This is a genomic window from Rhizobium sp. BK399 (assembly GCF_014194695.1).
Lineage (GTDB): Bacteria > Pseudomonadota > Alphaproteobacteria > Rhizobiales > Rhizobiaceae > Rhizobium.
Genome location: NZ_JACIAH010000008.1, coordinates 230,687 through 288,357, shown reverse-complemented (window position 1 = coordinate 288,357; position 57,671 = coordinate 230,687). Strand labels below are relative to the sequence as shown.

The 57,671-nt window shown below is 59.3% G+C and carries 52 protein-coding genes (1 of these 52 cut by a window edge); 18 read left to right on the top strand and 34 right to left on the bottom strand.

Translation table 11 applies throughout. The annotated features are described in order from the left end of the window. The 5 genes in view from FHT97_RS19005 to FHT97_RS18985 are tightly spaced (at most 19 nt apart) and all read right to left on the bottom strand, a layout consistent with a single transcriptional unit that may run on beyond the window. Positions 1 to 514: the 5' portion of a transporter substrate-binding domain-containing protein gene (locus FHT97_RS19005; RefSeq protein WP_183757135.1), read on the bottom strand. 278 nt of this gene lie to the left of the window's left edge; 514 of the gene's 792 nt are visible here — the first part of the coding sequence; the start codon lies at positions 512 to 514; its stop codon lies off the left edge, out of view. A gap of 19 nt (positions 515 to 533) precedes the next feature. Beyond that, the gene (locus FHT97_RS19000) at positions 534 to 1,451 is read right to left on the bottom strand and encodes a N(4)-(beta-N-acetylglucosaminyl)-L-asparaginase (protein ID WP_183863910.1); all 918 of its coding nucleotides are present in this window, start codon (positions 1,449 to 1,451) and stop codon (positions 534 to 536) included. 9 nt (positions 1,452 to 1,460) lie between these two features. Then, on the bottom strand, positions 1,461 to 2,195 hold the full coding sequence (locus FHT97_RS18995) for an amino acid ABC transporter ATP-binding protein (protein WP_183757133.1): 735 nt from the start codon (positions 2,193 to 2,195) through the stop codon (positions 1,461 to 1,463). A gap of 1 nt (position 2,196) precedes the next feature. Continuing rightward, a complete protein-coding gene (locus FHT97_RS18990; protein WP_183863909.1) occupies positions 2,197 to 2,868 on the bottom strand; it encodes an amino acid ABC transporter permease in 672 nt (223 codons plus the stop codon). Continuing rightward, positions 2,868 to 3,539, bottom strand: a complete 672-nt coding sequence (locus FHT97_RS18985) for an amino acid ABC transporter permease (protein WP_183757131.1) — start codon at positions 3,537 to 3,539, stop codon at positions 2,868 to 2,870. Before FHT97_RS18985 ends, FHT97_RS18990 begins: the two co-directional genes overlap by 1 nt. A 213-nt stretch (positions 3,540 to 3,752) precedes the next feature. Here FHT97_RS18985 and FHT97_RS18980 point away from each other — a divergent pair, with 213 nt between their 5' ends. Beyond that, positions 3,753 to 4,289, top strand: coding sequence for a hypothetical protein (locus tag FHT97_RS18980; protein ID WP_183757130.1), 537 nt, complete (start codon positions 3,753 to 3,755; stop codon positions 4,287 to 4,289). 60 nt (positions 4,290 to 4,349) lie between these two features. Here the strand turns inward: FHT97_RS18980 and FHT97_RS18975 are convergent, their stop codons facing one another. Then, positions 4,350 to 5,798 carry an FAD/NAD(P)-binding protein gene (locus tag FHT97_RS18975; protein ID WP_210296737.1) on the bottom strand — a complete coding sequence of 483 codons (1,449 nt, stop codon included), beginning with the start codon at positions 5,796 to 5,798 and terminating at the stop codon, positions 4,350 to 4,352. A 268-nt stretch (positions 5,799 to 6,066) separates the two neighbouring features. On the opposite strand from FHT97_RS18975, the gene FHT97_RS18970 reads away from it, so the two are divergent. The 3 genes from FHT97_RS18970 to FHT97_RS18960 all read left to right on the top strand — a co-directional run bounded on the left by FHT97_RS18970 (position 6,067) and on the right by FHT97_RS18960 (position 8,712). After that, positions 6,067 to 6,900, top strand: coding sequence for a MetQ/NlpA family lipoprotein (locus FHT97_RS18970; protein ID WP_183863908.1), 834 nt, complete (start codon positions 6,067 to 6,069; stop codon positions 6,898 to 6,900). Positions 6,901 to 6,992: 92 nt separating this feature from the next. Then, positions 6,993 to 8,078: a methionine ABC transporter ATP-binding protein gene (locus FHT97_RS18965; protein ID WP_183757128.1), complete on the top strand. Its 1,086-nt coding sequence runs from the start codon at positions 6,993 to 6,995 to the stop codon at positions 8,076 to 8,078. Next, positions 8,059 to 8,712 carry a methionine ABC transporter permease gene (locus FHT97_RS18960; RefSeq protein ID WP_183757127.1) on the top strand — a complete coding sequence of 218 codons (654 nt, stop codon included), beginning with the start codon at positions 8,059 to 8,061 and terminating at the stop codon, positions 8,710 to 8,712. Before FHT97_RS18965 ends, FHT97_RS18960 begins: the two co-directional genes overlap by 20 nt. On the opposite strand, the gene FHT97_RS18955 is transcribed toward FHT97_RS18960, so the two are convergent. The 9 genes from FHT97_RS18955 to hutI form a co-directional block, all read right to left on the bottom strand. Next, positions 8,713 to 10,068, bottom strand: coding sequence for an LLM class flavin-dependent oxidoreductase (locus tag FHT97_RS18955; protein ID WP_183863907.1), 1,356 nt, complete (start codon positions 10,066 to 10,068; stop codon positions 8,713 to 8,715). Positions 10,069 to 10,129: 61 nt separating this feature from the next. Next, entirely contained in the window at positions 10,130 to 10,915 is a 786-nt protein-coding gene (locus FHT97_RS18950) for an ABC transporter permease subunit (RefSeq protein WP_246712685.1), read from the bottom strand. A gap of 65 nt (positions 10,916 to 10,980) precedes the next feature. Next, entirely contained in the window at positions 10,981 to 11,772 is a 792-nt protein-coding gene (locus FHT97_RS18945; protein WP_183757124.1) for an ABC transporter ATP-binding protein, read from the bottom strand. 69 nt (positions 11,773 to 11,841) lie between these two features. Further along, complete coding sequence (gene tauA / locus FHT97_RS18940) at positions 11,842 to 12,855, bottom strand: taurine ABC transporter substrate-binding protein (protein ID WP_183863906.1); 1,014 nt, start codon at positions 12,853 to 12,855, stop codon at positions 11,842 to 11,844. 375 nt (positions 12,856 to 13,230) lie between these two features. After that, positions 13,231 to 13,815, bottom strand: coding sequence for a HutD family protein (locus FHT97_RS18935; RefSeq protein ID WP_183757122.1), 585 nt, complete (start codon positions 13,813 to 13,815; stop codon positions 13,231 to 13,233). Positions 13,816 to 13,950: 135 nt separating this feature from the next. Next, the gene (gene hutU / locus FHT97_RS18930) at positions 13,951 to 15,639 is read right to left on the bottom strand and encodes a urocanate hydratase (RefSeq protein ID WP_183863905.1); all 1,689 of its coding nucleotides are present in this window, start codon (positions 15,637 to 15,639) and stop codon (positions 13,951 to 13,953) included. Between the two features lie 25 nt (positions 15,640 to 15,664). Continuing rightward, a complete protein-coding gene (gene hutG / locus FHT97_RS18925) occupies positions 15,665 to 16,465 on the bottom strand; it encodes an N-formylglutamate deformylase (RefSeq protein ID WP_183863904.1) in 801 nt (266 codons plus the stop codon). 1 nt (position 16,466) lies between these two features. Next, positions 16,467 to 18,002 carry a histidine ammonia-lyase gene (gene hutH, locus FHT97_RS18920; protein WP_183757119.1) on the bottom strand — a complete coding sequence of 512 codons (1,536 nt, stop codon included), beginning with the start codon at positions 18,000 to 18,002 and terminating at the stop codon, positions 16,467 to 16,469. Further along, positions 17,999 to 19,261, bottom strand: a complete 1,263-nt coding sequence (hutI, locus tag FHT97_RS18915; RefSeq protein ID WP_183757118.1) for an imidazolonepropionase — start codon at positions 19,259 to 19,261, stop codon at positions 17,999 to 18,001. Before hutI ends, hutH begins: the two co-directional genes overlap by 4 nt. A 121-nt stretch (positions 19,262 to 19,382) precedes the next feature. Between hutI and FHT97_RS18910 the strand changes: the two genes are divergently transcribed. Then, a complete protein-coding gene (locus FHT97_RS18910) occupies positions 19,383 to 20,744 on the top strand; it encodes a formimidoylglutamate deiminase (RefSeq protein ID WP_183757117.1) in 1,362 nt (453 codons plus the stop codon). Between the two features lie 57 nt (positions 20,745 to 20,801). Further along, the gene (hutC, locus tag FHT97_RS18905; protein ID WP_183757116.1) at positions 20,802 to 21,524 is read left to right on the top strand and encodes a histidine utilization repressor; all 723 of its coding nucleotides are present in this window, start codon (positions 20,802 to 20,804) and stop codon (positions 21,522 to 21,524) included. Between the two features lie 683 nt (positions 21,525 to 22,207). Here the strand turns inward: hutC and FHT97_RS18900 are convergent. Continuing rightward, positions 22,208 to 22,546, bottom strand: a complete 339-nt coding sequence (locus tag FHT97_RS18900) for a hypothetical protein (RefSeq protein ID WP_183863903.1) — start codon at positions 22,544 to 22,546, stop codon at positions 22,208 to 22,210. A 240-nt stretch (positions 22,547 to 22,786) separates the two neighbouring features. Here FHT97_RS18900 and FHT97_RS18895 point away from each other — a divergent pair, with 240 nt between their 5' ends. Further along, positions 22,787 to 23,533, top strand: coding sequence for a phosphoglycerate mutase family protein (locus FHT97_RS18895; protein WP_183863902.1), 747 nt, complete (start codon positions 22,787 to 22,789; stop codon positions 23,531 to 23,533). A 19-nt stretch (positions 23,534 to 23,552) separates the two neighbouring features. Here FHT97_RS18895 and FHT97_RS18890 read toward each other — a convergent pair whose 3' ends face one another. The 3 genes from FHT97_RS18890 to FHT97_RS18880 all read right to left on the bottom strand — a co-directional run bounded on the left by FHT97_RS18890 (position 23,553) and on the right by FHT97_RS18880 (position 25,137). Further along, entirely contained in the window at positions 23,553 to 23,888 is a 336-nt protein-coding gene (locus FHT97_RS18890) for a hypothetical protein (RefSeq protein WP_183757114.1), read from the bottom strand. 444 nt (positions 23,889 to 24,332) lie between these two features. After that, complete coding sequence (locus tag FHT97_RS18885) at positions 24,333 to 24,956, bottom strand: AraC family transcriptional regulator (protein WP_183757163.1); 624 nt, start codon at positions 24,954 to 24,956, stop codon at positions 24,333 to 24,335. 37 nt (positions 24,957 to 24,993) lie between these two features. After that, positions 24,994 to 25,137 (bottom strand): hypothetical protein, encoded by a 144-nt coding sequence (locus FHT97_RS18880; RefSeq protein ID WP_183757113.1) that lies wholly within the window; start codon positions 25,135 to 25,137, stop codon positions 24,994 to 24,996. Between the two features lie 208 nt (positions 25,138 to 25,345). On the opposite strand from FHT97_RS18880, the gene FHT97_RS18875 reads away from it, so the two are divergent. After that, positions 25,346 to 26,059 carry a DUF899 family protein gene (locus tag FHT97_RS18875; protein ID WP_183757112.1) on the top strand — a complete coding sequence of 238 codons (714 nt, stop codon included), beginning with the start codon at positions 25,346 to 25,348 and terminating at the stop codon, positions 26,057 to 26,059. Between the two features lie 19 nt (positions 26,060 to 26,078). Here FHT97_RS18875 and FHT97_RS18870 read toward each other — a convergent pair whose 3' ends face one another. Further along, on the bottom strand, positions 26,079 to 26,969 hold the full coding sequence (locus tag FHT97_RS18870) for an AraC family transcriptional regulator (RefSeq protein WP_183757111.1): 891 nt from the start codon (positions 26,967 to 26,969) through the stop codon (positions 26,079 to 26,081). Positions 26,970 to 27,171: 202 nt separating this feature from the next. Between FHT97_RS18870 and FHT97_RS18865 the strand changes: the two genes are divergently transcribed. The 7 genes from FHT97_RS18865 to FHT97_RS18835 all read left to right on the top strand — a co-directional run bounded on the left by FHT97_RS18865 (position 27,172) and on the right by FHT97_RS18835 (position 37,245). Further along, entirely contained in the window at positions 27,172 to 28,638 is a 1,467-nt protein-coding gene (locus tag FHT97_RS18865; protein ID WP_183863901.1) for an alpha-glucosidase/alpha-galactosidase, read from the top strand. 123 nt (positions 28,639 to 28,761) lie between these two features. Further along, positions 28,762 to 30,849 carry an ABC transporter substrate-binding protein gene (locus tag FHT97_RS18860; protein ID WP_183757109.1) on the top strand — a complete coding sequence of 696 codons (2,088 nt, stop codon included), beginning with the start codon at positions 28,762 to 28,764 and terminating at the stop codon, positions 30,847 to 30,849. Positions 30,850 to 30,960: 111 nt separating this feature from the next. Next, the gene (locus FHT97_RS18855) at positions 30,961 to 31,968 is read left to right on the top strand and encodes an ABC transporter permease (protein ID WP_183863900.1); all 1,008 of its coding nucleotides are present in this window, start codon (positions 30,961 to 30,963) and stop codon (positions 31,966 to 31,968) included. 1 nt (position 31,969) lies between these two features. Beyond that, on the top strand, positions 31,970 to 33,103 hold the full coding sequence (locus FHT97_RS18850) for an ABC transporter permease (RefSeq protein ID WP_183757107.1): 1,134 nt from the start codon (positions 31,970 to 31,972) through the stop codon (positions 33,101 to 33,103). 10 nt (positions 33,104 to 33,113) lie between these two features. Further along, positions 33,114 to 34,781 carry an ABC transporter ATP-binding protein gene (locus FHT97_RS18845; protein WP_183757162.1) on the top strand — a complete coding sequence of 556 codons (1,668 nt, stop codon included), beginning with the start codon at positions 33,114 to 33,116 and terminating at the stop codon, positions 34,779 to 34,781. Positions 34,782 to 34,802: 21 nt separating this feature from the next. Then, positions 34,803 to 36,173 (top strand): alpha-glucosidase/alpha-galactosidase, encoded by a 1,371-nt coding sequence (locus FHT97_RS18840; RefSeq protein ID WP_183757106.1) that lies wholly within the window; start codon positions 34,803 to 34,805, stop codon positions 36,171 to 36,173. Positions 36,174 to 36,480: 307 nt separating this feature from the next. After that, positions 36,481 to 37,245: a sugar phosphate isomerase/epimerase gene (locus FHT97_RS18835; RefSeq protein WP_183863899.1), complete on the top strand. Its 765-nt coding sequence runs from the start codon at positions 36,481 to 36,483 to the stop codon at positions 37,243 to 37,245. Positions 37,246 to 37,441: 196 nt separating this feature from the next. Here FHT97_RS18835 and tehA read toward each other — a convergent pair whose 3' ends face one another. The 8 genes from tehA to FHT97_RS18790 form a co-directional block, all read right to left on the bottom strand. After that, positions 37,442 to 38,470 (bottom strand): dicarboxylate transporter/tellurite-resistance protein TehA, encoded by a 1,029-nt coding sequence (tehA, locus tag FHT97_RS18830; RefSeq protein ID WP_183863898.1) that lies wholly within the window; start codon positions 38,468 to 38,470, stop codon positions 37,442 to 37,444. A gap of 35 nt (positions 38,471 to 38,505) precedes the next feature. Then, on the bottom strand, positions 38,506 to 38,847 hold the full coding sequence (locus tag FHT97_RS18825; protein WP_183863897.1) for a carboxymuconolactone decarboxylase family protein: 342 nt from the start codon (positions 38,845 to 38,847) through the stop codon (positions 38,506 to 38,508). 578 nt (positions 38,848 to 39,425) lie between these two features. Further along, a complete protein-coding gene (locus FHT97_RS18815; RefSeq protein WP_183863895.1) occupies positions 39,426 to 40,625 on the bottom strand; it encodes an MFS transporter in 1,200 nt (399 codons plus the stop codon). 95 nt (positions 40,626 to 40,720) lie between these two features. Then, a complete protein-coding gene (locus tag FHT97_RS18810; RefSeq protein ID WP_183863894.1) occupies positions 40,721 to 42,157 on the bottom strand; it encodes a M81 family metallopeptidase in 1,437 nt (478 codons plus the stop codon). Between the two features lie 8 nt (positions 42,158 to 42,165). Beyond that, entirely contained in the window at positions 42,166 to 44,085 is a 1,920-nt protein-coding gene (locus FHT97_RS18805; RefSeq protein WP_183863893.1) for a beta-N-acetylhexosaminidase, read from the bottom strand. A 29-nt stretch (positions 44,086 to 44,114) separates the two neighbouring features. Continuing rightward, positions 44,115 to 44,891: an SDR family oxidoreductase gene (locus FHT97_RS18800; RefSeq protein WP_183757098.1), complete on the bottom strand. Its 777-nt coding sequence runs from the start codon at positions 44,889 to 44,891 to the stop codon at positions 44,115 to 44,117. Between the two features lie 21 nt (positions 44,892 to 44,912). Further along, positions 44,913 to 45,776: a MurR/RpiR family transcriptional regulator gene (locus FHT97_RS18795; protein WP_183757097.1), complete on the bottom strand. Its 864-nt coding sequence runs from the start codon at positions 45,774 to 45,776 to the stop codon at positions 44,913 to 44,915. Between the two features lie 23 nt (positions 45,777 to 45,799). Beyond that, a complete protein-coding gene (locus FHT97_RS18790; RefSeq protein ID WP_183757096.1) occupies positions 45,800 to 46,189 on the bottom strand; it encodes a RidA family protein in 390 nt (129 codons plus the stop codon). 112 nt (positions 46,190 to 46,301) lie between these two features. Between FHT97_RS18790 and FHT97_RS18785 the strand changes: the two genes are divergently transcribed. The 3 genes from FHT97_RS18785 to FHT97_RS18775 are packed head-to-tail and all read left to right on the top strand — an operon-like array spanning position 46,302 to position 49,384. Continuing rightward, positions 46,302 to 46,787, top strand: a complete 486-nt coding sequence (locus tag FHT97_RS18785; protein WP_183863892.1) for a hypothetical protein — start codon at positions 46,302 to 46,304, stop codon at positions 46,785 to 46,787. 20 nt (positions 46,788 to 46,807) lie between these two features. Next, entirely contained in the window at positions 46,808 to 48,268 is a 1,461-nt protein-coding gene (locus tag FHT97_RS18780) for a M81 family metallopeptidase (protein ID WP_183757094.1), read from the top strand. A gap of 15 nt (positions 48,269 to 48,283) precedes the next feature. Next, positions 48,284 to 49,384 carry a D-TA family PLP-dependent enzyme gene (locus FHT97_RS18775; RefSeq protein WP_183757093.1) on the top strand — a complete coding sequence of 367 codons (1,101 nt, stop codon included), beginning with the start codon at positions 48,284 to 48,286 and terminating at the stop codon, positions 49,382 to 49,384. Between the two features lie 417 nt (positions 49,385 to 49,801). Here FHT97_RS18775 and ugpC read toward each other — a convergent pair whose 3' ends face one another. The 6 genes from ugpC to scpA all read right to left on the bottom strand — a co-directional run bounded on the left by ugpC (position 49,802) and on the right by scpA (position 57,560). Beyond that, positions 49,802 to 50,938: a sn-glycerol-3-phosphate ABC transporter ATP-binding protein UgpC gene (gene ugpC / locus FHT97_RS18770; RefSeq protein ID WP_183757092.1), complete on the bottom strand. Its 1,137-nt coding sequence runs from the start codon at positions 50,936 to 50,938 to the stop codon at positions 49,802 to 49,804. An 82-nt stretch (positions 50,939 to 51,020) separates the two neighbouring features. Then, on the bottom strand, positions 51,021 to 52,250 hold the full coding sequence (locus FHT97_RS18765; RefSeq protein ID WP_016557774.1) for an ABC transporter substrate-binding protein: 1,230 nt from the start codon (positions 52,248 to 52,250) through the stop codon (positions 51,021 to 51,023). Between the two features lie 34 nt (positions 52,251 to 52,284). Then, positions 52,285 to 53,145 (bottom strand): carbohydrate ABC transporter permease, encoded by an 861-nt coding sequence (locus FHT97_RS18760; protein ID WP_183757091.1) that lies wholly within the window; start codon positions 53,143 to 53,145, stop codon positions 52,285 to 52,287. Continuing rightward, the gene (locus FHT97_RS18755) at positions 53,142 to 54,026 is read right to left on the bottom strand and encodes a sugar ABC transporter permease (RefSeq protein WP_183757090.1); all 885 of its coding nucleotides are present in this window, start codon (positions 54,024 to 54,026) and stop codon (positions 53,142 to 53,144) included. Before FHT97_RS18755 ends, FHT97_RS18760 begins: the two co-directional genes overlap by 4 nt. 12 nt (positions 54,027 to 54,038) lie before the next feature. Beyond that, positions 54,039 to 55,196 (bottom strand): Gfo/Idh/MocA family oxidoreductase, encoded by a 1,158-nt coding sequence (locus FHT97_RS18750; protein ID WP_183757089.1) that lies wholly within the window; start codon positions 55,194 to 55,196, stop codon positions 54,039 to 54,041. Between the two features lie 225 nt (positions 55,197 to 55,421). After that, positions 55,422 to 57,560 (bottom strand): methylmalonyl-CoA mutase, encoded by a 2,139-nt coding sequence (scpA, locus tag FHT97_RS18745; protein WP_183863891.1) that lies wholly within the window; start codon positions 57,558 to 57,560, stop codon positions 55,422 to 55,424. Between the last annotated feature and the right edge of the window lie 111 nt (positions 57,561 to 57,671).

The following is a 57,671-nucleotide window of genomic DNA, read 5'->3' as shown; positions in this document are numbered from 1 at the left end:
CTGGGGCAAACTGATCGACGTAGACAAGTTCTGCATCCGGGACAGCCGTTTTGAGGAAGCTCTCGCCCGTCGTTCCCCGACCAACGACGACCTTCTTCCCGGCGAGGTCCTTCAACTCCTTGATGCCCGAATCCTTCTGGACGATGACCCGCAAGCCGGCGCGATTGTAGGGGATCGTGAAGTTCACGGTCTTGGCGCGTTCCAGCGTTGCGGAGGTGTTGGCAACTGAGAGGTCAATCTGGCCTGAAACCAGCATAGAGATACGTGCATCGCCTGAAACGTCGACGAACTCCACTGGTACTCCGAGCTTCTGGGCGAGTTGCGTCGCGACATCGACATCGTAACCGACGGGATTGTTCTGCGCGTCACGGAAGCCGATCGGCTCGCCGCCAAGCGAGACTCCGATGCGAACGGTTCCGCGCGATCGGATATCGTCGATCATTCCCGCAAACGACGGGAGAGCAGAACCTGCCACAATGGCGAATGCGGCAAGTGTAGTCAGAATGCGCTTCATGTTTTCATTCCCTCTTTGATTATGCCTGTTTCGCTGCCCGCAGTTCCGGTTCGGGCATCGAGTCCTCCCAGAGCCAGTAGCGAATTTCGCCCTCGCATCTGAAGTTCACGACCTCGTGGTTTCCCTTCGCATCGACCGCATGGATCACGACGCCCGCCAGGAAGCCCGAGGAAAGTTCATTGAGCTCGTCGATAGCGAGTTTCACCGCGTCAGTGAGTGAATAGCCGAGCTTCATTGCAAGGACGACCGTGCGAGCCGTCGAACAACGCATTGTCATTTCTCCAGTGTGCGTGCAGGCGGCAGCCCCATAGCGACTATCAGCGTAGAAACCGGCACCCGGAATCGGGCTATCGCCAAGGCGGCCAGGATATTTCCATGCCCAGCCAGAAGTTGACGTCGCCGCGTGGATGCCGCGTGCAGGATCCGCCGACAGGAACACCGTGGTGTCCCGAACGCGCTCCGGATCGGTAATCGCGCGGCTCAACGGCGCGAGCGGTATGTCCGGAAATTTCGCGAGGTCCTCCGCCGACAGCTCCTTTTCCAGCCGCTCCCACCAGACCCTCTTGCTGTCTTCGAACAACACGTCATCCTCTGCGAAGCCGATCTCGGTGGCAAAGCGCCGGGCGCCGTCACCGGTCAGCATGACGTGCGGGAGGCGCTTCATAACTTCATGGGCAAGACGTGCGACCGGCAGCGTGTTGGGCACGGCCCCGACAGTCCCGACTTCGCGGGTGTTGCCGTCCATGACCGCGGCATCAAGCTCCATATTGCCAAGCATGTTGGGCCAGCCGCCATAACCCACGCTCCGCACTTTCACTTCGCTCTCGACCTTGCCGATCCCGGCGACCATTGCATCGAGACTGTTTGCACCATCGCGCAGCATTTCAACGGACGTCGGAAAACCCGGCCAGGCTTCTTTGTTGGCCAACAGCAGCATCTAGCACCTCTAATCTTTGCGCATCTTGGAAAGGAACTGGGCGACACGCGGTTGCGCCATGCCACCACTGTTGTCGAAAAAGTCTTTTGTCGGGAGATCGACCAGCAATTTGCCCTTGTCGAGAAACACGATCCGGTCCGAAATCTGCCTGGCAAACTCGACCTCGTGCGTGACGAAGAGCATCGTCGTCCCGTCCTGGGCGAGCTTGGCTAGAATTGTGAGCACTTCCGCTGTCATCTCCGGATCAAGCGCGCTGGTCACTTCATCCAACAGCAGGTAGCGAGGCTGCATCGCAAGCGCGCGGCAGATGCCGACGCGCTGGCGCTGACCGCCAGAAAGTTGCGCCGGGTAGGCATCGGCCCTGCCGCCCAGTCCGACCGATTCCAGAAGGGCGCGCGCCCTGGCTTCAGCCTCGCCGCGGGGCTTCTTCAGCACTTCGATCGGCGCAAGCGTGATGTTGCCGAGCACAGTCATATGCGGATAGAGGTTGAACAACTGGAAGACCGTGCCGGAGCGTTTCCGCGCTTCGGCAAGCTCCTTCGGCATGCTGACGTCGAATTCATCGACCATGATCCGGCCGCCGCTGAGCCTTTCCAGCCCGTTGATGCAGCGGATCAGCGTCGACTTCCCCGACCCCGAGGAGCCAAGAATCGAAACAACCTCGCCAGGCGCAATCGTCAGATCGACACCGTCGAGCACAGGCGTCTGACCGAAGGACTTCCTTACGTTTTCAACTCTTATCATTTCAGAGCCCTCTCCAGGCGCTATGGGCGCGGAGGCGTTTTTCGAAGCGCGATCCCACAAAGGCGACCAGCTTGGCGGCGGCGAAGTAAAGCAGGCCAACAGCCGTCCAGACGACAAATGGCTTTAGGGTGCGCATGTTCAGGATGTTGCCGATCTTGGTCAGGTCGACAACGCCGATAACCGAGATCAGCGACGTGACCTGCAGCTGGTTGACGAGGAGAGCGATCAGAGGCCCGACCGCAAATGCAGCCGCCTGTGGCGCGACGATATGACGAAGCACCTGCCGGCGGCTTAATCCAAAGACACGCGCCGCTTCGAGCTGATCCCGGCCGATTGACTCGATGCCCGAGACCGCAATGACGTAGACGAAGGCGGCTGTGTTGGCGGAAAGGGTGATCGCCGCCGCCGTGACGGGCGTGACGCGGATGTGGAGAAGGCCAGGCAGGCCGAAAAACACCAGGAACAGCTGCACCAGAACCGGTGAATTCTTCAGCAGCTCGGAAAAGAAGGTGATGCACGCGCTCAACACCGGCACGCAGTAGTAACGCACGATCGCCCACGCGATTCCGATCACCAGTCCGATCAGGGACGTTCCTAGGAAAAGGGCCAGATTGACGCCGAGCCCTTGCGCGAGAAGGACGAGGTCGAACGCCGTGAAATCAGTAAAACGCATCAGGTAACAGCCTCCATCATGTCACGGTTGAGGCGGCGGTGGAGGAGCGCAATCGCGAGAGAGACGAGGTAGGTCAATGCCGCATAGACCACGAGGAGAACAACGTAGACTTCAAAGGGGCGGTACGTCTGCGATACGACGATCTGCGCAGAGCCGGTGAGCTCATTCAAAGTGATCGTCGAGAGGATCGAGGAGGTGAGGATCATGTTGATGAGGACCGAGCCGAGGGGGCGCACCGACGTGCGCAGCGCGATCGGCAGGACAATCCGCGTGAACAAAACGCGCCGCGACAGGCCGCTTACCTCAGCAGCTTCGATGATGCCCTGATCGATAGCCAGAATGCCTGCACGGATGACGTCGGAGGCATAGGCGCCGCCTGCGATCGACAGCGCAATCACGCCTGTTGTAAACGCGTCAATGTAGATGCCGACCTCGGGCAGACCATAGTAGAAGAAGAACAGCTGCACGATGAAGGGCACATTGCGGAAAATGTCGACGTAGAGGCAGGAGACCCGCTGCAGAAGTGCCGAGGAGGAAGTCCGTGCGATCGCCACGAATGCCCCCATCACGACGCTTCCGATGAGGGCCAGTGCGCATGCCTCTGCCGTCAAAAGCGCGCCATGCGCGAGAAAGCCGAGATGGGGCAAGAGAACCGAAAGATCGAGCCGCACGAACTATCCGTATTGCGAGTGAAACCGGTTTCACCGTGAATTGGCAAGCTGGAATTGTCAAGAACGTAATGTCGTTCTCCCTCGCGTTTCCTATCCTCGCTGTGATGAGATGGCTTGGAGCAATCTGACAACCTAAAGGAGGATCAGGACGGCCGGGTGCGTTACCCTGCGACTCGCAATAAGACGATAGCAACCGACAACACGAGCATGATCATGAGCCAAATCCCCAAGATCGAATACGCCACCGCCTCGCGCGAGATTCAGGCAGCGCACGACGAAGAGGTGAGGGTTCGCGGTCGCATGACGAACATGAAGCGGACACTCCTGCATTCGCCGGTGGCGCACCGGATTTACGCTGAATGGTTCACGCTTCGCGCCGAACTCGCGTCCATTCCCGATCGACCCATCTGGATCTTTTCCCATTCGATTTCGAAAGCAGCGCGCTCAAAGATCGCCGTCGGCTTCTTCCGCCGGGCGTTGATCAATGCAGGCTTCAATCCGGACGCAATGGTGCTCTCGGAAGAAGAGGCCATTCTTGACCGCTTCGGAAATGCCATCGTCGCCAATTCCAACGCGATCCCCGCGGAAATCTGGACCAGCCTGAAGGAGCGCTACGATGATAAGACGCTCGTCGACCTTGTGGCATTTGCTGGTATCATGCTCGCGACTGCGACATTCAACAACGTGGTCGAGGTCGACTTCGATCCAGAACTTGAACCGTTCATGGTGACACCGGGTTCCGCGCCATGACAGACGGGCTCTCAGATGGCCTGAAGGCAGGCTTGTGCCAAAGGCCCCGATACGCGCTGTTCAGTTTCGAGCCGGCATCCGAAGTGCTGTCACCTTCGTGGAAAGCTCGCTCGCCACGAAGACCGCATGTTCAGTGATCTGAGGCAAGCCCATCAACTCTCCGAACGTACCTCGCGCCAGCGGCCCGGAAACGAGCAGAGTCGCGTCGGGCAATCCATCGGCATCCAGCGCCTCCGAGCGCTCGGAGCATGCGATGCCGAGGCCGGTTGGATCGAGTTGCAAGTGCGACTGAGCGCGCATCGTTGAAAGCCAGGCTTGACTGTCCAGGATCCCGCCATGTGCCGGACCGGTTGTGACGATGACGGCATCGAAGCACCGCTGCAATGAGGGGCCGCTGCGTCGTCGAAGCGCGACGTGGATCGACCCGCCTTCAAAATGGACCTTGCCGACGGACGCCGCCAGGACCTCCATCCTGCCTTCCGCGATTGCCTGTTCCAACACATCCTCAACCTGCGGCGCGATCCGGAACCGATGGACATCCCAAAAGGGTCTGATGTGACGCACAATCCTGCATCGCTCCGACATGGGTAATTTCTGCCAGAGGGCGCGCCCATGGGTACGGACCTGGTCGATGACCGCATGCCAAGTCAGTCCGGCGGCCTCGGCCTCGGTGATCGCCAGACGTATGCTTCGGAGGAGGGCGGTGGCGCTGTGGGTTGGGGTTGCTTCGAAGTCCCCAAACGGATCTTGCGGCCAGGGCGAATGCCCTCTCGATCGCAATCCCCGACGTGAAATCGAGGTGATCTGGCCGCGGTGACCGGTGCGTGCCAGCGAAGCGACAATGTCGGCCGCCGTAAGGCCGTTGCCGATAATCAGCAGCCTGTCATTCGGACGAATGTGCCCCAGAGCTTCAATACGGGTCGAATCGGGCACAAAACGATGATGTCCCTCGAGAACGCGCAGGGCACCCGGCACCGACGGTGAGGGATGACTGGTGGCTATAACCAGGAAATCGGCAAACACCTGACCGCCCTGGCTGTCGGCAATGCGCCAGAGCAATCCGTCGCGGCACACGTCGACAACGAGCGCGCGCCGATGGCGCACTGCTCCCGTTTCAACATAAGGGGCGAGAGCTGAAGCAATGTAAGAGCCAAAGACCTGGCGGCGCGGGAAAAGGTTGCCGTCTGGCCGGAAAGCTTCGGGATCGTCGGCGACCGCATCCTCGCGCGCGATCCATTCCAGGAAATCCTCGGGCCGGTCGGGCAGCAGGCTCATGCGCGCAGCGGGGACATTGATGCGATGGGCAGGATCGGTCGTATCGTAAGCGAGCCCTCTGCCGAGTTCAGAACGTGGTTCAAACACGACGATCGCGGGTGCTTGCTCGCCCATGGTACGCACAAGGTGATAGGCAACGCCAGCACCAGACACGCCTCCACCAACAACCACAACAACGGGGTGGCGTGTCTTGCCGCCGTTATTTCGTCCGGTTGTCACGCTGTCGTGGTCCAATGCACGCGATTCCGATGACCTTGGTGGGGGAAGGCGCGTTTGTCCTTCGCGCCCGGATGGTTTAACCTAGAATGGGCCGAAGAACCGAGCAATGGCAATATTCTACCAAATCAGTAGAATTTTTATCCCCCACTTGCGCCCGTCGGCCGAAGAGTTTTTCCGTGCTGCAGCGCAATAGAGATGGGCTTGCTTGGTTTATTTTCACCAGTTTTGGAACTATCCGGCTGTTCGAGGCTCGCCTCACCAATTCAAGACGGGAAACACCAAAATGAACAAGAAGACGTCCAAACCAAGCCTCGCGCGCCGCACCACCCTTGCTGTGATGGCCGCCTCTACTATCGCTCTGATCGCCCTGGCAACGCCGTTTACTGCCTTCGCCGAAGACAAATCTATTAAAGTTGGCATCATGAGTGGCGAGGACGAAGATGTCTGGCGAGTCGTGACAGCCGAAGCCGCAAAGAAAGGCCTGACGGTCGAAACGGTCGTCTTCAACGACTACACGCAGCCGAACGAGGCGCTGGAGCGCGGCGAAATCGACGCAAACGCTTTCCAGCACAAGCCATACCTCGACAACCAGGTTGAACAGCATGGCTACCACATAGTCCCTGTTGGATATACCGCGGTATGGCCGATCGGTCTTTATTCCAAGAAGCACAAGGCGGTCGCCGAGATTGGTGAAGGCGCGACGATCGGTGTCCCCAACGATCCCTCGAACGAAGGCCGTGCACTGCGGGTCTTGCAGAACGAAGGCATTATCAAGCTGAAGGATGGCACGGGAATTCTTGCAACAGTCACTGACGTTACCGAGAATCCAAAGAACGTCGAAATCAAGGAGCTTGATGCCGGCGTGGTCGGCCGCGCCATCGATGATCTGGATGCAGCCGTGGTAAATACCGACTGGGCACTGAAGGCCGGCCTGTCCGCAGCTGACCGTATTGCGCAGGAGCCGATCGCCGATAACCCGTACCGCAACTTCATTGCCGTCAAGCAGGGCAGCGAAAACGAAGCCTGGGTCAAGACGCTTGTATCGTCCTACCAGAACGACACGGTTAAGGCGGAGTTCGACAAGGTGTATAAGGGAACCGGCGTCAGCGCCTACTGATCGACATTTGCGCCACGCAGCGGGTGCATGAACAAGGCGGCCCGGGCGTTCCCAGCCCGGGCCGCCTTGAGCGTTTTCCGAAAGGATAGAAGATGAATTCAAATGTATCGGCCGCCACAATCGAGGCTTCGCCAGCGGTAAAGGGCGAAGAGGTCGTCCGCCTCGTCGATGTCCACCGGCACTTTGGTACGACTGCCGCCCTGGATGGAATATCGCTCACCGTTCACAAGGGCGAAATTCTCGGGATCATCGGGCGAAGCGGGGCCGGAAAATCCACGTTGATCCGCTGTCTGAATGGCCTAGAGCGTCCGGACAGCGGTTTGATCGAAATCGAGGCACGCGGCATCGTCGGTCTCGACGAAAAGGAACTGCAACCCCTTCGGCGCCGTGTCGGGATGATTTTCCAGCACTTCAACCTGCTGGCATCGAAAACCGTCGAAGAGAATGTTGCGCTCCCTCTGAAGATCGCTGGCGCTGGAAAGTCGGAGCGCCTGCAACGCGCGCATGAACTGCTCGAGCTCGTCGGTCTTGCCGACAAGGCGAGGGCCTATCCTTCATCCCTATCCGGTGGTCAGAAGCAGCGTGTCGGCATCGCCCGCGCACTCGCAGCCCGTCCGGCGTTGCTTCTGTCTGACGAAGCGACATCCGCGCTCGATCCTGAGACGACGCGATCCATCCTGGCCCTGCTCAAGGACATCAACCGCAAGCTTGGGCTCACGATCATCCTCATCACCCACGAGATGGAAGTTGTCCGAAGCATAGCAGATCGTGTTGCGGTCATTGACGCTGGCCGCATCGCGGAAGAAGGACAAGTCTGGTCTGTATTTGCCGATCCAAAAGCAGCGATCACCAAGAGCCTGCTGTCTGGCAGCCGGCCGCAATTGCCTGAACATATAGCAGCACGCCTGTCGCCCACATCGGGCGATGAAGCCATCCTCAGCATCGACATGGCGGGCCCCGTGGCACAGGGCGCGGTTTTTGCCGACTTGTCCACAGCACTTCCGCAATCCTTCCGCCTTGTCCACGGCGGTATCGACCATATTCAGAACCAGCCTGTGGCGCGGTTCTTTATCGCCGTGCCGACCCGCGACCCGGCCTTGAGAGACAAGGTCCTGCAATTTCTGAAAGCCCGCTCGGCGCGGGTGGAGGTTCTCGGTTATGACACCGATCATGTTTAATCTTCTGCTTCGCTCGCTTTGGGAAACGATCCTGATGACCGGCGCATCGGGGCTCATCTCGCTGGTCTTCGGTCTACCGCTCGGGCTGGCGCTGGTTCTCACCAACAAGGGCGGCATAGCCCAAAACGCGTGGATTAACGGTATCCTTGGCGCCATCATCAACGGTTTTCGATCCGTTCCCTTCATCATCCTGCTGGTGGCGCTGATCCCGTTGACGCGTCTTATCGTCGGTACGGCTTTGGGAACGTGGGCAGCGATCGTGCCGCTCGCGATTGCAGCAACACCTTATTACGCGCGTATCGCGGAAGTATCCCTGAGAGAAGTAGACCGCGGCCTGATCGATGCCGTGCGCGCCATGGGGGGCAATGGGTGGACGATCATTCGCGAAGTGCTGGTTCCAGAAGCGCTCCCCGGGATTGTCGCCGGGTTCACCGTTACCCTCGTGACCCTGATCGGAGCGTCTGCAATGGCGGGGGCGATCGGTGCCGGCGGACTTGGTGATCTCGCCATACGCTACGGCTACCAACGCTTCGAGACTGCCGTAATGGTCGCTGTTGTTGCCGTGCTGATCGTCCTGGTCTGCGGCATCCAGTGGCTTGGCGATCGGCTGGTCGCCAGGCTGGACCACAAGTAATCAATGCCGGAACGCGGCGGCAGGGTGCCCAGGCGGCAACCTGCCGCTCTTGCCAAACAGCTTTTGTCTCAGGGCGCCCTGCGCATAATCTGCCTTGAATAGCCCGCGCTCCTGCAACTCCGGGATCACGAGATCGACGAAGTCAAGCAGGCTTTCCGGAGCAACGGTACGCGCGAGATTGAAGCCATCTATGCCGCCATCGGCAATCCATTCCGCCAGTCGGTCCGCGACCTGAGCGGGTGATCCGACAATTGGCTTCATCCGACTACCAAGCACCATGTGGTCAATGATCCGGCGCAGTGTCATGGGCGTCGGCGCATCCTTGGTGATCGCGGCGAGTGCCGACTGATTGGCATTGGTCGACGCCTGCGTGATGGGGTCGTCAAGACCGTATTTGGAGAGATCAACGCCAGTCGAAGCCGCGTAGTGTGCAAGAGACGCCTCCACGTTGGCATGCGTGCGGTAGTCCTGGAGCTTGTCCCGCGCCTCCTTCTCGGTCCGGCCAACAACAATTGTAACAAGCTGCAGAACGCGCAGGGCATCTGGTCCGCGTCCGAACGCCTCGGCCTTTGCCCGCAATGCCTCAACGGGCCGGCAGACTGCCTGCGGGGTTGGCGCGGCAACGAAGACACACTCGGCATGCCTGGCGGCGAAATCCTGCCCACGAGCGGAGGCTCCCGCCTGGAAGAGTAGCGGCGTGCGCTGCGGTGAGGGTTGTGAAAGATGAAACCCCTCAATTTTGTAGTATTGCCCCTCGTGCTTCATGGCACGAACCTTTGCAGGGTCGGCGAAAATGGCACGGACCTTGTCGCCAACGAATGCATCGTCGTCCCAGCTTCCCTCCCAGAGCTTGTAGAGAATTTCGAGATATTCTTCTGCCGCATCGTAGCGCGCGTCGTGTTCCGGCAACTTCTCCAAACCCATTGCCCGCGCTGCGCTGTCGAGGTAGCCGGTGACGATGTTCCACCCGATCCGACCCTTTGTCAGGTGGTCGAGCGTCGACATGAGCCGTGCAAGGAGGTAAGGCGGTTCGAAAGTCGTGTTGACTGTCACTCCGAAGCCGAGGTGCCTGGTGACGTAGGCCATGGCCGCGATCGGCACCATGGGGTCGTTTACAGGGAGTTGGGCAGCAGCCTGGATGACCGGCGCCGCACTGTTCTTGTAAACGTCGTAGACGCCGAGGATATCAGCCAGGAATATCCCATCGAGCTTTCCGCGCTCGGCAGTTCGGGCAAGATCCACCCAGTAATCGAGATCCGTGTAGTGAAGCGAGGTATCGCGTGGGTGGGTCCACATGCCGTGATTGATATGGCCGACGCAGTTCATGTCGAAGGCAAAGATCTGCATCTGTTTCATTGCGGTCGATCCCCGTCGTGACAGAAAGGGCGCCCCGTCAGGGACGTGGCAGGCGTTCGCGCTAGATCTTACCTTTCCACGGAACGAGGGTTGCTTCCAAGATCCGAACGGCGAGGCTGAACGCGAATGCACAGGCAGCGATTATCCCGATGCCGACGAAGACGACGTCGGTCGCGAGGAACTGGGAAGCTGACATGATCATGTACCCGATGCCGCGATTTGAGGCGATAAGTTCCGCTGCAACAAGCGTGCCCCAGCCGACGCCGAACCCGATGCGAATGCCTGTGAGGATCTCCGGAAGTGCAGATGGCAGAACGATGCTGACAACCAGCTGCCAGTGCCGGGCACCGAGGGATCGCGCCGCATTGATGCGTTCGATCGGCAACGAGCGAACCCCGGCCTGGGCGGAAAGACAGATCGGAGCGAAAATTGCAAGGACGAGAAGCGTCACCTTCGACGTCTCGCCAATTCCGAGCCAGATGATCATCAATGGCAGATAGGCAAGCGGCGGTAGCGGCCAGTAGAATTCGATCGGCGTATCGAAGATGCCCTTTGCCCACCGGTTGAGACCCATCAGCAGGCCAATCGGGATGCCGGCAGCGATCGCAATGGCGGCCGCCGCGGCGATCCTGAAGAGACTTGCAGAGACATGTTCACCGAGAGAGGCGCCGGCATAACCGTCCCTGTAAACCGTGCCGATCTGGGTCAGTACCTCCTGTGGTGCCGGGAGGAAGAGACGCGGAACCAGTCCGAGCCTTGCAACCAGCCACCATGATGTGAGCAGCACGACTGCTGTCGCGAGGCTGATGAGGAGCGTACTTCCTTCCCCGGCGCCGAACCCCTTCATGTCCACTGTGTTGGGCTGCTCCTGTGTGGGCCGGACGAGGAGCCCGGCAGTCTCGATGGTGTCACTCATTCCGCCGCACTCCTTATTTGATCGGACCCATGCAGGATTCCCCGGATTTCTTCTCGCAAAGTCGCAAACTGCGGCGCCATCTTGATGGCTCCAGCGTCGCCGGCTCGCGCGAACTCGCTGACAAAGTCGAGATCAAAGCGCGCTACGATGCGACCAGGTCGCGGAGACATAACCACGACTTGCGTGCCGAGAAACAGCGCTTCCTCGATCGAATGGGTGATGAAGAAGATCCGTTTTCGTGTGGCTTTCCAGATGGATATGATCAGTTCTTGCATCTGTTCCCGCGTCAGGCTGTCGAGCGCGCCGAATGGCTCATCCATCAGTAGCACCTCAGGATCGGCAGCCAGAGACCGGGCAATTCCTACACGCTGGCGCATGCCTCCTGACAGTTCGTAGGGAAATGCGTCAGCGAAATCGCTCAGGCCCACGAGAGAGAGCAACTCCATCGCACGAGCTCTGCGTTCAGCCTTTGAAACTCCCGCAAACTGCAGTCCAAGCGCGACGTTGCCAAGGACCGACTTCCATGGCAGCAGCGTGTCTTTCTGGAACACGACTCCCCGGTCTGCTCCCGGACGCGTGACGGGGCGCCCGTCAAGGGTGATGGCGCCTGACGAGAGCGGCAGGAATCCCGCTATCGCGTTGAGCAGCGTGGACTTGCCGCAACCCGAGGCTCCAAGTGCCACGACTAAGCTGTTGTCGGGAATATTGAGTGAAACTCTATCGAGAGCATGGACCGTCCGGCCGTCTCGCGTTCTGAAAAAGACGCTGGCTTGATCGACTTTGAGCATATGTAATCTCTTCGTCAGTGACGCCGGCGCCTCTCGCGCCAGCGTGCAGAGGTGATTTGAATTGTGTTTTCAGTTGTTTGCGTCGACGACTGCATCTGGCGTAACAAAGGCAGCGTAGCTCGGCAGGACTTCGGTTACCTTGCCCTGGTCCTTCAAAAAGGCGGCGGTATCCTTGAGGATTCTGGCGGCACCCGACTTGTCGCCGCCGCCAAGCCAGGCCTCGGATGCCTGCACCTCAGGCGTAAGAAGAGTGAGGTTCTTCAGCGCGGAAGCTTGCTGCTCGGCAGTTCCGCCCAAAGTCTTGGCAAGCAACCGTGCATTCTCGCTATCGCCATCCCAGGCCTTCTTGTCTGCCGTGAACGAGGCGTAATAGGTGTTGATGACGCCGGCAAAACTCTTCAAGAACGCGGGGTTTTCATCAGCAAACTTCGATGCGGCGACCCAGGCGGAGAAAGTGGGCGCACCCCGGTCCGCAACGTCCTTGGATGTGACCAGAACCTTGCCGTTCTTTTTCAGTTCGGTCAGTGCCGGATCCCAGACGAAACCGCCGTCAATATCGCCGCGGTTGTAGCTCGCAACAATCTCCGGCTGCGGAATGGCGAAGACCTGTACATCCTTTTCTGTCAACCCGATGGACCTGATCAAAGCAAGGAGCTGGTAGTGATCCGTGGAGACAGGAGCCGCGGCAAGCTTCTTGCCCTTTAGGTCGGAGACCGACGAAATCCCGGAGCCGTTGCGGACGACGAGCGCTTCATCGACGCCAGAAATGGATGAGAGGTAGAAGGCCTTGACCTCCAGTCCGCGTGAGGTTGCTGCCGCAAACGGGCTCGAGCCGACGTAGCCGACCTGAACATCACCAGCAGCGATGGCGGCAAAGATCTCTGCACCCGAGTTGAACTTGCGGAAGTCGATCTCATAGCCGGTTGCCTTGGCAAACTCACCATTGGCGATGGCGACCGATGACGGAAGCGCGTCGGTCTGATATGCGACAACGACTTTCTTTTCCGCTGCCCCTGCAAGAAATGGTGTCAGCAGGCTGGCCGACCCTAGGGCCACTGCCACCAAAAGTGTTCTCAATTTCATGTTTCGTCCCCTTGCGGCTGAACATCGTCACCGCGTGAAGTTGTTTCGACACGGAGACACTAGGGCAGGGACTTGCTCCCACACAGCTAAAACCATCTAATTTATAGACTATAGAAACAATATTGTTTTGGCATGAGTTAGGGGGGCGAACGGCTGAACCTTGGGCTGTTTGCGCCTGCCAATGGTCATGTTGATGGAAACGGAGCGACACGTGGTCAGGCACGCTCATGCCAGATGAGGGGTCCTATAAGCAGGCTGTCGTGATTGATCCGGCTGGTGATTGGATAGCCACTCGTTGTGCACGGCCGGACCCCACCGTATCGGACGTGCCTGCCACCAACCTAGCTGCTCCACAATCGATCGAGATCTGGGGTCTCAGAGCGAATTGATGGAGATGAGAAAGCAGGGCGCTTCGCCGTGGAGTGTGACGTCCACCCCTCTGGCCCCCTTCAGGAGGATTGTGTCGCCTGGTTCAAGTTCGACATGTTGGTCGCTCCATTCGACTGCAAGCGCAGCCTGGCGGCAGAGCAGAAGACAGGTCTGAGCCTCGGGTCGCATGGATGTAGTCGAGTTGACAGCCAGTCTCTCCACCCGATGCCGCAGCATGTTGCGGCGCGTCATGACGTTGAGGTCCGTGATCGGACCATCTGGCAACGCTGCAGACACGGCAACATCGGCCGGAAAGGCGAGGGGAGCGCTCTCTTGTGTCAGCAATACAGGAGCGTGTCCATCGATCGCCAGCGACATTCCGTTTCCCTCGAGGATCGACAGCGTCCGGTCGACGCCGGCAAAGATCGAGAACGGTCCATCCGTGGCAACGATTGCCATGCTGATGCGCCAATCAAAATCGCTTATCGGCGCCCCCTCTGGCGAAACCGCGATCTCGATGGTTTCGCCCCCGCCGTTCTTCCACGGCATACGGCGATAGGTCCTGGACTTGAGCACGGTTGCGCGGATCATTTTCGTTCCTGGATTGCAAGGACGACGGAGTGATTGGTCGCGTCCACGCCGAAGATTGAGGAGGTTGTCACGGTCACGATGAAGGCTTTTTTCGGGTAATCGGGCCCCATCGGATTTGGGGCCCGGTATCCTTCATCAGTTCCCGAGAATTGCCGGCAGGCGCAAGCCTTGCTCCCTGGCACAATCAAGGGCGATCTCGTAGCCCGCGTCAGCGTGACGCATGACGCCTGTCGCCGGGTCGTTCCAGAGGACACGCTCGAGGCGGCGAGCTGCATCGTCGGTGCCATCGGCGCAGATCACCATGCCGGAATGCTGGGAGAAGCCCATGCCGACGCCGCCACCGTGATGAAGCGATACCCAGGTGGCACCTGACGCGGTATTCAACAGAGCATTCAGAAGCGGCCAGTCGGATACGGCATCCGAGCCGTCCTTCATCGCTTCGGTCTCACGGTTCGGGGAGGCGACAGAACCGGAATCCAGATGATCACGGCCGATAACGATAGGAGCTTTCAGCTCACCGTTCCGGACCATCTCGTTGAAAGCAAGGCCGAGACGATGGCGATCGCCAAGACCGACCCAGCAGATGCGTGCCGGCAGGCCCTGGAATGAGATCCGCTCTCTCGCCATGTCAAGCCAGTTGTGGAGATGCTTGTTGTCGGGAAGAAGTTCCTTCACCTTCGCATCTGTCTTGTAGATATCTTCCGGGTCGCCAGAGAGTGCAGCCCAGCGGAACGGACCAATACCTCGGCAGAACAGTGGCCTGATATAGGCTGGCACGAAGCCCGGGAAGGCGAATGCATTCTCCAAACCTTCGTCCTTGGCGACCTGGCGGATATTGTTGCCATAGTCGAGTGTCGGGACGCCCGCATCCCAGAAGGCAACCATTGCCTCGACCTGCTGCTTCATGGAGGCGCGCGCAGCAGCTTCCACAGCCTTCGGATCACTTTCGCGCTTGGCCTTAGCCTCCTCGACCGTCCAGCCAGCGGGCAGGTAACCGTTGCGCGGGTCGTGCGCCGACGTCTGGTCAGTCACCATGTCGGGGCGTGGGCCGCCCGCCTTCATGCGACGAACAAGCTCGGGAAAGATTTCCGCGGCATTGCCGAGGAGACCCACCGATTTTGCTTCCCCGGCCTTCGTCCACTTGTCGATGAGAGCGAGCGCCTCGTCGAGTGTCTTTGCCTTTTCGTCGACATAACGCGTACGAAGGCGGAAATCGATGCGGGTCTCGTCGCATTCGACCGCAAGGCAGCAGGCTCCCGCCATGACAGCCGCAAGCGGCTGAGCCCCACCCATGCCGCCGAGACCGCCGGTAAGAATCCATTTTCCCTTGAGGTTGCCATTGTAGTGCTGGCGTCCAGCTTCGACGAATGTCTCGTACGTACCCTGTACGATCCCCTGCGTACCGATGTAGATCCAGGAACCGGCCGTCATCTGGCCGTACATGGCAAGACCCTTCTTGTCGAGCTCGTTGAAATGATCCCAGGTCGCCCAATGCGGGACAAGGTTCGAGTTTGCAATCAGAACACGCGGGGCATCCTTGTGTGTCCGGAACACGGCAACCGGCTTGCCAGACTGCACCAGCAGCGTCTCATCCTCGCTCAGCGTCTTCAGGGTCGCCGTGATACGATCGAAGTCGTCCCAGGTGCGGGCTGCCCGGCCGATGCCGCCATAAACCACGAGCTCGTTCGGATTTTCGGCCACGTCAGGGTCGAGGTTGTTCATCAGCATGCGCAATGGCGCTTCTGTCATCCAGCTCTTGGCAGTGAGCTCGTTGCCGCGCGGCGCGCGGATTTCACGGATGTTGTGGCGTGGATTGGATGTCATGCGTGTTCCCCTTGTGGAGTGATTTCTAGCGTTTCAGGCCCTGAGCGATCTGTTCGATCCGCAACAGGATGTCTTTCAGATGTATCCGCAGGCGGTCGGCCTTATGGCTGTCGTAGGCAAACGGTGTCGCTTCGGTCTCAAGATGGGTTGATTGCGCAAGCTCCATCTGGATGGCATGTACTCCCGTTTCCGGACGACCATAGTGGCGGGTGGTCCAGCCACCCTTGAAGCGGCCGTTGAGCACGCTGTCATAGCCTTCGGCGGCTCCGACAACGGTCAGCGTCGCCTGCTCGATCGCGCCATCGCAGGTCTTGCCCATGTCCGTCCCGATGTTGAAGTCTGGCAACTTGCCTTCGAAGAGGAACGGGATGTGGGAGCGAATGGAGTGGCAATCGTAAAGGATTGCCACACCGTGGTCTGCTCTGACGCGCTCGATTTCGGCGGCAAGCGCCGCATGATAGGGCGCATGAAAGTCCCGCACCCGCAGAGCGATGTCGGCCTCGCGCGGCGACTCGCCATCTTTCCAGATCGCTTGCCCATCGAAGTCCGTTTCCGGGACCAGACCCGTCGTATTCTGCCCGGGATAGAGGCTTCGCCCCTGAGGATCACGGTTCGCGTCGATAACATACCGATGGAAAGTCGCGCGAACACTCGTAGCGTCGGCGAGGAGGCCGTCGTAGAGCCGATGGATATGCCAGTCGGTATCGGCAAGTTTCCTGCCATTGTCATTCAGGCGATCCCAGATGCCCGCAGGGACGTCGGTCCCGGTATGAGGAAATGCGAGGATGACCGGCGAGGTCCCCTGCCTGACTTCGAACACGGACATGTCAAGCCTCCAGGACCGGAAGAATGCCGCGCGACACAGATGCATTGAGTGCACCGGTCGCAATGAGATCGCCCGCTGCCTGAAGGTCGTTGGCCATGTAACGGTCGAGATCCAGCGTCGAAACTGCGCTGCGGATCGCGGTCAGTGCCTTCTGCAACTCCGGACTGGTCGAAAGCGGCGCACGGAATTCGACCCCCTGGGCCGCCGACATTGCTTCGATGCCGATAATGCTGAAGAGATTGTCGGTCATCTGCAGCAGGCGTCTGGCACCGTGGCAAGCCATCGACACATGGTCTTCCTGATTGGCGGAGGTCGGCGTTGAATCGACGGAGGCAGGGTGGGACATCTGCTTGTTCTCAGACATCAACGCCGCGGAGGTGACTTCCGCGATCATCAAGCCGGAATTCAGCCCCGGCTTTTTTGCAAGGAAGGCTGGCAATCCATAGGATAGCGCAGGATCGACCAGCAAGGCGATGCGTCGCTGCGCGATCGCTCCGATTTCGCATATTGCGAGCGCAATCTGGTCAGCCGCAAATGCCACCGGCTCGGCGTGGAAGTTGCCGCCCGAGACAACAGAGTTGTCGGACAGCACCAGAGGGTTGTCCGTTACTGCGTTGGCTTCGGTCTCCAATGTCCGCGCAACCATCCGCAGGAGATCCAGGCAGGCGCCGTCGACCTGCGGCTGGCAGCGGATACAGTAGGGATCCTGAACCCGCTCGTCGCCCTCGATATGGCTTTGACGGATCACGGAGCCTTCGAGAAGCGCTCGAAGCGACGCGGCCGTATCGATCTGCCCCCGATGACCGCGCAAGGTGTGGATATCCGGGTGGAATGGTGCGGACGAGCCCATTGCCGCGTCAGTGGACATGGCACCGGTGATCAGGGCTGCCTGTGCTGCGCGATGCGCCCGGAAGAGCCCGGCCAGCGCAAGAGCTGTCGAGGTCTGCGTACCGTTGATCAACGCAAGCCCTTCCTTTGCGGCAAGGACAACCGGCTTCAGGCCGGCTTTCTCGAGAGCCACATGACCGGAAAGACGAGCGCCTGCAAAAAAGGCTTCGGCTTCTCCCATCATGACGGCCGCCATGTGGGCGAGTGGGGCAAGGTCTCCCGACGCGCCCACGGAGCCTTTTTCTGGAATGACGGGGATCACGCCCCTTTCCAGCATGCCTTCGATCAACCGGACCAGCTCGAGTCGAACCCCGGAGGCGCCACGGCCCAGGGAGACCAGCTTGAGGGCCATGATCAAACGGACGACGTTCTCGGGCAGTGGTGCGCCGACGCCGCAGCAATGCGAGAGGATAAGATTGCGCTGAAGCGTGGCCACATCAGCGCTGTCGATCTTGATCGACGCAAGTTTCCCGAAACCGGTATTGATGCCATAGACAGGCTGATTGCCGGCAGCGATTTCGGCAATACGCGCTGCCGCCTTGGCGATACCAGCATCAAACGATGCGTCCAGCCTGGCCGGCTCTCCGGTCCAGTAAATGGTCTCGAGCTGCTTGAGAGAAACGGTTCCGGGATGAAGGGTAATGGTCAATGGTCGATCCTTTCGCCCTTGAAGACATGTGCGTGAAGCGGATTAAAGCCGATGCGGTAGACGAGCTCTGCCAGGCTCTCCACATCCCAGACGGCGAAGTCCGCCGATTTGCCGGTTTCGAGAGTGCCCGTTTCGTCAAGCAGCCCAAGAGCCCGCGCGCCCTCGCGCGTGACCCCCGCAATGCACTCCTCCACGGTCAGGCCGAAGAGGGTGGCGGACATGTTCATCGTCAGCAGCAACGACGTCAGCGGCGAGGTGCCCGGATTGCAATCCGTCGCGATGGCAATGTGGGCGCCAGCGTCTCGCAGTGCCTGCAGGGGGGGCTTCTGTTTTTCGTTGATGGCATAGAATGCACCCGGCAACAGGACGGCAACCGTCCCGGCCTCAGCCATCGCGCGAGCGCCCTCCGGATCAAGATATTCCAGGTGATCGGCAGAAAGCGCCTTGTATGAGGCTGCGAGCTTCGCGCCCCCGAGGTTTGACAACTGCTCGGCGTGGAGCTTGACCGGCAGACCGAGGGCGGCTGCCCGATCGAAGACTCGAGTGATCTCCGCGGTTGAGAACGCGATCGTCTCACAGAATCCGTCGACGGCATCGACAAGGTGCTCTGCATGGGCATTTTGCAAAGCCGGGATGACTACGTCGGTGATGTAGTCGGCATTGCGCCCTTTGTATTCGACCGGAGTGGCGTGAGCACCAAGATAGGAGGTGACGACCCGAACCGCACGGACGCGTTCGAGCCGGCGCGCAGCGCGCAGCATCTTGAGCTCACCGTCGACGCTCAATCCATAGCCAGACTTGATCTCGATGGTGGTCAGACCTTCGGAAAGAAGCGTATCCAGTCTGGGAAGCGCTGCTTCCACGAGGCCTTCCACCGAGAGCGCGTTCGTCGCCTTGACGGAGGAGACAATCCCACCACCAGCCCGTGCAATCTCCTCATAGGTAGCCCCTTGGAGGCGCATCTCGAATTCGCGGGCGCGGTTGCCCCCGTAGACGATATGGGTATGGCAGTCCACCAGACCGGGTGTAACCCAGCGGCCTTCGAGATCGGTGATCTGTGCCCGCTCGATTGCCGCCACCGGCAGGTCGGCCTCCGGGCCGACAAAAGTTAGACGGCCATTCTCGGTGACAATGGCACCCTTTTCGATGATGCCGAGACCCAATTTTTGCTGCTCGAGCGTCGCCAATCGCGCGTTCCGCCACAGATGTGGACGGAGATCTCCGGATGCGTCGCCGGTTGAAATTTTGTTCCCAGTCATCAGCTTTGCGCCTTCCCTTATGTGGAAACATGTATATACATAACAGGAGCGGTGACAAGTGAAATTTTGTGCATCCTCCTCAAAAAGGAAGATGTGCAGTGCCAAAGAGGAGAAAAGCCTAATGACCGGACCTGTCGCGACCAGACTTCACGCCAGCGCGGCTCTGCTACCGGGAGGCTGGCGCGAGAACGTGCGCCTGACCATTGCAGACGGACGAATTGAAGACGTTCAGACAGGTGTTGACGCCGGACCCGGTGACGAGCATCACCAAACGATCGTTCCGGCGATGAGCAACCTCCATAGCCATGCTTTCCAGCGCGCAATGGCTGGCCTTGCAGAGGTCAGGGGCCCTGCGAACGACAGTTTCTGGAGTTGGCGCACCGTCATGTACCGGTTTGCCCTGTCTATGGAACCCGAGCACGTCGAGGCCGTTGCCGCCCAACTCTACATGGAAATGCTCGAGGCCGGCTTTTCGCGCGTCGGAGAGTTCCACTATCTTCACCATGACCGGGACGGAATGCCCTATGGCAATATTGCCGAACTCGCAGAGCGTATCGGTGCGGCAGCAACCACCAGCGGGATCGGCCTGACACTTCTTCCGGTCTTTTACGCCCATTCCGGCTTCGGCGGTAAGACGCCGATTGATGGCCAGCGACGCTTTATCAATAACCTGGACAGCTTTGCCGCTTTGATGGAGGGCTGCCGCGGGGTGACAACCGCAATCCCCGGCGCCGAGCTTGGCATCGCGCCGCACAGCCTGCGGGCCGTAACACCGGAGGAACTTGCCAAGATCGTGCCGCTTGCCGGCGACGGGCCGGTCCATATCCACATCGCCGAGCAGGTCAAGGAAGTGGAAGACTGCGTGGCGTGGTCAAGCGCACGCCCCGTGGAATGGCTGCTTGCAAACGCACCTGTTGATGAGCGCTGGTGCCTGATCCATGCGACACACATGACCGACGCAGAGACACGCGGCATGGCGCAGAGTGGCGCGATTGCGGGTCTTTGCCCGATCACGGAAGCCAACCTTGGTGATGGTACATTCCCCGCGCCACTTTTCATCGAAGAAGGCGGGCGCTTCGGCGTCGGCTCTGACTCGAATGTTCGCATCTCCCTGCCCGGGGAACTGTGTCAGCTCGAATATTCATTGCGACTCGCCTTGAGAGGTCGCAACGTCATTGCCGCCCCTAGCGGTTCGACCGGGCGGAACCTTTTCGATCGCGCGATCGGTGGCGGTGGTGACGCGCTCAAGGCTCCAGGTGGTATCGCGAAGGGAAACCACGCCGACCTCGTTTCGCTCGACGCAACCGCCGTCCCCTATCTCTCCGGCGACCAGCTGCTCGATCATTGGGTCTTTGCCGGTGGCGTCACCATCGACAGCGTCTGGACGCTTGGACGAAAACAGGTCTCGAGCGGACGCCACGTGGCGCGCGAGGACATCAACCGAAGGTTTCTGAAGGCGATGGGCGAGCTCCTGACAACATAGGGCTTCCCTCGCCGCGGTATACCGACTAGAGCGGGAGTCACCAACTGGAGCGTGGCGATGAATCAAGGCAAGGACACAACCTTGCACCAGCGGATCGTGAGCGAGATCGAAGGCCGCATCGTCTCGGGCGAATGGCCTCCTGGCCATCGCATTCCGTTCGAGGTGGATCTCACCAAGGAATATGACTGTTCGCGCATGACCGTGAACAAGGCGCTTACGCAACTGGCCAAGGCGGGTCTCATCGAGCGCAGGAAAAAGTCGGGCAGTTTCGTGACGCAACCTCAAGCGCAATCGGCGGTGCTTGAGATCCACGACATCCGGACGGAGGTTCAGTCACTGAACCTCGCCTATTCCTACGCCGTATCGAAGCGCGAGCAGCGCAAGGCGAGGCCGGACGACATCAGGCGCCTCGATCTTGCATCGGGATCGTCGGTGCTGGACGTATCCTGCATTCATCATGCGGGCGGGCGGCCCTTCTGCCTGGAAGAGCGCCTGATCAGTCTTTCAACTGTCCCGGAAGCCGCCGAAGAAAATTTCGCTGACATGGCGCCGGGTGCGTGGCTGATCAACCAGATACCGTGGAGCAGCGCCGAGCACCGAATCCACGCCGTCTCGGCCGGCGCCGACGAAGCCATTGCCCTGGATATACCGCGTCATACCGCCTGCCTGGTTGTCGAGCGACGTACCTGGAGCAATGTCGGACCAGTCACCCATGTCCGCTTCACCTATCCAGGTGACCGCCATGCGTTGGTAGCGCGCTTCACGCCGGCATCGCAATAGCAAGTCGGCAGCAACCATTATCGACTGGGTGGTCGGATATTCCCCGTCGCAGTGCTTCAGTAACAGATTTTGACGGAAAGAGCCGACGTGCGGGTCCACACCGCCCCTCTGATCGCGGCTTCGCCTGCAAAGCATGTGCAATCAGGGCCTTTTGCGATGGTGCGGCAGGTTGTGGGTAGCGATATCTCCAGTTCTCGCTGCAGGTGTATTTTGCTCCTTGCCGGGAAACGTACGGTGCCCACCAAGATGACGAAATGTTGATTGGTTCGGCCTATTTCCGAGAAGCCCGGTGAGGCTAAATTCTATCACTGATAGTGTTGCACGGGGGCTGTGATGGACACGCTTCGAAGAATGATATCCGTTGGAATGCTCGTCGCTATTGCAGGTCTCGCATCGGCCTGTTCAACCAGCTCCGAGGCACCTCTCACGACGGGGTCGGTCGGGTATGGCAGACACAATGCCGACTTTGATCTCAGACCGGCGTGCAGTGGCGGATTCGGCAACGATCGACCCTGCAGCTATTAAGCGCCTTTACCAGATCAACGGGGTGATGTGACGTCGCCGACACGCGTTGCAGTTCTTGGTCGACGACCGATCATCTAAACGCGCCGGAGCGTGGCGTCCCTCTCGCTGCGGACGTCCTCTAGGTTTCGTAGACGATCTCGGTTGGTGTCTCGCCAATTCTAACGAAATTGCTTCACGACAGAGTACTTTCCGGCTTCCCAGGCTCTCATCTCGCCGCCTTCGCAACTGTAGTTTTCATCGGTCTCCGATATTCCGATCCCGATACCCTCGATGCCTGGATCATCGAAGACGACAAAAACATCGGCTTTCCTGACTTTCCTCTGCTTGAAATCTTTCAGGATGTACTTGTAGCACTCGATATCCTGGCGCGAATTCTGACGTAAGATCTGAGCTTCGATCTTTTTTGTGACCTCCGATAGCGGGCGCGTTTCGGCGAGCGCTGGAAAGGCGAGTGCGAGCATCGGGAAAGCCGCGAGGGGGAAGGGACATCTGTTCATTGATTGTGGACACCAAAAGCCCGCGATCGGAAATGGATATGAATTTTCGGTCATAAGGTCAGATCCCTCAGAAATTGCAAGTGATCAACGCTGCCTCGCATGTTTTGGAAAGAGGAGAAACAACGTCACCATGGGTCGCACTTCACGTTACCTGCTGCTTGCGCGAAAGACTGCCCCGATTGAACCGCACGGCCTTTGTCGTCATGATGAGGGCACCTGACATCGAGACACACGACGGCGATGCGTATCTTTCTGGTCCGACATGGCGAATCCCTCGGCAACATTGATGAAAAGGCCTACGGGCAGTTCGGCGACCACAATGTTCCTCTGACGCAATGGGGTTACCGGCAAGTGCAAACGGCCGGTCAGGCGTTGGCGTCCTACCTCGCGGGACTGCCGCAGACCGGCAGCGCCAGCCTGGACATTTGGTACTCTCCCTATTTGCGGACCCGGCAAAGCAAGGACGCGCTTCTCGAAACCCTACCGCCCGAACGGATAGGCGCAATAAGGGAGGATTACCTGCTTCGCGAGCAGGACTTTGGCCTTTTCACGGAAATATACGATCATGCGGAGCGTCGGCAAAAGTTTCCGGACGAGTTCGAAAAATGGGCCAGGCTGCGCAGCACCAGTGGAAAATTCTATGCAAGGCCGCCCGACGGGGAGAGCAGGGCGGATGTCGCCCAGCGTCTTCGGCTTTTCCTGCAAACGGTAATCGACGATGTGTCCGGCATATCCAACGATGTCATTATCGTGGGACATGGCGTGACGAACCGGGCGTTCGAAATGAATTTCCTCCACCTTGCTGTCGACTGGTTTGAGCGCTCCGACAATCCAGGAAATTCCGACGTCACATTGATCGAAGGAAATCGTTCCTTTGGATACAGCTCGTCCCTGCTGCACAAGGCGACCGACCGGATGGAAGGTGATGACGAGCTGCGTATGGCCCACAGATCAGAATTGACGATTGCCCCGAAACAAAAACCATAGGCAGACGTCATCGCCGGTGTTAATGGCGAGCAGGGGACAGGCCGCACTCGGTAACCTCCGGCTCGTCCTTGATGCTGGCTTTGATCCGCAGTTCCCAATCCGGACCCAGCTGAAAACCGTGCGCCCGCAGCATGTCAGCCACCTTAGGACAGTCTGCGGGACTGTCGTACTGGCCAGCAAGAGAAACCTCGATGAGCGTCTCCCCGGCGTCCACTGCGCAATCGCCGTTCAGGCCGGTCCCCTGAAGAAACGAGCAGACGGCCTGGGCGCGCTCCAGGCCTGTGCCATCGTTGGAAACGACCGGTGAGCCGGCCGCCAGAATGGCAGCCTCAAACAGCGATACCAAGGTTTTCATCGTAGCCTCCGTGGAGGGAGACATCCGCACCGGTCAACCGATGACTGGAGGCCTCCGTCTTCCTTCCAGGAGATGAAGGATGAAGGGGACATAGGTCGTATATCAGAGGCGGGAAGGGCGCCCCTCGGGATTAAGCGAGCGAATGGAATTTCCGTGGAATGTTAACCCACGAGAAGCCGTGGTTAAGGCGGAAAAGGATGCCACCGCTGGGGTGAGCGGCGGCCAATTTTCCAATTGGACGTTGATTTTTTTGGCACTTTAAGAAAACAGCTGCTCTTCTGCTTACAATACGCTGCCAAAAACTTGTTCTGAGCTGCCATATGCCTCATGCCAATAGGCGATTGGTGCCGGTGGGTGACGGTGAAATCTCGGATGCGCCGTTACCTCCTGAACGTCTCATTGTATCGGTTGGAGCCGCCGATACTGAGAGGGTGTGCTCCCAGTTCAGCGCTTGCAGGCGTGGGTGAACGAGCTGGACTGGTGAAATCCAAGCAACCAGGCGATCCGGGAAGCCTGCAGACCATCCTGCATGCAGGTAATCGTCAGTTCATGTCTCAGACCATCCAATATCAACCCGAAGGCCGTTCCCTGCGCAGCCAGGCGCCGCGCGAATGTCCGCTCGCTGACACCCAGTCGGTGCGCAACATTGTCGGCACTCGCTTCGCCATGAGGCAATAGAGGCGAGATCGTGTTCTCCACCAGCGTCCATGGTCGACACACGCGCGGTGATGGCTTGCTCGCAAAGTCCGACAACAGCTCGGTGAGGAAGGGGTCTATACCGATGACCGGAAGGCCAAGGACGGCTGCGTCGAACGTCAGGCCATCAGAGTAATCGCCGAATTGCACGTCGCAGCCGAATAGAGACTTGATTTGAGCGAGATCTCCGGAGCAATGGTGTGCGAGCGACACACTCAGAGGGATAATCCGGCTTCCCATCAGTTTGCGGCATACGCGAAGAAGCACCGAGGCGACGAACTCGGCGTGATGTCTATCGGTATGGCGCGAAAACCGTTCGAAGGAAACTGCGGGTCGCAGTACGCCCCCCTGATTGTCGAACCGAAGTTCCAGCGTCTGATCTCCGGAAGGTCCAGTTGGGTCGCTAGACTCAGTCCGAACTTGTGCGCCTCAGAAGCGGCAGCGGATCGCTGTCTTCCCGCTTGATCCGCGCGAGCGCAAGCTGTGAAGCAAACCCTATCGCGGTCGCAGCAGCAGCTAGCCCCTGAAACTTGTTCTTGAGGACTTGAGACATCACTCCCCCTGGTCTCGTGCTTATAAGTGCCAACAACATGATGAGGCCTCTCTTAGCGGAGGGCAAATGTGGTCCTGGCGCGAACGGACGGAAATTTCGGAGAAAATTTCAGCCACCTGTCGATTTTCGCTTTTGTCAAACGTTCCTTGTCAGGATGGCGACCGGTGCAAGGTTCGCCGGCGTTTTAGAACAAAGGAGGAGTCTCGTGATGGATCAGAACAACCTTGTCTCTGCCAGAGAACTGGCAAGAAGAAACGCCCTCACCTTTCCAAACGAAAGTAGCGAATACAGGCAGGCGCGCGACGAACTCCTTGCCGAAGAAATCGAGCTGCGCCGCCATATCGAGCGCGTCGCCGAGCAGCGTCGGGCTTTGCCGCCAGGTGGCGAGGTAACCAGAGACTACACATTCCGGGGGCCGGATGGCGAAGTCACAATGCATGACCTCTTTGCCAACAAGACCACGTTGGTGATCTACAGCTACATGTATGGACCCAATCGCGAGCGGCCATGCCCAATGTGCACGTCCATGCTGTCTGCCTTCGATGGCGAGGTTCCGGACATATGCCAGCAGGTTGCCTTTGCGGTCGTTGCGCGTTCGCCGATAGACCGTTTGCTGGCGTTCAAGAAGGAGCGGGGCTGGCATCACCTCCCACTCTATTCCGATACAACGGACGAATTTAGTCGTGACTATCATGCCATCGGACCCGATGGCAGTGACGATGCCGCCTATAATGTCTTCACCCTGAAGAATGGCGCGATCCGTCACTTCTGGAACCCGGAAATGGGACCGGCAACCGCCGATCCCGGTCAGGATCCGCGCGGCGCACCGGATTTCATGCCTCTCTGGACCGTCCTCGACACAACTCCGGAAGGCAGACCGGCGACCTGGTATCCCAAGCTCACTTACGACCTCGCCCGGTAGCCGGCGCGTTTCGCGGGCGTCAGCGCACCTTGCCGACGCTCGCATACATGCCGGTCGTGCGGAACTCTGTCGGATTGGTTCCGTATACCCGCCGGAAGACCTTGGAGAAATAGTTTGCGTCTTCGAACCCCGAGCGGATCGCCACTTCCTTCACCGGCATGTTGGCGGTCTTGGTCAACAGCTTCACAGCCCGCCTCAACCGCTTTTGCAAGACGAACTCAGCCGGTGGGAGGCCCTCATTGGCTGCGAACATTCGTGAGAAGTGGGCCCGGCTGAGGCCGGCGATCCGGGCAAGATCCTCCACGGGCAAGGGACGCTCGAGGTTTGCCGAGATGTAGTCGATGACATGCTGCATCGTACGGTATTCCTCACTGAAAACCGGATGCGATCCAAAGACATCGTCGTACAGCGCCATCGCGGCCTCGTAGGCGATGGCGGAGGCGAGCCCCGGCGTTTCCGCGCCATTGATCAGGCGCAGGCTGCAATCCGCAAGATGCTCGATTGTTTGCGGCTGCAGCTTCAGGATCGGTCCCGTGACGGCAAGTATCGAGCGATGGATACGCAGCGCCTCCTCACCGTTCATCGAAATCCAGAAGAACTCCCAGCGATCACCGTCATCAAGCCAGTAGCGATGATTGTGGGGGACCAGGACCAAAAGCGTCTCGCCTTCCTTGACGCGAAGTTGGCGGTTCTCGTACCGCAGGTTTCCCGCCCCGCCGATCGTGTGCTGCAAAACGGTAAAAGGTGTTTGTCCGCGCTTGCGGCCGTCCCAGTCGTAGGTGGCATTTTCGCGAATCTCGTAGCCGGTGCTGGTGGGCATCGTATGCAGGCTCTGGCGGCCACGGGGCAGCGACACCGTCCGCATCACCGGTCCGTTGTCAATCAATTTCTGCAGCACAAAATTACCCATGAAAGCATAATCCTTCTCTGGCGGCATCGCCGAATATGCGCATAATCCGCCCTCAAGAGAGAGAACACCGCCAGCACCGAGGACCGGCGGGGAGGAGAATAAGCCCGTTTTCTGGCCTTTTCTAGCGTCGAGCGCAAGCCCGGGCGCTAATCTTCTTCTCATCGTTCAGCGACGGCAATTTTATCGCATTGAGGCAGGGATCATGAGTTTCAAAATCGCTATCATCGGCGCGGGCAGCGTCGGCTTCACGAAAAAACTGTTTACCGATATCCTTTGCGTTCCTGAGTTCCAGGACGTCGAGTTCGCGCTGACCGACATGAGTGAACACAATCTGACGATGATCAAGCAGATCCTTGATAAGATCGTCTTGTCCAACAAGCTGCCAACCAAGGTGACGGCGACGACCAACCGCCGCGAGGCCTTGACCGGCGCGCGCTACATCATCAGCTGCGTGCGCGTTGGCGGCCTCGAAGCCTATGCCGACGATATCCGCATTCCGCTGAAATATGGCATTGACCAGTGCGTCGGTGACACGATTTGCGCTGGCGGCATTCTTTATGGCCAGCGCAATATCCCGGTCATTCTCGACTTCTGCAAGGACATCCGCGAAGTCGCCGAGCCAGGCGCCAAGTTCCTGAACTACGCGAACCCGATGGCGATGAACACCTGGGCCGCGATCGAGTACGGCAAGGTCGACACCGTCGGTCTCTGCCACGGCGTCCAGCACGGTGCCGAGCAGATCGCCGAAGTGCTCGGCGCGAAGTCTCCTTCCGAACTCGATTACATCTGCTCGGGCATTAACCACCAGACCTGGTTCGTCGATCTGAAGCTAAACGGCCGCAAGATCGGCAAGGACGAGCTTGTCGCCGCCTTTGAGGCCCATCCAGTCTTCTCGCAGCAGGAAAAGCTGCGCATCGACGTCCTGAAGCGTTTCGGCGTCTACTCGACGGAGAGCAACGGCCACCTCTCGGAATACCTCCCCTGGTACCGCAAGCGGCCGGACGAGATCACCAAGTGGATCGACATGTCCGACTGGATCCACGGCGAGACCGGAGGTTACCTCCGCCACTCGACCGAAACGCGTAACTGGTTCGAGACGGAATTCCCGCAGTTCCTGGCTTCGGCCGAAAAGCCGATCGATCCGGCCAAGCGCTCGAACGAACATGCCAGCCATATTCTCGAAGCGCTGGAAACCGGACGCGTCTATCGTGGCCACTTCAACGTCAAGAACAACGGCGTCATCACCAACCTGCCGTCCGACGCGATCATCGAATCGCCCGGTTTCGTCGACCGATTCGGCATCAATATGGTCTCCAGCATTACGATTCCGGAAGCATGTGCGGCAACCTGCATGGCGTCGATCAATGTTCAGCGCATGTCGGTCCATGCTGCAATCAGCGGCGACATCGACCTCTTGAAGCTCGCCGTCCTGCACGATCCGCTGGTCGGTGCCGTCGCGACCCCGGAAGAGGTCTGGCAGATGGTCGACGAGATGGTCGTCGCCCAGGCCCGCTGGCTTCCGCAGTATGCGGATGGTGTTCCGGCAGCAAAGGAACGTCTCGCGAAATCGACCGTCGAGACCCGCGACTGGGCCGGTGCTGCCCGCCGCAACGTCCGTTCGATCGACGAACTGCGTGCCGAAAAGGCGGCGCTGAAGCAGGCCGTCTGAGTTTCCCGGAGGACGGGTGGCGATGGGGCTCCGGGAGGGACCCTATCGTCGCAAGCCTGTTGCCGGATCGTTTGAGGAGAACCGGGGTCGCCGCGCGCGCCTCCGAAACAAGAGGGAGAGACGATGAGAAATTTCCGCAACCTTGGCATTCTTGCCGGACTGGCGCTGAGCGTCTCGGTCCAGGCTTTGAACGCTTATGCTTCCGAGCCAACAGCACCGCCCGTTCCGCCGCAATTTCCGGCGGAAGGCAAGATCAAATACGTCTCGAGAGATTCCATCGAGGAATTCAAGGCACTTCCATCCTACAATGAACCAGACTGGGTGAAGAAGAACTTCGTCGACACCGGCAAGCTGCCCCCGGTGAAGGATCGCCTTCCCAAGGAGCCGCTCGTCTTCAAGACCGAGAACATGGTTGACGGCATCGGGGTCTACGGCGACACCATGCGTCACGTTATCGGCGGCCGGCCGGAGGGTTGGAACTACGGCGCCGGCCAGACACAAGGCTGGGGTGGCATCGATATCGGCCTTTCGGAATGCCTGACGCGCACCGCACCGCTCTTCCAGGTCCAGGCCAAGGACACCGAACCGCTTCCGAACCTCGCCAAGGGCTGGGAGTGGTCGCAGGATGGTCACAAGCTGACGATGCACCTTGTCGAAGGTGCGAAATGGTCGGATGGCGTGCCGTTCAACGCTGATGACATTATGTTCTACTGGGAAGACGAGGTCATCGATCCGAACGTTTCGCCGCTTGGCGGCGGCGCTTCGCCCGAGGCTTTCGGCGAGGGAACGACGCTCAAGAAGATCGATGATTACACCGTCGAGTGGACCTTCAAGGAAGCGTTCCCGAAGCAGTATCTTTACACGATGGCCTATCCGAGCTTCTGCCCGGGCCCATCGCATATTCTGAAGCCGCAGCATCCGAAGTATTCGAAGAACACGTATGATCAGTTCAAGAATGCGTTCCCGCCGGAATACATGAACATGCCGGTCATGGGTGCCTGGGTGCCTGTCGAATACCGTCCGGACGACATCATCGTGATGCGCCGCAATCCCTACTATTGGAAGGTCGACGAGAAGGGCAATCAGCTGCCTTACCTCAACGAGCTGCACTATAAGCTGTCGACCTGGGCGGACCGTGACGTGCAGGCGGTTGCCGGATCCGGCGACATTTCCAACCTGGAGCAACCGGAAAACTTCGTGGCGTCGCTGAAGCGCGCCGCCGAGAAGACCGCGCCCGCACGCCTCGCCTTCGGTCCACGCCTGATCGGCTACAACATGCGCATGAACCTGTCCGCCAACGGCTGGGGCGATCCTGATGCTCGTGGCCAGGCCCTCCGCGATCTGAACCGCAATGAAGACTTCCGAAAGGCGGTCACCATGGGTCTCGACCGCAAGGCGATCGGTGACTCCCTGGTTAAGGGTCCGTTCACAGCGATTTATCCCGGCGGCCTCTCCTCCGGCACGAGCTTCTACGACCGCAATTCCGTGGTCTACTACCCCTTCGACCTGAAGGCCGCCAAAGAGCTCTTGGGCAAGGTCGGCCTCAAGGATACCGACGGGGACGGGTTCGTGAACTTCCCTGCGGGGACGGCCGACGGCAAGAACGTCGAGATCGTGCTGCTCGTCAACAACGGCTATGCAACAGACAAGAGCCTTGCCGAAGGCGTCATCGGCCAGATGGAAAAGCTCGGGCTGAAGGTGATCCTGAATGCATTGGACGGCCCCAAGCGTGACGACGCCCACTACAGCGGCCGCTTCGATTGGCTCATCCAGCGCAGCTCGCCGGAACTTGCCTCGGTTGTTCAGAACACCGAGCAGCTGGCGCCCGTCGGCCCACGGACGAGCTGGCAGCATCGCGCCGGCAAGGACGGCAAGGTTGATCTGATGCCCTACGAAGAAAAGCTGGTCGATATCGTCACAAAGTTCCAGACCAGCCAGGACAACAACGAGCGCGTCGAGCTGATGAAGCAGTACCAGAAGGTGGCAACCGAGAATGTCGATACGGTCGGCCTCACGGAATACCCAGGTGCACTGATCATCAACAAACGCTTCTCGAACGTCCCGGAAGGCACCCCGATCTTCATGTTCAACTGGGCCGAAGACTCCGTCATCCGCGAACGTTTGTGGGTGGCCGCCGACAAGCAGGGCAAATACGAGCTCTTCCCGGAGCAGCTGCCCGGCAAGCCCGGTGACAAGGGTCCGATCAACTAAGACTTCCCTCCCAACCGAAAAGCCGGTCGCGCGTGAAGCGCGGCCGGGCAATATCAACAAGCCGGCCGCACCGACAGGCGCGACTGGCGGCAAGGAGAAGCGAACCGTCCGATGTTACGATTCCTGCTCGTGCGCATAGCCTCCGCGATCCCGGTACTGATCATTTTGAGCATCGTAACCTTCGCGATCATCCAGGCTCCGCCCGGTGACTATGCCGACTACATCCGTTCGCAGCTGATCAATCAGAGTGGAGCGTCCTTCGCAGCCGCCGATGCGCAGGCCCAGGCCTATCGCGTCGCTCATGGCCTCGATCAGCCGATGGTGATCCAGTATTTCAACTGGATCAAAGGTATCGTGACACAAGGCGATTTCGGCTACAGCATGTTTTATAACAAGCCCGTGGCGGACGTTGTGGCCGAGCGACTGCCACGCACGTTGGCCCTGGCTTTGGTCTGCCACATCTTCGCGTCGGTGCTTGGTATCGGTTTTGGCATCTGGGCGGCCACCCGCCAGTACAGCTGGATCGACAGCCTGCTCTCCGGCGTCTCCTTCCTCGGCATGACGGTGCCGCGCTTCCTGATGGCGTTGATCATCGTCTATCTCCTCGTCTTTCAATTCAACGTCTCGGAAATCGGCAGCTTCTTCTCGCCGCAGTATGGCGGAGCGCCGTGGTCCTGGGCGAAATTCGTCGACCTCGTCAGCCATGTCTGGCCGGTCGTCGCCATCGCCACCTTTGGCGGTCTCGCCTACAACATGCGCGTCATGCGGGGCAATCTGCTCGACACGCTGAACGCCCAGTATGTCGAAACGGCGCGCGCCAAGGGATTGTCGGGTGGTGCGGTCGTCATGCGCCATGCTGTGCCAAATGCGCTCCACCCGCTCGTCATGTATCAGGGCGTCGTGCTCCCCTACATGCTGACTGGCGAAATCGAGACTGCAATCATTTTCTCGCTGCCGACCGTCGGCCCGGCCATCGTCGGCTCGATGGCAATCGGCGACGTCTACGTCACGGCAACCTTCATGATGGTCCTTTCGGCGACGCTCATCGTCGGCAACATCATCGCCGACATGCTGCTCGCCATACTGGACCCGCGGGTCCGCCAGTACGGAGGAGCATGATATGCTCGCCTTTGATTCTGCTCCCCCACCCCCGCACGAAGAAACCATCAAGAACGCACCGTACGGCAACGAAAGCTATCTGTCGCTTGTCTGGCGTCGCCTGAGGCGCTCATGGACCGGCATGATGGGGCTGATACTCGTTGGTCTCCTGCTTTTCATGGCCGTCTTTGCTGATTTCTTCGCGCCGATGGACCCCAAGGCGACGGACGTCGGCTTCGCGCCACCGCAGATGATCAGCTTCCACGACAAGGACGGCAACTTCACCTATTCGCCCCGCGTCTATGCACTCGGCGAATCCGAGGAGCTCGATCCCGTCACCTTCCAGCCAATCGTCGGCCCGGACTATGACAATCCGCGCCTGCTCGGCTTCTTTGTACCGGGCGCGGAATACAATCTCCTCGGGCTCATTCCGGCAAACCGACACTTCTTCGGGTCGATCGATGGCCAGCCGGTGCATTTTCTCGGCACCGACAAGTTCGGCCGCGACATCCTTTCGCGCGCCATTATCGGCTCGCGGATTTCGCTGACGATCGCGCTCACCGTGGTCTTCATCGTGACCATGATCGGCACGACGGTTGGCATGGTGTCCGGCTATTTCGGCGGCGCGTTCGATACCTGGGTGCAACGCTTCGTGGAAGTGGTTCTCGCCTTTCCGCAGCTCCCGCTCTACCTGGCACTGACCTCGCTGATCCCGGTGACCGCGCCAACCAATGTCTTCCTTGCATTCGTCATCGTCGTCATGTCGGCCCTCGGCTGGGCACAGATGTCGCGCGAGGTGCGCGGCAAGACGCTGGCGCTCGCACGCATCGACTATGTCCGGGCAGCGATGGCCGTCGGCGCTACCGACCGGCGTATCATCTTCCAGCATATCTTCCCGAACGTGATGAGCCACGTCATCGTTGCCGTGACGCTGCATATCCCGAGCGTTGTGCTGCTTGAATCCTTCCTCGGCTTCCTCGGCTTTGCCGTGAAGCCGCCGCTGATCTCTTGGGGCCTGATGCTGCAGGACACCGCCAATTACTCGGTGATTGGCACCTATCCGTGGATTCTGGCGCCCGTCGGCTTCGTGCTCGTCACCGTCTTCGCTTTCAACGCGCTGGGCGACGGCCTGCGTGACGCAGTCGATCCTTATTGAGGTGAAGAACATGGCACTTGCACTCGTCAACTCATTCGCCCCATCCGTCCGTTTCGATCACGAAGCGCACAAGGAGAGCCCCGTCATCGACGCCCGCAACATCGGCGTGAACTTCAAGGTCGAGCAAGGCACCGTGGAGGCGGTGAAAGATATTTCCTTCCAACTCTACCGCGGGGAGACCATCGCGATCGTCGGTGAATCCGGCTCGGGAAAATCGGTGACAGCCAGAACCGTCATGGGACTTCTGTCGAAGCGTGCTGTGGTCGCACCGAAGTCGACCGTCAAATATGACGGCGCCAATATCCTGAAGTTCTCCGAGCGCCAGCGCCGCAAACTGCGTGGCGACCGGATTTCGATGATCTTTCAGGAGCCGATGAGCTCGCTGAATCCGATCTATACGATCGGGAGCCAGATCGTAGAGGCCATCCGGGTGCATCGCAAGATGAGCAGGAAGCAGGCGGAAGCCCGCGCGCTGGAGCTGCTGAAGCATGTTCAGATCCCCGATCCAGAAGCACGGCTCAAGCAGTATCCGCACCAGCTCTCCGGCGGCCAACGCCAACGCGTGATGATCGCCATGGCGCTCTCCAACGACCCCGACGTGCTGATCGCTGACGAACCGACGACGGCGCTCGACGTCACCGTCCAGGCGCAGATCCTCAACCTGATCCGCAACCTGCAGACGGAAATGCGGATGGCGGTGATCCTGATCACCCACGATCTCACGGTCGTGCGGCAGTTCTCCGACTACGTCTACGTCATGCAGCATGGCGAGATGCGTGAGCACAACACGACCGAGAAGCTTTTTGCCAATCCGCAGCATGTCTATACCAAGCACCTGCTAGGCTCTGAGCCGCGGGGGCAGGCCAACCCGCTGCCCGAGGGGTCCGACGTCATCCTCGATGCCAAGGGCGTACGCGTGTCCTTCATGATGCGGCATGGCAGCTTCTTCAAACCGCAACTGAAGGAGCTCGTCGCCGTCGACAGCCTCAGCCTGACACTTCGCCGCCACGAGACGCTCGGCCTCGTCGGGGAGTCCGGCTCCGGCAAGACCACATTCGGACAGGCGCTGCTTCGGCTGAACGACACCGATGGAGGCGAGATTTATTTCGATCGCCAGCCAATCCACGGAAAATCGCGTGCCGAGATGCGGCCGCTGCGCTCGCGCATGCAGGTCGTGTTCCAGGACCCGTTCTCCTCGCTCAATCCGCGCATGACGATCGGCCAGATCATCGAGGAGGGGCTCGTTGTCAACAAGCTCGGAGCAACAAGAGCCGAACGGCTCGACCGCGTCCGCGAGGCGCTGATTGCAGCTGGCATGCCAGGCAATATCCTGTCGCGTTTCCCGCACGAGTTTTCCGGTGGTCAGCGCCAGCGTATCGCAATTGCCCGCGCCATCGCGCTCGAACCCGAATTCATCCTGCTCGACGAACCAACGTCTGCCCTCGACCTGTCGGTCCAGGCCCAGATCATTGAGCTGCTGCGCAAGCTGCAGGACGAACGCGGCCTCAGCTATCTCTTTATTTCGCACGATCTCAAGGTCGTGCGTGCCCTCTGCCACCGTGTGATTGTCATGCAGCATGGCAAGATCATGGAGGAGGGGCCCGTCAACGAAGTTCTCACCAATCCCAAGACCGCCTACACGGAACGGCTCGTCAAAGCCGCTTTCGAGGTAGCCTGATTGCACATGCCGGAGGTTATAATGGCAAGAAATCCCAAGATCACGTTTATCGGAGCTGGCTCCACTGTTTTCATGAAGAACATCATCGGTGATGTGCTGCAACGCCCAGCCTTGTCGGGCGCCACGATCGCCCTGATGGATATCAACCCGCAGCGCTTGGAAGAAAGCGCCATCGTCGTCAACAAGCTGATCTCGACGCTCGGCGTCAAGGCCAAAGCCGAGACCTATTCGGACCAGCGCAAGGCACTTGATGGAGCCGACTTCGTGGTCGTCGCCTTCCAGATCGGCGGGTATGAGCCCTGCACGGTCACCGACTTCGAGGTCCCGAAGAAGTATGGTTTGCGTCAGACGATTGCCGACACGCTCGGAGTCGGCGGGATCATGCGTGGCCTTCGCACCGTCCCGCACCTCTGGAAGATCTGCGAGGACATGCTTGCCGTCTGCCCTGAAGCGATCATGCTTCAGTATGTCAACCCGATGGCAATCAATACTTGGGCGATCGCGGAGAAGTATCCAACCATCAAGCAGGTCGGCCTCTGCCATTCGGTGCAGGGCACAGCCATGGAACTGGCACACGATCTCGACATCCCCTACGAGGAGATCCGCTACCGCTCGGCCGGTATCAATCACATGGCTTTCTATCTGAAGCTTGAACATCGCCTGCCCGACGGATCCTACAAGAACCTCTATCCGGATCTCATGCGCGCCTATCGCGAGGGCCGCGCTCCGAAGCCGGGCTGGAATCCTCGCTGCCCGAACAAGGTGCGGTATGAAATGCTGACGCGGCTCGGCTACTTCGTCACCGAGAGCTCGGAGCACTTCGCCGAATACACTCCCTACTTCATCAAGGAAGGCCGCGAGGATCTGATCGAGAAGTTCGGCATTCCGCTCGACGAATATCCGAAGCGTTGCATCGAACAGATCGAGCGCTGGAAGGGACAGGCGGAGGCCTATCGCTCGGCTGACAAGATCGAGGTCAAGCAGTCGAAAGAATACGCCTCTTCGATCATCAACTCGGTTTGGACCGGCGAACCCTCGGTCATCTACGGCAACGTTCGTAACAATGGATGCATCACGTCGCTTCCAAACAATTGCGCCGCTGAAGTGCCATGCCTCGTCGACGCATCCGGCATCCAGCCGACGTTTATCGGCGATCTGCCACCGCAGCTCACGGCCCTCATGCGCACCAACATCAACGTTCAGGAGCTGACCGTCCAGGCCATGATGACGGAAAACCGCGAGCACATCTATCACGCCGCCATGATGGACCCGCACACCGCGGCCGAACTCGATCTTGATCAGATCTGGTCAATGGTGGACGATCTGCTCGCCGCCCATGGCGACTGGCTGCCGGCGTGGGCACGCACCGGCCGCAAGGTTCAGGCCGCCTGACCATCTCTCTCCCGGTCACGGCCATATGAAGTCCCGCGGCAATGCCGCGGGACTTTTCTTCTCCTACACTCTCACCAAGGTTGTTCCGGGCGGCTTCGCGGTCAATGAACGGAGCAATTCTCTCGCCACCAGGCAAGGCATTAGACGGTCTCCAGCAGCTTGTGCGTCAACCCAATCTCGTCGAAAATACCCACTCGAAAGCTGTGACTCGCCAGCCATGGCTTGCCGCATTCGATGGACTGCGCTTGCTCTCTGGGCAGACCATCAACGATGATCCGGCAAATTTCGTTCGGCCGGAGGCTGTTGAATGACCAGACCAATCCTGTCCCTGCAGCTCTTCTCGATGAGAGGCCTTGGGTCGCTCGATGCGCAACTTTCGGCCGCCGCCCGCGCCGGTTTCCGCTCGGTGGAGCCGCTGGAAAGTCATTTGCGCGATACAGACGAGCTGAAGCAAGGCCTCATACGCCATGGGCTAAGCGCGCCGACCGCCCATGTCACCCTGGACACACTCCGACGTGAGGCTGGGCCAATCCTCACAGCCTGTGAAGTGTGCGGAATAGGGGAACTGTACGTTCCGCATCCTGCACCGCCGGCCTCACAGGAGACCGCGAGCGCCTGGCAGCGCTTGGGTCGCGAGTTGGGCGCCTTGGCCGAACGGTTCAAGCGGGACCACATCGCGCTGGGCTATCACAACAAGATGGCAGGGTTTACGCGACTTCTCGGTTGTCGGTACGGGTTTGAACTCATGTTCGATACTGCCAAGGGAAGTCCGTTGACGTGGCAGGCAGACATTGCCTGGCTATCACGTGCAGGTGTGGTTCCAGAGGAATGGTTGCACAGATATGCGCCGATCCTTGCGTCGGCCCACGTCAAGGACCAGGCACCTGAGGGTGCCAGGAAGGACGAGGACGGTTGGTCGGATGTCGGCTCAGGCATTCTGGTGTGGCCATTGTTGTGGCGCGCAGCCCTCCTGAATGGTGCTCGCACCCTGGTAGTCGAACACGACAATCCGCGGCAGCCCACAGAATTCGCAACAAGGAGTTTTGCGTATCTGAGCCGCTTCATGTCCTGACCCGGACCGAGGCGGAATAGTTGGACCCCTTCCAGCCCGCAATTCGGGACAACATCGGCCAAGTTCCATTTGCCGCGATTGCCGAGCAGATCACATCGATTCGATGCCTGCCATGGAGAATGCATCAGGCAACGACACGCGTTGAGGCTCACTCCTGAAGCGGATGCCGCTATCAGTTGCGCAGCGCGCAACTGCATTAAGGGGCAGACATCGTCGGTGCGGTTTGGGTTGGCAACAGTTTTCCCCGTGCCAACAGCAGAATGGTCCCGACTGCGACAAGGATCACGACGATATTTGCCAGAATGAAAAGAAGCGGGGCGAAGACATGCATCGGTCCGGTATCGCCACGCGCAACCATTCTCGATACGGCTGTCGACAGTGCTGTGATCCCGAAGGTGAACGCCCAGTAGGATGCTGCAAACCGCTGCCGGACGATCCAGGGCAACATCCTCAGGAGCAGGAGCATCTGCAAGATGGCGTACCCGATCATCGCATGCGCCATCATGTCAGGCGTACCCGTTGTGACGCTGAGATAAGCGAGGCTGCCGACCGCCGGTGGCGCCAACTGAATGCCGAGCGTCGGACGAAACTGTTCAGCCAGGACAGGCGCCGTCAGCAACCGATTGAGGAGGACAGATTCGATTGCGAGCCACGAGAAAAGGCCCGCACCAAAGGCAAGCTGGCCCCAATCGCCATAGCCCATCGCCCCCGCGACCGTCGCCGTGACAAACGCTCCTGCGACGGTCGGCAGATAGAGAACCGGCGTCGTCGCTACCGGATCACGCCCGCCGCGCCACAGAATTCCGGTCCGCCATAATGCAAACACGACCGTGAACGTACCTCCTAGTCCGAAGATCAGTTCGGCGGCGGGACGAGAATAGGGAAGCAGGGCCAACGCAACCAGCATTGTCGCAACTCCAGCCAGGCCGATGAAGCAACATTGAACCGCATTCTCCGCCTCATCCCGTGCCGCCTGCGGATCCACGATCCACTTGGCGGTGTAGAGGACTACCAGCACCAGCCAGATTGCGACGGCGACAAGGTTCAGTGCGGCAGCGATTTCGGGGGGGAGCGGCCAAATCGCCGCCGCTGCCCGCCAGCTGTTGGCAAGACCCGCGACACCGAGAACGATGCCAAAGAATGCCGCAGGAACGCGCGGAAGGCGAAACCGCGTCGGGAGCGAGACCCTATCACCTGCCTGCGAGAGTTTGGAATTCACAGTCATGGAAAGCTCCATTCGCGTCGATCGACCTCGCACCGTCACTCTGTGACAGCGTGAGTAGCATCCACGACACGTGCAGAATAGACAAGCGCTGCGCCGGTATTTACAGAGATCGCAACACCGAGCGCCTCGGCAATTTCGGCTTCCGTTGCACCGAACTTCTTTGCCTCTGTCGTGTGAACCACGATACAACCGTCGCACCTCAGGGTGACTGCAACGACCAAGGCGATCAATTCTCGCTGTTTGGCATCGAGATGGTTGGTCTTCCGACCCGCCCCCGGCCAGCGTCTGATAGCCGTTTTTATCGTATCCGGTGCGAGCTTGGGGAGCTCCCCGATCCGGCCGAGAAGCTGGGTTCGATATTCCTTCCATTTCAACATTTGTCTCTCCATGATCATTGTTGCGCCGATGCTCCGGGGGGACCATGAACGCTTTTCATGCGCGTTTGCATGCCCAGCAAGCTCATGTTTACAACCGATCGTCTCAATGGACACTCTTAGCCGCCTGCTTGATCTGGCCGATCTGCAACTGCTGCTCGATTTGCGCTGCAGGCTCGAGGGGCGCGTTCGTCATCGATCATGACCATGCCACCCCAGGCGTCGTACACTTTCATCTCGTGCTCGGCCGCCAGTGTTCCATCCGCACGGCCGCAGGACGACTGGTGACGATGCGTTCCGGGGATTTTCTGATGCTTCCCCGTGGGGATGCGCACAGCATTGTCAGCGTGCAATCGGAACGATCCGATCAGCCGCCCCGAGTATTTCAGATTGCTGCCGATGGAATGTTGCCAATGCGGACAAACCGCGGCGGCCCGTGGGACGTCGACCTCCTTTGCGGCCATTTCACCTATGCGCCGGACTCGCCGAGCCTTCTCCTCGCCAAGGCTTTCAAAGCAAGCAGACAGGCAACACCGGCACAATTCCGGCGCTCGCTTTCCGTTTGGAAAGCCCGGACATCGTCAGCCAATCCCGCGTCCGTCGAACCATAGGAGGAGCGCCAGGCCGGTCATGCCGGCAACGGCACCGATGATGGCCGTCCCTGAATAGCCCCCGATACCGGTTCCGACTGCGAAGAGAAGCGCGCTCAGACCAGCGCTTACAAAAATATTGACCGATATCAACGCACTGCCGAGGCCCGGTCGATCTGCGATAAGATCCTGCAAATAGGTGATCGGAATGCTGATCAGGGCCGCTGCGCCGATGCCGCTGACGATGGTCAGCGCATAGACATGCCAAGGCGCCGAGGCAAAACCAAGCAAGAGCAGATAGACCACATAGATGACAGTGCCGAGCGCGAGCGCCGTGATGCTGCTCAAAATGCGTTGGGCACGGCCCCACACGACGATAAAGACGACTTCAAGGAACGCGACGATGCCAACGAGAATACCGACGTCGCCAACGGTCGCATGGGCAGGTCCCGTGACGATCAGGGGCAGGATGGCGGCATTGACGTGCAGGGTGCTGCTGATGAGTGAGACGGCCAGCACCCGCACGAGGACACGTGGCGATATGACCGCTGCGAGCGCTGCAATGTATGACAGGTGGTGTGTGGCCGCGTTGTCCGTTCCGTTCTGGCGGGGCAGGAAGGCGGCAATCAGGCAGAGGCAGACCATGCAGGCGAGGCTCGCAAACAGATAGGCCGGCAGCATGCTTGCCGATCGTGACAGGACGATCCCGACGAGGCCTGGCACAAGCACCCAGGAGAGCGAGATCATCGCCCTAACACCTGAATTCACCGATGCAATTTCATTGCGGGGCATTCCCCTGGTGCTGGCACGCACGTTGGCAAAGAGGAGTGAGTTAAGCGCGTTGTAGACCGGCAGCAAAAGAAGCGCGCAGATGATGAAGGTGCCCTGCGCTGGAAAGAGGTATATCGCCCCGTAGCCGAAGATCCCGAACACTGCGACAGTCACCATCAGCGACCGGTACTCGCCCAATTTGTCCGCCAGGTTGCCAAGCAGGATGCTGACAGTGACGTTGACCGCTGCGGCCGAAAAAATCAGCACCGAGTAGAGAGCATTGCTCATGCCCAATTCACGAATACCGATAACCGATTGATAGGGCGAGGTCGATGCACCGGCAAATCCAAATGCAAAGATCGCAAGCATGCTGACCCGGATCGTCGGGTCGCGAAAAACATCGGGAAGGAAACGGTTCATGACATATATCGTGCGGCAGTAACGCCGAGCATGCAGTGTGGATGGACGCGTCTAACAGGTTCGGCACGGGACCGGAACCTGCCAGACCGAAAAGATCATGCTCTCCAGCGCGCCGACAAGCGCGCCTGCGGTGCGTAATCAAAGTCTCGATCGAACGGGAAGGTCGGTCTGATGCGTCGCCTGCTGTCTAGCCCTTCGATGTCCTGGTTTACAACGCCTTGCGTCAGCGCCATCAGGTTCGGATTGGCAATCGGCGCCAGCTCAGGTGACAGATAGCCTGATTTGACGACAAGCAAACGCAGGGGTTGGGGATCGAGATCCAGTCGGGTAAAATCGGCTATGTTGTGATACGGACGACGGCGGGCAGATAGCACGACGGTAATGCCGCCTGTTCGCACCACCGCCTGGCGTTCGCCGACCGGGCCGGGGTCATCGAGGAAGACCACCTCTGCTTCGACATGAGCCGGCAGGCTGGAAGGATCAAGCGTGCCGCCAATGGCGAGTTCGATTTTCGAGCCTTTCCCGGCTCCGAAGCAGGCCTCGACTGCGGGTCGGTCGGTTATGCCCGCAAGCAGGGCTCCGTCGAACCCCCTGGCAATGAGCGCATTGAGAACATCGGCCCGATCGCCGACGCCGCCGCCCGTTGGATTGTCGGCGGAATCGGCAAGGATCACCGGCACCGTCGCAGCAGTTTCCGCGATATCGATCATGGCGTCGAGCGGACCGGTCACAGGCCCGAAGACGAAGTGTTCGCGTGCATTCCAGTAGGACAGCGCAATCTCTTCCGCGGCGCGTTCGGCGGCCGCACGATCCGTCGCAGTGACCACCGCGCAGGCGGTCGCGCGTGGTTCGTCTGCCCAAACGTAACCGATCATCAGGTTGGCATCGAGGATGCCGGCGCGCTTATTAATGTCAGGCAGGGATTTGTAAAGGCTTCTTGCAGGCTCGTCCTCGGTCGATGTTCGCTCGCCTGGCCAGAGGACGGGTACCGGTGCCCAGGCCACGCCGGGCCGTCGGCCAGACCTCAGGGCGTCTACGAGGAGGGACCATGCGCGTATCATCGTTTCACGCACGTCGATATGCGGGGCCGTGCGATAAGCCGCAAAGATATCGAGCTGGTCGATGATCCGTTGACTGACATTGCCGTGCAAGTCGTAGCTCGCTGCGACGACGCACTCCTCGCCGACCACCGAGCGGGCGGCGGCAATCCAGTCGCCCTCCGCGTCATCAATTCCCTCGACGTTCATGGCGCCATGCATGGCAAGGTAGAGGCCGTCAACCGGCAAGGCAGTTTTTAGCCGATCTAGAAATTCCGCCTTGAACAACTCATATGCCGCCCTTGATACCGGGCCGCCAGGCACTGCGCGTGCATGCAGGAGCGGCAGGTGTTCAATGCCATCCGCGTCGAGGAAGGCGAAGTAGTCGGAGACCATAAGTTCCCCGCCGCGCAGCACGCGGAAATCTTGAGCCGTCATCATGACCGGCGAATAGGTACTGCATTCCGTATGGATTCCGCCCACAGCTAACCGCATCACTTGCCTCATAATTCCGGGCTGAGCCGCACGATCGCAGCGAAGCGTTCCCAGTCCTTCATGGCCCTCGGTGTCCACGCGGCTTCGGCAATCGCCGGCAACCTCGGAAAGACGAGCCGGTTGAAGTAGCCGCGCGACAGGAAGTGTTCCGACCAGATGCACGCCTGTACACCCTTCATTCGGTCCTTCAGCGCTTCGGGGAAGTCACCCTCCGCCTCATAGGCATAGGTATGGGACGGTGGCACGGTTCCGGCCCAGCTTGCGCCCGGCTCCTGAAATGCCTCCGCCTGTACCATGTCGAGGTAATAGGCCTGCCCCGGCGTCATGACGACCTCATAGCCCTCGGTCGCAAGATCGATGCCGACCTGCGGATTTTCCCAGGCCATCAGCAATGTGTCCTCTGGGGCGACACCACCCCCATGTGCAACTTCATTCCAGCCCGCGAGCTTGCGACCGCGAGCCGTCAACATCTCTTTTACGCGGTTGAGAAAATAGGACTGCAATGCGAAAGTGCCCGAAATCCCTTCCTGCTTCATCAGCTTCTTGGCAAGCGGAGAGGCCAGCCAGGACCCGTTCGCCACCTCGTCACCGCCAATGTGGAGGTACAGTGACGGAAAAAGGTCCACCATCTCGTCGAGCACAGTTTCGAGGAATTCATAGGTCAGAGGCACCGCGGGATTGAGAGCATTGTTTGGGTAGCCCTGCACCGAATGGTAGCTCTCGGGCGCCTCCTGGCCGTCAGTCAGATCGGGTATCGCGGTCAGTGTCGCCGTGCTGTGGCCGGGAATATCGATCTCCGGGATGATCTCGACGCTCAATCTCGCCGCATGGGCGACGATATCGCGGACATCGTCCTGGGAATAGAAGCCACCGACAGGCTCTGCGCTGTTGCCGAGTTGAGGCAGGAGAGGTTCATCCGGGCCACGAAGGACGCCGGTCGTCGTGAGTTGGGGATAGGCCTTGATTTCAAGGCGCCATGCCTCATCGTCCGTCAGATGCCAGTGGAAGATGTTGAGCTTCAACCAGGCAAGGATGTCGATCAACCGCTTGACGTCGGCGGTCGGGTAGAATTGGCGCGACACGTCGAGATGGCAGCCCCGCCAACCGTATCGCGGCCTGTCCGAAATCGTACCGGAGACAGGAAAGCGGAAGTTTCTCCGGTCGGTGCGGGCGCCATGGAGGAGTTGCGCAAGCGAAGTCAACCCATATTGGCGTCCTGCCTTCGCGGAAAAGGACAACGCAATCTGTGTCGCGGAGAATTCGAGCTTGTAGCCTTCCGGAGCAATGGTTGCATCGACCAGGAACTGCACAGAACGCCCCTGCGGCGAGGCAGCAAGACTGAATGGCGCGTGACTACTCTCGAACAATCGGCGGTGAAGCGACAGAACTGTCGAGATAGCCAGCACATCATCGCGCGTCGATCCTTCGGCCGGATAGAGAACAACGGGGAAATCTTCTCCCGGCTTCGCGTCTATGTCCGCCGGCCAGGGTTGCAATGCAAATGGCAGCGCGACCTTGCCCTCCGGCAGAAGGATTGGCGGAGGCTCATTGACGCAGCCCTCCAGAAGTAGGTCGGATACGGCGACTGTGATATGTTTCCCGTCCTGGAGCGTGACATAAGCCGACTTGGCACCATCGGTGCAATGACGCGCCGGCCGGTGAAGACCGCTGACTGTGAAATTCCAGCTCTTACCCGGATCGACCCGAAGGCCCTCCGGTGGGGCGAATTCATGGAAATTCGCGTTACGACGTAAAAAGGTTGCATTCTCACAGGCCTTAGGATCGATGACGCGCGTCAGCGACGTATAGGCCAGCGTGAAGCCAAAGAGCGTTTCCTCGGAGAGATTGAAGAGCGAAAACGTAAAGCGACCGTTCGGACCGCCGTCAGGCTGCCACGAACTCTCCAGGCGATAGGGCGCCAACGACATCAAGGTTCCTCTCATGACGTGTATCGGGATCAATAGTGTTCGGACTGCGAGAACGTCCGCGCCAGCTCCGCCTGACCGGCAGTCAGCCCGCAGTCGACGGGCAGGCAGACGCCCGTGATTGCGCCAGCCTGTGGTCCCGCAAGAAACGCCACGGCATTGGCCACGTCACCTGGATCGACAACCCGCTGGAGCGGATACCAGCGTCGCGCCTCTTCGAAGACATTGGGGTTGGCCGCAGCACGCGCTTCCCAGGCCTTCGTGCGGACAGTGCCAGGTGCAACCGCGTTTGAACGAATGCCGAGCTTTCCGTATTCGACGGCAACCAACTTGGTGAAATGCAGCAGCCCGGCTTTCGCGGCACTATAAGCGGGGTGGCCAAACACGTTCATGCCATTTACGGAAGCAATGTTGATAACGGATCCCTTCGAGGCCTCCAGCTGGCGTTCGACAGCCCGGAAACACAAGAACGCAGCCTCGAGATTGAGGGCATTGTCCATCCGCCAGATCTCGGGTGTGGTGTCATGCAGGCTGACGGCACGCGCCGCGCCGGCATTGTTGACGAGTGTCCGCACCGAACCCAGCAAGGCTGCCTGGCTTGCCATTTCGGCGACGCTTGTTTCGCTGGTTACATCGCAGGCGTGCGCGACAAAGCGTTCGACAGGACCGAGATCGAGCGCGGCCTTGGCGGCGGCTGCGGGATCTATATCGACGATCACAATGACATCGTGATCGTCTGCAAGGCGCTCGGCGATGGCTCGTCCAATATCACCTGCAGCACCCGTTACGATCGCTACCGTCCTTGTCATTCTGCATCCCTTTTTGGCATGTTAATCCCCGAGGAGTTGCCGGTCGTCACCATCGCGATGGGCAACGAGTTGTTGCTTTATGCGGCGTAGCGCAACGGCAGCCTTCGGCTGAATTGCATAGGCGACCAGGCTGGCAAGAATGTCGACGATCGCCAGATAGGCAATGCGCGTCGACGTCGGCCGGAAGATGTTGCTACCTTCCTGCAGGTCGACAGGCACAACAATTTCCGCCACCTTTGCCACCGGGCTGTCGCTTTGGGTGAGCGCTATAGTGGTTACTCTTGACTCGCGGGCAAGCGCGAAAGCGCGCACGAGCTCGGCATTGCGTCCCGTAAAGGAAGAACCTATCAACACGTCTGTCGACTTCGCGGCGGCTGCCATCATCAACTGCATGCCATGATCCGAGCTCGCCGTGACATGCAGGCCGAAGCGAAAAAGCCGGTTCTGAAGTTCGCTTGCAATCATCGACGAGTTGCCGCCGGAGCCAAAGGCATAGATCATGTCGGCGCGTGAGAGCCGCTCGGCGGCAAGCTCGATCGCAGCCAGGTCGAGCGAACGATGAAGCAGGAACAGTGCGTTCTGTGCCTTCGTGATGATGTCCTGCGCGACATCACCCGGGTTGGTGCTCTTGGGTTCCGGCTTCAAGTAGCGCATGCCAACATAAGCTGTCCTGGCAAGCTGAACCTTGAAATCGGAAAAGCTCTCGCAGCCCAATCGGCGGCAGAAACGCGTGACGGTGGGCGGAGAAACGTCCGCCCTTTCGGCGAGCTCGATGATCGAGGCATTTACCGCAAACTCAAAGTCCTTGAGAAGGATATCGGCGATACGGCTTTCGGAGGGTGAAAGCCGGGGCTTCTCTTCCTGCAGTGTTGAGAAAATATCCATCCCGTCCCCCGGTCGTGTGCAGTTTACAGATCCTTCGACCTATACGCCACGCAATCGATTTCGACCTTGCAGTCAACCATCATCGACGATTGAACGCAGGCTCTAGCAGGGGGATGGTCACCGAAGTACTGCTGGTAGATTGCATTGAAGGTCCAGAAGTCGCGGGGATCGTCGAGCCACACGCCACAACGCACGACATGCTCCAGGCCGTATCCCGCCTCCTTGAGGATCGCCAGGACGTTCTCGATCGTCTTGTGGGTTTGCGCTACGATATTGCCATCGATGATCTCGCCATTTTCCATGGCGACCTGGCCAGATACATAGAGCCAGCCATCGGCTTCAACGGCCCGCGCGAAGGGCAGGGGCTTGCCACCGGCACCCTTTTGAACCGCGCCATAGCGCTTAATGGACATCGATCGATCCTTGCAAATTATTTTCGTATTAAGTTGACAAGTGACCATAGAAAGCCGAATTTGACCAGCGAAAAACGCCATTGATGAAAAGAATTTCAATCCGGTGGAGATAATGCGCGATCCTTTCAAAAACCCGTTTCCCGTTTCAGACGTCGCGCGGCATTCGATCTGGGAGATGCTGGTCCCTCGCGACATCGATGCATTCCTTGCTGGCGACTGGTCGATGGTCGAGCACGATTTTGTCGAGGAAGGCTTCATCGGCATCGATGGACGGAAAGAAGTCAGCCCCGATAAATGGCGGCTTGCGTTTCCGACGCTGTCTGCCTACCGCGACGAGTGGGTGCGTCAGGCAGAGGAATTTGCCACGCAAGCGTTTGCCGAAGACACCCGCACGGCCATCTTCACGACCACCACGCTCGAAGACATAGAGATCGAGGGTGACATGGCGCTGGTGCGCAAGAAGTTCGATGGCGGCCTCAGCAAGGCTGATGGCACGCGTGATATCATGCAGTGGCAGACACTTTATTACTGCCGCCTGCATGAAGGCCGCTGGAAGATCTGCGGCTTTACCGGCTACCTGCCGAACCCGATGGGCTGATCAACACAAAGGCCGAACCCTTGCGCATTTTCACGGCGGCGCTCGCAACCGAGACCAACACGTTTTCACCGATCTGCGTCGATCGACGCGCCTTCGAAGCGTCGCTTTATGCGCCTCCCGGCCAACATCCGGAAACGCCAACGCTCTGCTCGGCACCGATCACGGTGGGGCGTCGTGTTTGCGCGGAGAAGGGATGGGAACTGATCGAGGGCACCGCCGCCTGGGCGGACCCGGCCGGGCTGGTGAACCGCTCCGCCTATGAGGGATTACGCGACGAGGTGCTCGCGCAGCTAGAAGCCGCCATGCCTGTCGACGCCGTTATCCTTGGCCTGCACGGCGCCATGGTCGCCGCCGGCTACGAGGACACCGAGGGCGATATTTTGGCGCGTGTCCGCGAGATCGTCGGGCCAGAGCTCCTCGTCTGCGCCGAGCTCGATCCGCACAGCCACCTCACCGCCAAGCGCCTAAAGGCGGCAGACTTCTTGGTCTACTTCAAAGAGTTCCCGCACATTGATTTCGTCGACCGCGCCGAGGATCTCTGGCGGATTGCCGTGGAGACGTTGGAAGGGCGCCTGAACCCCGTCATGTCCGCGTTCGATTGCCGGATGATCGACGTCTATCCCACCTCGCGCGACCCGATGCGTTCCTTCGTCGACAAGATCATGCACATCGAGCAGGACCACGCTGATATCCTGTCGATCTCCGTGGTTCACGGCTTCATGGCCGGAGATGTGCCCGAGATGGGTACGAAGATACTTGTCGTCACCAACAACAAGCCGGAGGAAGGTGCGGCCCTTGCACGTGAGCTTGGCCTAGAGCTGTTTTCCAAACGTGGCACTTTCATGATGCCGCAGATCGACGAGGTCGAGGCTGTCACGCAGGCTATGGCAGCAACCTCGTGGCCTGTCGTCGTCGCTGACGTATGGGACAACCCCGGCGGCGGCACTGCAGGCGATGCCACCGTCCTCCTCCAGGAGCTCATCGAAAGAGGCGCCAAGGGTGTCGCGATAGGCACGATCTGGGACCCGATGGCAGTGCAGATTTGTATGGCAGCAGGCGAGGGCGCCGAAATTCCGCTCCGGTTCGGCGCCAAGTCTGGCCCCGGCACCGGCAATCCTGTGGACGGGATCGTCAAGGTCGTAAAGCTCGTTGCGAATGCCGAGATGCGTTTTGGCGAGAGCTTTGCGCCGTTCGGCGATGCGGCGCATATCGTACTCGACGGCATCGATATCATCCTGAACTCGACGCGCGCCCAGAGCTTCGATCCGAGCCTCTTTTCGGTTATGGGTATCGATCCGACATCCAAGAAAATCCTGGTGATCAAATCGACCAATCATTTCTACGCGTCCTTCTCCAAGATCGCAGCGGAAATCATTTACTGTTCGGCCGGAACGCCTTATCCCAACAATCCGGCCAAGACGCCCTATCGTCGCGCGCCGAAGAACATCTGGCCGATGGTCGCCGATCCCCACGGCCGCTAACACGGAGCGCGTCATATGCAGGAAAATCCGTTCGCCATCATCGCCAGGCCAGGCGACAGGGTCGCCGATCTCTCGACGCCACGGCCAATCATCGACGAGGATCGCCTGGCGGCGAACATCGCCCGTACGCAGGCCTACATGGACGAGCACGGGCTGAACTTCCGGCCGCATATCAAGACCCACAAGATCCCGGCGCTCGCAGCCGAGCAGATCGCAGCAGGCGCAAAGGGCATCAACTGTCAAAAGATCAGTGAAGCTGAAGTCTTCGCAGCGGCTGGTTTCCAGGATATCCTGATCACCTTCAACATCCTCGGCCCGCAAAAGCTTAAGCAGCTGGCAGCCCTCAACGACCGCATCTCCGACCTGAAGGTAGTCGCCGACAGCACGGCCACGGTCGATGGCCTGTCTGCCTATTTCGCATCCCGTAAACCGCTGACTGTGCTGGTCGAATGCGATACCGGTGGTGGCCGCTGCGGCGTCCAGACGCCCGATGAAGCAAGAGACTTGGCGAAGCGCATTCACAGCATCCCCGGCCTCTCTTTCGGTGGGCTTCTCAACTATCCGAAGCCCGGGGCTGCCGAGGCGGTACAGGCATTTCTCGGCGAAGCACTATCGCTTCTCGAGGAGCAGGGAATTGATTGCCCGATCGTCAGCAATGGCGGCACGCCGAGTCTGTTTGAGGCACATCTCGTCAGCGCCGCGACCGAGCATCGTGCCGGAACCTATATCTACAACGATCGGGCCATGGTTCGCGCCGGTCACTGCAGCTGGGATGACTGCGCCATGCACGTGCTCGCGACGGTCGTGTCTCGCCCGACCGGGGATCGTGCCGTCATCGACGCCGGTTCAAAGGCACTAACCTCCGACCTGCTTGGCTTCTCCGACTTCGGAACTGTGGTCGGTTACCCCGAGGCGGTGATCACTGGATTGTCTGAGGAACACGGCGTTATCGACTTATCGAAATGCGGCGACAGGCGTCCGGAGATCGGCGACAAGATCCGCATCATCCCCAACCACACATGCGTTGTATCCAATCTTTTCGACACGATGGTCTTTCACCGCGACGGCGTCGTCACCCGTGTCGAGGACGTGGCTGCGCGCGGACTCGTCTGGTAACGAATCTCGCCTTCCTTTGACATATGCCTCTTGACGTTACGCGATTGAAAAGCATCTTCTTTTCAGCGGCGTTAGGCGCGCGGGAGGTCAGGTCGATGAGAGTCTCCGTTGCATTGGGCATAGTGGCTAGTCTGTTGGCGATTTCGGCGGCGGAAGCACCGGCGGAATGGCAAAGCTTTCATGGCGTTCGGATGGATTCGGATCCCGTGCTTCTGGCGCGGTTTGAGCGGGCTTATCGCTATTGCGAGCCAGAGGCCAACTACCGGGGCTCTCCCTATCCAGCCAATCCCTGGCACGTCACGGCGCTCAGAAACTGCATGTCTAGATTGGGAATCCTCGACCGTGGCGCCTATTCCTACCCAGCTAACAGGCTCTTCTATCCCCTGTACTGAGGGCGGCGCTCCCCGGGTCGGCTGATCAGGCAGCCGCGGTGGGGTTGAGCAAATTCACGTCGATATCTGTCAGTTCGACATGGCGCTCGAATGATATCCCCTTGTCGTCGAACAGATGGCAGTCGACAACGTTAATCCCGGCCAACAGAGGCTGATCCGGCCGAACGGCAGCACCGCCCGGCAGCGTCGCGCAGAAATTCTCGCCTTCACCGTCAAGCGATGCATAGGCAACTGTCTGTGCGCCAAGTCGTTCGATGACCGTAGGTGCAACTCTGATCTGGATGTCACCTGATCCAATCTGGATGTGCTCGGGGCGCACGCCCAGCGTCAGCGTCTTGCCAACAGCGCCCTGCCGCGGCGTCACTGGGATGGTAGCTTTCTGCCCCTGATAATCGATCTCCACGCCGGCTTCACTGACTGCGCTACAGGTAACCGGCAGGAAGTTCATCTTTGGATTGCCGATGAAGCTCGCGACGAAGATATTCGCCGGTTTGTGGTAGAGTTCCAGCGGCGCGCCGGTCTGGGCAATCTCCCCGGCGTTGAGCACTACGATCCGGTCTGCCATGGTCATCGCCTCGATCTGGTCATGGGTGACGTAGATCATCGTCGCCTTCAGCTGGCGATGCAGCTTGGCAAGCTCGATGCGCATGTCGGCGCGTAGCGCCGCGTCGAGGTTAGAAAGCGGCTCGTCGAACAGGAAGATCTTCGGTTCGCGCACGATCGCTCGGCCGATCGCCACGCGCTGGCGCTGGCCGCCGGAAAGCATCCCCGGCTTCTGCTGCAGCCTCTGGTCAAGATGGAGAATGCGTGCGGCGTGCTCGACTTTGGCCTTGAGCTTTTCCTCTTCCATCTTTTCCACGCGCAGTGGGAATGCGATGTTCTCGAAAACCGACATGTGCGGATAAAGGGCGTAGGATTGGAACACCATTGCAATGCCGCGCTTGACCGGCGGCAGGTCGTTCACTCGGAGCCCGCCGATGACGATGTCGCCGCCGGAGGTCGCGTCCAGACCGGCGATCATGCGCAGCAACGTCGACTTGCCGCAGCCAGACGGCCCGACGAAGACCACGAACTCGCCGTTCTTCACCTCGAGCTGAATGCCCTTGAGAACCTCGAAGTCGCCATAGAACTTCTGAACATTGTTGAGAAGAAGCTGTCCCAAAACCTGTCTCCGGTTGCCGCGCCTGCAGCATGCATACTGTAAGGGGGATCGCGGTTGTTGCGCCCGCGATCCCGACAAAGGCTTACTTGAACGCTTCGATCTCGCCAGCAGCCTTCTTGAGGGCATCGGCCGGCTGGGCCTTGCCCGTCACGACGGACTGGACCATTTCGATCATCGAGTTCTGGAAGCCCTTGTAATCCGTAAAGAGCGGCTCGGGACCACCGAAGGCGATGCCGTCGATAAACGGCTTCCAGGACGGATCTGCCTTGACGAATTCATCGACCTTCGGCGACGGACGCAAAGGCGTGAGGCCGGCGCCGCCCTGAAGCTCATATTCTCCCTGGGGGCCCGGCGAGGTAATGAACTTGGCGAATTCGATCGCCTTGTCTTCCACGCCCGTCCCCTTGAAGACGGCCAAGCTGTCGGTGATGAGCAGTGTACCTTCGCCCTTGGCGGAAGGGCCAAGCGGCAGCGGTGCCACGCCCCAGTTGATCTTGGTGTCCTTCAGGCGGGCAGCAGCACCCGAGCCTGCCTGGATCATGCCGACCTTGCCGTCGAGGAAGATGGCACGGATCTCGTTCTGCTCGTAGGCGGTCGCGCCTTCGACGGAGTAGGGCGTGATGTCCTTGTAGGCCTGGAGCGCTGCCAGCACTTCCGGGCTGTCGATGACGATCTTGTCGCCGTCGATTACCTTGCCGTTGTTGGTGTAAACCCAATGCATGAACTGATGCATCGTGTTGTCGAAGGTCTTAGCCGGAAGGCCGTAGCCTGCGATGCCGGTCTTTTCCTTGATCTGCTTGGCGTCGGCGATTTCTTCAGCCCAGGTCTTCGGCGGGGTTTCAGGGTCGAGACCAGCCTGCTTGAAAATGTCCTTGTTCCAGTAGAGTGCCTTGGTCGAGAAGGCGACCGGCACGCCCCACTGATTGTTGTCGAAGGTGACCGTGTCGACGATATTCGGGTAGTAGCTCTTCTTTTCCTCGTCGGTCATCGGGACCGGAACGATCAGGTCGTTCTGTGCGAATTCCTTGAGTGTGCGCGAGCCGACATAGGCCATTCCGACCGGCGTGCCTGCAGCGGCAAGCGTCGTGGCCTTGTCCTGGCACTGTTCCCATCCGACGACCTCGGGCGTGACCTTCCAACCCGGGTTCTTGCCTTCCCATTCCTTGATGTATTTTTCGTGGATCGGATCGATCTTGTCGCCGCAGTAGATCCAGCTGATCTCCTTGTCAGCGGCCTGCGCGGTCATGGCGCCGAGCGCGGTAGAACCGAGCAGGGCAAGGGCCATCAGCCCGGTCTTGAAATGAATTGTCACTTTGTTAGCTCCCGTTTTTTCTCTGGTGGTTGACTTACTGTTTCACCGCGCCCGCGGTCAGCCCGCTGACGAGATACCGTTGAAGAAAGAAAATCACGATCATGGCCGGCGCGATGCCGACGAAACTTGCAGCCATCAGTTCATTCCAGACCACTTCCTGGCGACCGAAATAGGCGAAGAGGCCGACCGGTAACGGCGCAAATTCGGTCTTGGAATTGAAGGTGAGCGCGAAGATGAACTGCTGGGCATAAGAGCCGATGAAGGTGGTGATTGCAACCACCATGATGCCGGGCATGGCGATCGGCAGGATGACGCGGCGGAGCGTATAGAAGTGGCTGGCACCGTCAACGAAGGCGGCTTCGTCCAACTCCCGCGGGATGCGCATCATGTAGGTTCTCAACAGCCAGATCGCCGACGGGATCAGGAAGGCAACACCCGGAACCATGATTGCGAAATAGGTGTTGAGCAGGCCGAGCGTGCGCATCAGCCGGAACAGCGGGATGAGCAGTACTGCGCCCGAAAACATGTTGACGGCCAGAAACGCACCGAGCAGCAGCCCGGCGCCCTTGAATTCAAACCGCGCGAACGCGTAGGAGGCAGGGATCACCAGCACTAGGACGACAGCGGTGACGATGGTCGAGATGAAGAAGGAATTGAAGATGTAGCGCGCAAAGCCCGGCACGCTAATCCACATAGTCCGATAGGCCTCGAAGGAACCGTTTTCCGGGATGAAGCGATAGGGTGATGAAAAGAGCTGACTGAGCGGCTTAAGCGATACCAGGAAGCCCTCGACAAAGGGCGCGAGCACGAAGGTAAGGAAAATGAGGATGCCGGCATAGATGCCGATGATTTCATACCATTTGTACCGATGGATCAGCAGATGTGGCTGTTTCATCGCTTGTCTCCGGACGTAAGGCGACTGGTCACGCGGAAATAGCAGACGCAGAAGATCGACAGGAAGATGCAGATCAGCACGGCGCGCGCGGCGCCTTCGCCGTATTTGTTCGAGCCGATTGCGGTTTTATAAGTGTCGATGATCATCGTCGTCGTTTCGCCGCTCGGTCCGCCACGCGTCAGGATCCAGATGATGTCGAAGGAATTGAAGGTCGCGATCAGTGACAGCATCGACATGGTGATCATCGAAGGGACGATCAGCGGGAGGGTAATGCGCCGAAAGCGATAGAAGCGGCCGGCCCCGTCGGTCCAGGCAGCCTCGTAGAGGTCCTGCGGAATCGCCTGCATGGCCGCGAGCATATAAAGCGTGACCAGCGGAACGCCGATCCAGACGTCGGTGATGATCGTCGCCCAGAACGCCGTGGACCCCTGTGCGAGAAACGCGACCGGCGCGTCCACAAGGCCAAAACGCTGCAGCATGCCGGAAATCATTCCGAACTGGCCGTTGTACATCCAGCCCCACATGAAGATGCCGATCGCCATTGGGACAATCCATGGCGGCATCGTCAGCACGCGGAAGAGCGCCCTGCCGGGGACCGCGGAATTCAGCATCGTCGCCCCGAAGACACCGATAATCATCTTGATGGAGACAGAAAAGAACGTCCAGATGAAGGTGCGAACGATGACTTCGGCGAAGGTAGCGTTGAAGATCTTACTGTAGTTCACCCAGCCGACCCAATTCGTCGTCTTCTTCAGCGACGCATCGGTGAAGGAGAGGATGAACGTGTCGACCAGGGGATACGCGACGATCACAGCGACATAGAGGACTGCCGGAAGGAGAAGGATCCAGGCAAAGATGACTGCGTTGCGTTGGACGCTCATCTTGCCGCCCTCTCAAGCCGCTCTTGCGTGCAGGGCTTCGTCGAACCTGTCCCAAATCGGGCGCAGATCGATAACCGCCTTCTTCATCCTTGCCTCGTCCATCGATAGGGCCAGGATGCCGGCCTCGAGGGCATTGAGCGTCGAAACTGGAAGTTCGGTACCGGTACGCACGCTGTCGAGCAAATCTGCCGCCATCTGCTCGTCGGCACCGTAGTGCTGCGAAAGCTCTGTCGCGACGTATTTGTTCTCGACAACCTTCTTGCCTGTCAGCTGCTCATGAACATCGAGATAGCCTCGGACGAAATCGCCCTCGGCCATGCCGCGTGATCCCATAATGGCAAAGCGACGGAACTGGTCTGGAACGTTGAGATTGGTGTGGAAGTTCATTCCAACGCCGTTGGCGTATTCGACGATTGCCACCTGATAGTCGATGATGTCGGCGTCACTGTCGAACACCTTGTCGGACCCCATCCAGCCACTCGGCTTGCGATGAAACAGTTCGACGTCGTTGATACCTTCGCGCACGGGGTCATTTGCGGGGATGAAGCTCTTACGACCGCCAAAGCTTGCAACACGCTCGGGACGCGCGCCGACGACACCGTTATAAAGATCGAGGTCGTGGCAGCATTTCTCCAGCATGAAACTACCCGAATAGCGCTCATAGCGGCGCCAGTCGCGCATGAAAAACGCACCGTGGTAAGGCTCGATATGTTCCGCAGCCTCGATCGAGACAATTTGCCCAAGCTTGCCTGACGCCTGGATCGCGCGGAGATCCTTGTACAGCGGAGAGTAACGCAGAACGAGACCGACCATCAGCCGCTCATGACCAAACTTCGCCATCAGTCGTGCCAGTTCAATGCTTTCGGCAATCGTCGTTACGATTGGCTTTTCGCAGAAAACCTTCAGACCTTTCTCCAGGCCCAGCCTGATGTGGTCGAGATGCATGTGATTGGGCGAGCCAATCATCAGAAGGTCAAGCGTCTCGTTGGCGATGAGCTCTTCCGCAGACGCGTAGGCCGTTCCTGCGGAAATGCCCTGTTCGGCGAGACCAGGCAGGCCTGCTGGATCGGGGTCGACGTAACCGACGATCTCGAAGCTTTCATCCACTGCGGTGAAGACATGGCCAAGGTAGCCGAGCCGGAATCCTAGCCCGATAATTCCAACTTTCATGCTGTTATCTCGTTCCCAACGCGTAATTTATTTTCGTCAGGTTGGGACAAAAATTCGAACCCGTCAACTCGAATCCCATAAAAAGTTGGCTATATGAAATTAATTTTCATGAGCGCTCATTTTCCCAGTCCGATTTTCGTGTCTCCGCGAATAGGGGGCGCCGATGACGATCGAATGATCGTATGAACGGCCACGGTGTCGAACCCGGCAGGCAGGGACGGTCGACTAGCGGTTGCGCCGCTTGCCCTCCAGAAGATCCAGAACCTCATTTGCAGCATCGAGGACATTGGTCCCCGGTCCAAAGACAGCGGCAACACCGTTCTCCATTAGATATGCGTAGTCCTGCCGCGGGATGACGCCCCCGACGACGACAATAATGTCGCCACCGCCCCGCGCCTTGAGCGCCTCGACAAGCTGCGGCGCAAGTGTCTTGTGGCCAGCCGCCAGCGATGACATGCCAATGATATCAACCTTGCTTGCAACAGCAAGATCGGCTGCTTCTTCGGGTGTTTGAAAAAGTGGACCTGCCAGGACGTCGAACCCGATGTCACCAAATGCCGAGGCGATGACCTTGGCCCCACGGTCGTGCCCATCCTGCCCGAGCTTTGCGACCATGATCCTGGGCTCTCGGCCGAGAACCCTGGCGGCAGCAGCCATGCGATCCTTCAGCACCTCGAGCTCGGGCTCGTCCCGGTATGCCTGCCCGTAGACATCCTTGATGACCTCGGGCTCGGCAGCGTGATCGCCGAATACATGCCGCATGGTATCAGAAATCTCGCCAACTGTGGCGCGCGCGCGGGCTGCCTCAACGGCTGCCTCAAGCAGGTTACCCTGACCGCTCATCGCAACCAGTCCCAGCTGATCCAGAGCCGCCGTGACCCTTGCCTGGTCGCGGCGGCGTTTCGTTTCACCGATCCGCTTTACCTGGGCCGTTCGAACAGCCGCATTGTCAATGGCGAGGATCTCGATGTCTTCCTCCGTATCGAGCCTGTATTTATTGACACCTACGATCACCTCGTCGCCCCTGTCGACCGCTGCCTGCCGGCGCGTCGCCGCCTCCTCGATGAGACGTTTGGGAAGGCCCTCATTAACAGCCTTCGTCATGCCGCCGAGTGCCTCGACCTCACCGATCAGCGTCCACGCCTTGTCGGCGAGCTCATTCGTCAGGGTCTCGACGTAGTAGGATCCAGCCAGAGGGTCGACGACCTTGGTCACACCAGTTTCGTGCTGGAGGATCAGTTGCGTATTGCGGGCGATACGGGCCGAAAAATCGGTTGGCAAGGCGATCGCCTCGTCGAAGGAATTGGTATGGAGCGACTGGGTCCCACCGAGGACAGCCGACATCGCCTCGAATGCGGTTCTGACGATATTATTGTAGGGATCCTGTTCCTGTAGCGACACGCCCGACGTCTGGCAATGCGTACGCAACATCAGCGAGGAGGCTTTCTGGGGTTTGAATTCCTCCATGATCCGCGTCCAGAGCAGCCGTGCGGCGCGCAGCTTTGCCGCCTCCATGAAGAAATTCATTCCAATGGCAAAGAAGAAGGAGAGCCGACCGGCGAAATCGTCAACATCCAGGCCTTTGGCGATCGCTGCCCGGACATATTCCCGACCGTCGGCCAAAGTGAATGCAAGTTCCTGGACCAGGGTCGCCCCAGCTTCCTGCATGTGGTAGCCCGAGATAGAGATGGAGTTGAACTTCGGCATCTGCTTCGCGGTGTATTCAATGATGTCCGCAACGATCCGCATCGATGGTTCCGGTGGATAGATGTAGGTATTGCGGACCATGAACTCCTTGAGGATGTCGTTCTGGATGGTGCCCGACAGCTCGGCCTTCGAGACACCCTGTTCCTCTCCGGCCACGATGAAATTCGCCAGGATAGGTATGACCGCGCCGTTCATCGTCATCGACACCGAGACCTTGTCAAGCGGTATGCCATCAAACAGGACCTTCATGTCCTCGACGCTGTCGATTGCCACTCCGGCCTTGCCGACGTCGCCGACAACGCGCGGATGATCGCTGTCATAGCCCCGGTGGGTCGCAAGGTCGAAAGCAACCGAAACACCTTGCTGTCCGGATTGAAGTGCCTTGCGATAAAAGGCATTGGAGGCTTCCGCGGTTGAAAATCCCGCATATTGCCTGATTGTCCATGGCCGGCCGGCATACATTGTTGCCCGCGGGCCGCGCGTGAACGGCGCAAATCCGGGAAGGGACGCGAGGTGCTTGGCATTTTCGATATCGCCCTCGGTATAAAGCGGTTTGACATCGATCCCTTCTGGTGTCTTCCAGACGAGCGACTCCGGCGGCGCCTTGAGCTCTTTCTCCGCAAGAGCCATCCAGTCACCAAACGTTTTCTTCGCCATCCTATCCTCCGGCATTCTTCTTTTGCCGGAAGCTAGCATTTTATTTGCCGGTTGCGCGATAGAGCCATTCGATAATTTGCCGCAAAGCGCAGCGTCAGACGGCAAGCGCGG

Coding starts and splice junctions, on each gene's coding strand:
- hutU (WP_183863905.1), bottom strand. CDS start 15,639: ATGACATCCAATCCACGCCACAACATCCGTGAAATCCGCGCGCCGCGC.
- FHT97_RS18860 (WP_183757109.1), top strand. CDS start 28,762: ATGAGAAATTTCCGCAACCTTGGCATTCTTGCCGGACTGGCGCTGAGC.
- FHT97_RS18870 (WP_183757111.1), bottom strand. CDS start 26,969: ATGGGTAATTTTGTGCTGCAGAAATTGATTGACAACGGACCGGTGATG.
- FHT97_RS18810 (WP_183863894.1), bottom strand. CDS start 42,157: ATGCGGTTAGCTGTGGGCGGAATCCATACGGAATGCAGTACCTATTCG.
- FHT97_RS18990 (WP_183863909.1), bottom strand. CDS start 2,868: ATGCGTTTTACTGATTTCACGGCGTTCGACCTCGTCCTTCTCGCGCAA.
- FHT97_RS18760 (WP_183757091.1), bottom strand. CDS start 53,145: ATGAAACAGCCACATCTGCTGATCCATCGGTACAAATGGTATGAAATC.
- FHT97_RS18890 (WP_183757114.1), bottom strand. CDS start 23,888: ATGAAAACCTTGGTATCGCTGTTTGAGGCTGCCATTCTGGCGGCCGGC.
- hutG (WP_183863904.1), bottom strand. CDS start 16,465: ATGTCCGTGTTCGAAGTCAGGCAGGGGACCTCGCCGGTCATCCTCGCA.
- FHT97_RS18960 (WP_183757127.1), top strand. CDS start 8,059: ATGACACCGATCATGTTTAATCTTCTGCTTCGCTCGCTTTGGGAAACG.
- hutC (WP_183757116.1), top strand. CDS start 20,802: ATGAATCAAGGCAAGGACACAACCTTGCACCAGCGGATCGTGAGCGAG.
- FHT97_RS18935 (WP_183757122.1), bottom strand. CDS start 13,815: ATGATCCGCGCAACCGTGCTCAAGTCCAGGACCTATCGCCGTATGCCG.
- FHT97_RS18800 (WP_183757098.1), bottom strand. CDS start 44,891: ATGACAAGGACGGTAGCGATCGTAACGGGTGCTGCAGGTGATATTGGA.
- FHT97_RS18815 (WP_183863895.1), bottom strand. CDS start 40,625: ATGAACCGTTTCCTTCCCGATGTTTTTCGCGACCCGACGATCCGGGTC.
- FHT97_RS18895 (WP_183863902.1), top strand. CDS start 22,787: ATGCGTATCTTTCTGGTCCGACATGGCGAATCCCTCGGCAACATTGAT.
- FHT97_RS18910 (WP_183757117.1), top strand. CDS start 19,383: ATGACCGGACCTGTCGCGACCAGACTTCACGCCAGCGCGGCTCTGCTA.
- FHT97_RS18845 (WP_183757162.1), top strand. CDS start 33,114: ATGGCACTTGCACTCGTCAACTCATTCGCCCCATCCGTCCGTTTCGAT.
- tehA (WP_183863898.1), bottom strand. CDS start 38,470: ATGACTGTGAATTCCAAACTCTCGCAGGCAGGTGATAGGGTCTCGCTC.
- FHT97_RS18950 (WP_246712685.1), bottom strand. CDS start 10,915: ATGAAGGGGTTCGGCGCCGGGGAAGGAAGTACGCTCCTCATCAGCCTC.
- FHT97_RS18995 (WP_183757133.1), bottom strand. CDS start 2,195: ATGATAAGAGTTGAAAACGTAAGGAAGTCCTTCGGTCAGACGCCTGTG.
- scpA (WP_183863891.1), bottom strand. CDS start 57,560: ATGGCGAAGAAAACGTTTGGTGACTGGATGGCTCTTGCGGAGAAAGAG.
- hutI (WP_183757118.1), bottom strand. CDS start 19,261: ATGACTGGGAACAAAATTTCAACCGGCGACGCATCCGGAGATCTCCGT.
- FHT97_RS18875 (WP_183757112.1), top strand. CDS start 25,346: ATGGATCAGAACAACCTTGTCTCTGCCAGAGAACTGGCAAGAAGAAAC.
- FHT97_RS18900 (WP_183863903.1), bottom strand. CDS start 22,546: ATGAACAGATGTCCCTTCCCCCTCGCGGCTTTCCCGATGCTCGCACTC.
- FHT97_RS18835 (WP_183863899.1), top strand. CDS start 36,481: ATGACCAGACCAATCCTGTCCCTGCAGCTCTTCTCGATGAGAGGCCTT.
- FHT97_RS18805 (WP_183863893.1), bottom strand. CDS start 44,085: ATGTCGTTGGCGCCCTATCGCCTGGAGAGTTCGTGGCAGCCTGACGGC.
- FHT97_RS18840 (WP_183757106.1), top strand. CDS start 34,803: ATGGCAAGAAATCCCAAGATCACGTTTATCGGAGCTGGCTCCACTGTT.
- FHT97_RS18795 (WP_183757097.1), bottom strand. CDS start 45,776: ATGGATATTTTCTCAACACTGCAGGAAGAGAAGCCCCGGCTTTCACCC.
- FHT97_RS18965 (WP_183757128.1), top strand. CDS start 6,993: ATGAATTCAAATGTATCGGCCGCCACAATCGAGGCTTCGCCAGCGGTA.
- FHT97_RS18750 (WP_183757089.1), bottom strand. CDS start 55,196: ATGAAAGTTGGAATTATCGGGCTAGGATTCCGGCTCGGCTACCTTGGC.
- FHT97_RS18855 (WP_183863900.1), top strand. CDS start 30,961: ATGTTACGATTCCTGCTCGTGCGCATAGCCTCCGCGATCCCGGTACTG.
- FHT97_RS18825 (WP_183863897.1), bottom strand. CDS start 38,847: ATGTTGAAATGGAAGGAATATCGAACCCAGCTTCTCGGCCGGATCGGG.
- FHT97_RS19000 (WP_183863910.1), bottom strand. CDS start 1,451: ATGCTGCTGTTGGCCAACAAAGAAGCCTGGCCGGGTTTTCCGACGTCC.
- FHT97_RS18945 (WP_183757124.1), bottom strand. CDS start 11,772: ATGCTCAAAGTCGATCAAGCCAGCGTCTTTTTCAGAACGCGAGACGGC.
- FHT97_RS18790 (WP_183757096.1), bottom strand. CDS start 46,189: ATGTCCATTAAGCGCTATGGCGCGGTTCAAAAGGGTGCCGGTGGCAAG.
- FHT97_RS18865 (WP_183863901.1), top strand. CDS start 27,172: ATGAGTTTCAAAATCGCTATCATCGGCGCGGGCAGCGTCGGCTTCACG.
- FHT97_RS18970 (WP_183863908.1), top strand. CDS start 6,067: ATGAACAAGAAGACGTCCAAACCAAGCCTCGCGCGCCGCACCACCCTT.
- FHT97_RS18785 (WP_183863892.1), top strand. CDS start 46,302: ATGCGCGATCCTTTCAAAAACCCGTTTCCCGTTTCAGACGTCGCGCGG.
- FHT97_RS18980 (WP_183757130.1), top strand. CDS start 3,753: ATGAGCCAAATCCCCAAGATCGAATACGCCACCGCCTCGCGCGAGATT.
- FHT97_RS18880 (WP_183757113.1), bottom strand. CDS start 25,137: ATGTCTCAAGTCCTCAAGAACAAGTTTCAGGGGCTAGCTGCTGCTGCG.
- tauA (WP_183863906.1), bottom strand. CDS start 12,855: ATGAAATTGAGAACACTTTTGGTGGCAGTGGCCCTAGGGTCGGCCAGC.
- FHT97_RS18775 (WP_183757093.1), top strand. CDS start 48,284: ATGCAGGAAAATCCGTTCGCCATCATCGCCAGGCCAGGCGACAGGGTC.
- FHT97_RS18850 (WP_183757107.1), top strand. CDS start 31,970: ATGCTCGCCTTTGATTCTGCTCCCCCACCCCCGCACGAAGAAACCATC.
- FHT97_RS18955 (WP_183863907.1), bottom strand. CDS start 10,068: ATGAAACAGATGCAGATCTTTGCCTTCGACATGAACTGCGTCGGCCAT.
- FHT97_RS18755 (WP_183757090.1), bottom strand. CDS start 54,026: ATGAGCGTCCAACGCAACGCAGTCATCTTTGCCTGGATCCTTCTCCTT.